Source organism: Methylophaga sp. (assembly GCF_009711715.1).
In the GTDB taxonomy this organism is placed as follows: domain Bacteria; phylum Pseudomonadota; class Gammaproteobacteria; order Nitrosococcales; family Methylophagaceae; genus Methylophaga.
The window spans coordinates 1-57,671 of sequence record NZ_VENF01000001.1; the positions used below are offsets into that span (position 1 = coordinate 1).

Here is a 57,671-nt window from a genome sequence, read left to right on the forward strand (position 1 = left end):
TAATGCGCTGGCAAGATCCTTATCTGCCACGGGCACAGTTTTTTTAAGCGTGGCATCCAGCCCCAATGATTGCATCTGCGACTCAATCGTTGTCGCATTATCTCCATGGAATATGCGTACTTTGCGATTAGGTGTGTCAAATTCAAGCACGACGCTGGGCTCAATCCCATCTAACGCCATGCGGATCATCCCCTCTTCAGAAGGGCAATCCATTTTCGGTACCCGGTATTCACTGACATAAATATGTTTAGGCATGAGGAAGCATACTTTCTTGATTCAAAGATATAAACTTAAATTCTATAGTAATCATAAAATCAATTGACTAAACGATAGAAAGCTTTGACTTGTCAAAAATACAAGCCGTATCCAAATACGCATGCATATGAGCCAACAGGATCAGTATGCTCATGAAACGACTATACCTTTGTCATACACGGTTAATACCATAACCGTTAAGACAGTTATCGGAAATGAAGTCCTGACTATGAAAACATCGGATATACGGGGTAATTTAAATTTTTTTGATTGGTTCTCGAGTCATGACTAATAAGGATGAGAGTAGGGAGGAATAGCCGCTCCAGAATGATGCAGAGTTCAAAAAAATCTATCGGCACCTAACTAACATCCGGATCAGTTAGGCCGGCCTCTGATAAACTATTCTCAGCAACATCAGGGGAATTAGTTCAGTCATATAAGTCAGTCGATTAGTCAATCTGAAATAAACGCCTTCAATTGCTCGATCAGTCTCTCAAACTCTTTATCACCTAAACCTGGCATCGCATGGGTATAGGGTTCCAGGTACAGGCTGACATCAATGAGTCGATGTTTTTGAGTCTGCTTAATGTAGGGCGGATAGTCATCCAAAATAATCACATTGTCGATGTCGTCATCGACGAAGCGTAAATCTTTGTGCTCATCAACCCAGTCGATGTAACGGACTGCTGAAAATCATTCTGGGGCTCTTCCATCTAAGACTAATCTTTTTGCTATTTCTCTAAACCTTTTTTCATCAACGGTTGTAAAAATACAAATATTATTACGCCCAAAAAGACCTTCGCATTGGCACAGGAGTCTCATCAAGCCAGGATAGGAAAAAGGACTAAGCGCATTTGAGATAAAAATGCCTTCTAAATCAAGGGCGAGGGTTAGAGTCGCCATATCAATGCCCAAAGACAACTTTGTTGACGACAGGCCTCCATTTAGACCTCGAATACCAAGTCTGCTTTAAACCCGCTCGGTACAAGTTCTATTGGCCAGACATAAATGATGGCTTCGTTATTGGGGTGCAGCATTTAAATTTTCGCAAGAAATCCCATACCCCTCTGCTCACTGCTATCTCTGATGTCTGGCCGAATATCTTTATGCGTAATGATGATGGGTCTATATTTTCCACCAGAACGTTGAACTGACTGCCCCATGGCTACTTTCAAACAATGTTTCATCTGTCTTGGCGGAAGGGTTGCCAGTTTTTCGAGAGCATGCTCGTTTAAATAGGGAGCAAAATGTTTACCCCAAGGGTTAGCTTTCAATAAGCCAGTGTAAACGGACTGTGCAATTTTCCTGGCCTGACTCCGTGTAGGCTGTGGAATATCAACGATATGCATTCTAGAGAGGATAGGCGCCGGGATTAGCTCAGGCTCATTGGCTGTGGCAACCCACATGACGGCACTGGCGTTCATTGGCACTTCAATATACTCATCCACGAATCTCCTGGCGGTATGAGCCTCAAGTAAGCTATAAAAAGGGGCAAGAGGATCGAACTGGCTGCTACCTGTTACTTTGTCTACTTCATCCAGCATGATGACGGGATTGGCAAATCTACTTTTTCTCAGACTGTCAGAGATGAAGCCTGGTTTGCTATCGGCCCATGAACAATTGCCGCCATTGATAACAAAGCCGCTTGAAGCTGTGGACATGTCCAGAGAGTAAAAGTCCGTACCTAGCTTTGATGCCAGTGTATGCATAAAAAGCGTTTTTCCAAGCCCTGGAGGGCCTGCTAGTAGCATAGGAGGTAGCTGAATAATGCCAGGCTGCTCGAGGCTGCTTAAAAGCAAGCTTGTTTTACATAAAGAGATAACTTCTGAAAAATTGGGAAACTGATCTTCCAAGCCGTCTAATGTTTGCAAGACATCATCATTGATAATTGCCACACGCTTCACTGAAGGTTCCTTGAGCATGGCTCTCAAGACGGCTTTTTGTTTGTCACTCTGAGTAAAGTCAAGCAGCTCTTTTACTTCACTATGATTGAAAAGTTCGAACACTTGCTTATCGGCTTCAGGCAAATGAGATTTCAACTTTTCCGTCTGATCAGAAAAATAGGCGAAATCATCACGCACCGCTGTCTGCGTTTTCAGGACATCTTTAAGTGATTTTTTATTCATTGCTGGCATCCATGTTTGAAAAGCACCCTCTGCTCACCCGAGCAGAGGGTGAGGGCAGATCACTTTAATCGTGTGATTTTCCTGGCCCATTTTTCGCGTGTTTGATATACCTCTGGTGGCCATCCCTTCATGCCAGGTCGTTTTCCCATCATGCCTTCTTCCCACATCTTCTCGGCCGCATCGGCTTCAAACTGTTTGCGTCTAAGGAAGGGTTTGAGCTTTCTGATGGCCGATAAAGCATGCTTGCTGTCATAGACGAGTGCATAGCTATTTCGATTCATTTTTTCTGTGCGAGTCAACATGGAAATAAAGCTGGGCTCACCGATAATCCCTTGAAGTTCACTGAGCACCTCATAGTTGTTCTGTGTGACGGTGAGTTTCAGCCTGTGGCTGACATTCGGACGGTCTTTATAGGTTTGTCTGGCGATGCAGATACAGCCTTCACCGTCTACAAAGCCAGCTGCCCATGCCATTTCCATTTCTGTATTACCAGTAAAATGTGAATTATATGCACTCATTGTGTGCTCTCCCTGCCAAAAATAATGGCGGTTGATTCCGCCATTGATTTTAAATATACACAATGTGTGTCTTTTTGTCAACTATTTTGTAGGGTACTTTTTGTTTTATACAGAATAGCTCAAGAACATATTCGGGTATAACGCGATGGTTTGTGCTGCCCGGTTCGGCTTCCCAGTTTTGCCATGTCCTATGAGTGACAAGTACTGTGTCTGCGGCCTCACGTTGAGTGAGGCCGAGTTTTTTTCTCAAAGTTTTGAGGTCTTTTGGAGGGATTGGCATTTTCGTAACCAAATATTGAAAATGCCAAATAGCTTATCATGAGGGTGAGTGTTTGAAGTGAATATGATTCACACCGAAATTTCTCTGTGACCGTTGAACTCAATGAGAGGCGGTAAGTGTATGAGGTCCAATATGTAAAAGCCCTTTCAGGATTTTTACAATCATGTTTGTTTTAAGTTGGCTAGTTTATCAACTAAATCAGTGTATTTTTTCTGCAGGGCGTGGTATCTGTCGTTCGAATTTTTTGCTTCTTTGGATTTCTCATCCAGTGCTGTTTTCAGGTAATTACGGTTTTCAGTCATACCTGAAAGCTCGGTCTTGAGATTGTCAACCTCAAGTTGATGTTGTGTTGTCAGAGCAGTGGTAGCCGTCTCATGAGAAGTTGTTAGCTCTTCGATTTGACGCTCCATATTTTGCAAGTCTTCTACCAAGAGAGATGCCTCAGATTTAATTTGAGCGATCTGCTTTGCCGATGTTTCCTGGATTTGGCGAATACTGATTGATGCGTCTTCCTGGATTTTATTCCACCACTTAACAAGTAACTCATTCGATTCACGGATTACACTTTCTGGAATGTCAGGACCTGGCTGTGTAAAAGAAAAATCATTCTCTTCTTGCCATTTTGAAAACATGTTTCCGATAGTGGTGTACGAACCACCAATCTGGCGGACGATGCTGGAAACTGTTGGGATATTATTTTTACTTTGGAGATCAGCAATGCATTGGTCGAAATCTTCCTGGGTAACATTTTTTCTTCTGCTCATATGAAGCGCTCCTGAATTTTTTCTAAATATATCAATATTGAATATCAATGTCAATATGCATTTGATTAATCATGATATATAAGGTTTAATAATTAGTAATTCAGCTTCGGAAATCAATTATGGATTCTCAAACAAGAAAAAAAAATATCAGGGCTCGGCTTAAAAGAGGTGATCTGAAAAAGCTGTCCGAAGAACTCGATATGAGCTACAGCTATCTATCCCAAGCGTTTTCACCGGGTAGCAAATTCACTTTTACAGATGAACTGGCGAGAAAGGTAGAGAAAAAAATGGACTGGCCTGTTGGTGCTTTGGAAGAAGGCCCGGAAGCGCATCCATCAGAATCTATTAATCCGATGCTGATCGTCGCCAACAAACTCCGTTCAAGAGAATTTGCACTATTTTACCGTATGAAAACGATTCGGGCTCCATACAGAGTCAATACAGGGTATTTAGCTAAAACAGCAGACATTGCCATCCTTGAAGATGATTTCACTACCTACGCCCTTGGTAAGCAGTCTGAAGACATAACTAATGAACAGTGTGTAGCGGATTTGGTTTTGATGATGGCAATGTCAGGGGCGAAGTATGGCTTTTTGTACTCGCCAAGCTCTGGCATTGATCCTGCCTGGCAAAACGCTCACAGATATTTCGACGAAAAAAGAGAAAGTAGGTGGTTTAAAAACAGTTCAGGTAAGGTAGTCGAAATTGAAGAAAGTCCTGATAATGTGTTTGAGCATGTGGGCATTTAAGTAGTAATAGTAGTATTGCTACTACTTGATGACGGAGTCTAACCAAGCAGTCAAACACAACATGCAGAGTGAATGCACTAAGCAAGGCTTTTGATGCATTGAAAGCCATTGGTCATACTGGTGCGCGGACTTTGATGATAATAGGCAAATCAAGGCTATTTCTAAGGCATTTTTGCTATGGTGCTTTAAGACTATTCTCAAATTTTTTGAGAAATTTTAGTGACTTTATTCTTTCAGCTGTCATCCGGGGTCTGAGCTTCTTCCTGAGAAGCCATTTTACGTCTTCAAAATCCCAGGTTTTTGCCATTAGCGACTTAAGTGTATCCCGGTTGAGATACTCATCTTGACTAATTGTCCGTAATTCCGTTTTACCCAGTGAAGCCATGATAGATGGGCCTTGTCTCTGCGTAATAGGGGAGAGCCGTGTTGTTGCAGTAACAGACTGGTAAAGGCGTTGAGCAGAAGCATAGTCCCCTTCAGTAGCAGCCCGATTTAGAGCCTGATTGATGTCAGTATAGGCATCCTCAAGGGAGGAGTAATCATGACCAGCAATACGAACTTGGTCTGTACCGTCAGTCAGTGTGTGTGAGTTATAGACTGCAGGATAGCTTGAGTGTTGAATGGCACAAGTCCCTCTTCGGGCAGGATCCCAAATCTTCAATGGTAATAATTTCCGCATCCTGGATCCAAATGCGATGCGACGTGCTTTAAGCTTTTGAGACCACATTGCAATGATTCTTGCAGATTTATTCTGGTATTTGTGGAGCCCCCAGAAGGTTTTTACCATATATCTTAAGCAGGCCTTGACGTTACGTGAAGGCTCGAAATGAACTGCGCCTTGCATGGAGTCAGGAAAGAAGAAAAAACGCTGCAGAGCCGCTTCTACGCGCTCCTGCTCATCGGTAAACAAGGTAATGTGCATATGTGGTGTGCCATCGCTATGCGTTTCTATGCCCCTTACCCATTCAATGCGAATTTTATTATTACGCAACCAGGCATTGAATTGAGCCCAGCGTTCGGTAAGTAGCTTTGCTGATTCATCAGGTGTCATCTTGTTCCAGTTCAATCTGGATACGTGGTATTGAGATGGTAGTGTGATGGTGACAAAAAACGGATCCAGGCCGTCTTTCATTGCAAGGCTGGCAATACCCATAGCTCTTGCCAGGTAGCAGGATGAGCGTGAGTACTGTTTTTTGCTCTGTGAGGCAGCGTAGACAGCGTGATAAAAGCTATATCCAGCGATGCGTACAGCGGATTTTGCTACCCATCCAAGATAATCTTTGTCATTACTGTCATGGATAAGTCTGGCGTTATGAACGATTGAGGTGTAACTGGCAGCCGCTTTCAGTAATCGCCTGATGTGTGGTCGCAGTTGTTTAAATGACGGCGCAGCTGAAATAGGCTTGTCAAACATGGCATGCAGATGGCCTATGACTTCATCATAACTTAGCCTGTCTTCATGCACCAGATAATGGATGTCATCATAAATCTTGTTTGCCAGGATGGCGATATTGTCGTTTGTTACTCTCATCATTCATGCCTACTTGAAACATTGGCTTTGATCAGGCTGTGATTCTTTTATGCACCGCATCTAATGTCACACATACGCTCTCAAAAGCATGAATAACATTGATTTAGGCCCTCGTCAGAAATGAAAAAGCCCGCGAAAAGCGGGCTCTCTCGTTCCGCCTATTCGGCGGTAGACAACAAGACGAAGTTAGTAAACGTCTGTTTTTTTATGAACCGCCTATTCGGCGGTAGATAGCAAGACGAAGTTAGTAAACGTCTCTTTTTTTATGAACCACCTATTCGGTGGTGAAGTATCACATAAGACACTGATTGCTTGATGTGATGGAGAGATATTATACAGAATTAAATATTGATGTCAATACTTAATGTCAATATATTGTGAGTTTTATTAAAAGCAAATGACCAATATCTCCGCCTGGGTCGGCGAAAACCTTAATTAACCTAACTTTAGAAGGAAAAGTCCACTTCGCATCTACCTGGAATATTAATGTCTGTTTAGATAATTGAGATCGAATTGTGTTAAATGTGTTTTTGAGGGGGCAGATGCTCAGAGTCACAAACGAGCCCACTCTGCTACAATCACTCAACTTGATAAGCTTTGAGTTGTCAGGATGACGAAACCACAAACGATTCAAATCTTTCTTCCCTTCGGTAATCCTCAGGGGACACGTGTCGCTGAAATAACAACGCGAACGGTTAGAGTCTTCGATATTCCCCGTAAGCTGCTGCCTGAATTTCTCAATATGACCGAGTCTACCCAGGTTGGCTTGTACTTCTTATTCAGCGAAGTGGATAACGAAGATAGTATATCCTGCTACATCGGCCAGAGCGGTGATGTCGGTAAAAGACTGCAACAACATCATCAGAAAAAAGACTTCTGGCATCGTGCCATTGTCGCGGTGTCCCTCACTAATACCATTACTGATACGCACGCCAAGTACTTGGAATGGGCGTCGATTAAATTGGGACAAGCTTCTGGCCGCTTCCAACTTGAAAATGGCAACTCCGGTTCCAAGCCGCACACGCCGGCACCACTTGAAGCCGACTGTGAAGAAATACTGGAAACCATCCGCGTTTTGATGAGCACTATGGGCTTTCCGGTCATGGAGCCATTACCCAGCCACACCAAAGAAATCCAGAGCACGATTTATTACTGCACGGCCAGAGGCGCCAATGCTCGGGGCATTTTAAGTTCGGAAGGCTTTACGGTCCTCAAAGGCTCCACCTGTGCCATTAAGCCCACAGCCAAAGCCACACCACAAAGCATCAAAACACGCCGTCAGAAACTCATTGATAACGGCGTACTGGTGAATGATGTTGATGCCTTGGTATTTGCCAAGGATTATTTATTCCAATCCCCCAGTGGGGCATCATGTAGTGTGATTTACCGCACCTCCAATGGCTGGAAAGACTGGAAAACAGCAGAAGGCGTCGATTTGGCGACCAGCGAAGAAAATAAAACATCGCTTCAACACAATTAAAAGACTACACACCAATATGGCCAAAACCAAAGCAACAAAAAATAACAAAAGTTTCGAACAGACCCTGTGGGAAAGTGCCGACAAGCTGCGCGGTACGGTGGCGTCGTCGGAATATAAACACATCGTTCTCAGTCTCATCTTCCTCAAATTCGTCAGTGACAAATTTGAAGCACGCCGCCAGGCACTGATTGATGAAGGGCAGGCCGACTTTGTCGATAAGGTCGAGTTCTACACCATGAAGAACGTGTTCTTCCTGCCGGAAGAATCACGCTGGTCAACCATTGTTCGTGAAGCCAAGCAGGAAGATATAGCCCTTCGTATCGATACCGCACTACATACTATCGAGAAGAGTAATAAAAGCCTGCGTGGTGCTTTGCCGGATAACTACTTTTCGCGTCAGGGGTTGGAGCCACGCAATCTCGCCTCGCTTATCGACACGATTAACAACATCGATACCACATCAGACCGTGAAGAAGATGTGGTCGGTCGAGTGTACGAATATTTCCTCGGCAATTTTGCGGCTTCAGAAGGCCAGCGAGGAGGAGAGTTCTACACGCCAAAATGCGTGGTTAACTTGATTGCTGAAATGATTGAACCCTACCGGGGCAAAATTTATGACCCCTGCTGTGGTTCCGGCGGCATGTTTGTGCAGTCGATCAAATTTATCGAAAGCCACGAAGGTAATAAAAAAGACATCTCCATCTATGGTCAAGAGCAAACCAGCACGACTTACAAGCTGGCCAAGATGAACCTCGCCATTCGTGGTATTGCTGCCAACTTTGGTGATGTGCCTGCAGATACCTTCTTTAAAGACCAGCACCCTGACTTAAAAGCTGACTTCATCATGGCCAACCCGCCCTTTAACCTCAAAGGCTGGCGCGGACAGGATGAACTAGTCGATGATCCACGCTGGGCAGGTTATGACGTGCCGCCAACAGGTAATGCTAACTATGCGTGGATATTACACATGGTCAGCAAGCTCTCGGAAAATGGTATCGCTGGTTTTGTACTGGCCAATGGTTCGATGAGTACTAACACCAGTGGCGAAGGTAAGATTCGTCAAAAGCTAATCGAAAACGATCTGGTGGACTGCATGATTGCCTTGCCAGGCCAGTTGTTTTATACCACGCAGATTCCTGTGTGTTTATGGTTCATCACTAAAAATAAAGATGAACAGCATTTTAGTGATGCCCGTGAACCATTCCGTAATCGTCGAGGTGAAACCCTGTTTATTGATGCACGTAATATGGGCACGATGGCTGATCGTACTCATAAAGAGCTTACCACTGATGATTTAGTTGAAATCACTCGCACTTATCACGCATGGCGCGGTGAAGCGAAAGATGGCACTTATCAAGACCAAGCAGGTTTTTGTAAATCTGCCACGCTAGATGAGATTAAAGCCAATGATTACGTGCTGACACCGGGGCGCTATGTTGGTGCAGCAGCACTTGAAGATGATGGCGTGCCATTTGAAGAGAAAATGGCAGAGCTGACTCAAGCGCTTTATCAGCAGATGGCTGAATCAGAAAAATTGGATGCAATGATTAAGGAAAATCTGGCGGGGTTGGGTTATGGGAAATGAGTGGCTAACCCAACCTTTCTTTGATCTATACGATATTCCCTCGAGGAATGGACTGACAAAACCAAAGCGAGTTAGAGGCAAGGGATATAAATTTGTAAATATGGGGGAAATATTTGCTCACGGGAGAATGCTAAATATCCCCTGTGACAGAGTACCAGCAACAGATAAGGAGCTTGAGTCATCAACTCTAGAGCCAGGTGACCTCTTATTTGCTCGCCAGTCATTAGTACTGTCCGGTGCTGGTAAATGTTCTATATTCCTTGGTGATGAAGAGACAGTATTATTCGAATCTCACATAATTCGAGTGCGCCCTAACCCAGATATTATTAGTCCAGAATATCTCTTTTATTATTTCAATAGTCCTATCGGTAGAGCTGAAATATGGAGCATTACTGAACAAGGTGCAGGTCAAGCTGGCATTAGAGGTTCAGATTTAGAAACTGTTTCAATTTCTTTTCCATGTCTAACTGAGCAGAAAAAAATTGTTTCTATTTTGGCGGCACTCGACGAAAAAATCGAACTCAACCGACAGATGAACGAAACGCTGGAGGCGATGGCGCAGGCATTATTTAAGAGTTGGTTTGTGGATTTTGATCCGGTGATCGATAATGCACTGGCGGCGGGTAATGAAATACCCGAATCGCTGCAGAAACGTGCCGCTGTTCGTCAAGCCTTGGTTGAACAACGCAAACCTTTGCCCGCAGATATTCAATCGCTTTTTCCTGACCGTTTTGTTTTCACCGATGAAATGGGCTGGGTGCCGGAGGGGTGGGCTACGAAATCTGTTGATGAGTTGATTGAACTTACTGGTGGGGGCACCCCCAAAACATCGGTCGAAGAATATTGGGACGGTGAGATTCCTTGGTTTTCTGTGGTCGATGCGCCATCAGAATCAGATGTATTCGTTATCAATACTGAGAAGCATGTTAGTGATTTAGGGGTGAAGAACTCTTCAACAAAAATTCTTCGCCCTGGTACAACAATTATCAGTGCAAGAGGAACTGTTGGTAAATGTGCTTTGGTAGCTGTGCCAATGGCAATGAACCAGTCTTGTTACGCAATTGTTGGAAGTGAGGGTTATGGTGACGAGTTCACATATTATCTTGTGCGTTATCAAGTAGCCGGCTTACAGCAACGAAGTCATGGCTCTGTATTCAGTACAATTACGAGAGATACTTTTAGAACTATCAACGTGGCTGCTCCGCCTCAAGAACTCAGCACCAAATTCTCAGAACTTGTATTGCCTTCATTCGAAAAGATACGGGGCAATTTATTTTCCAATGAGCAGCTTACTGGTATTCGCGATGTTCTCTTGCCCAAACTTCTCTCAGGCGAACTTACTATCTCTGATGCTGAAAAACAGGTAGCTGTAGCAGTATGAGCCAATTCACCGAAGCCAAATTAGAGCAAGCCATTATTGAGTTGATTGAACAGCAGGGCTACCTCTACACGGCTGGTGAAACGCTTGATCGCGATCGGTCTGAGGTGATGATTCGTGAGGATTTGGAAGACTTCTTACGTGAACGCTATGCCAGTGATGGTTTAACCGAAGGTGAACTGGAAACCATCATTCGGCGTTTAATCAATTTCAGCTCTGCGGATTTGTATGACTCCAATCGTGCCATCCATAAGTTGGTCGCCGATGGCTTCGTGCTCAAACGTGATGACCATACGCAAAAGGATTTGTTTATCCAGCTGATTGATTACGATAACAGTAGCAATCGTTATCGCATCGTCAATCAGCTGGAAATTGAAGGCACAGAAAAGCGCATCCCCGATGGCATTTTGTATATCAACGGTTTGCCTCTGGTGGTGTTTGAATTTAAGAGTGCCATCCGTGAACAAGCGGTTTTGCACGATGCCTACGTGCAACTCACTACCCGTTATGCCCGCGATATTCCCGAGCTGATGAAATACAACGCTTTGTGTGTGATTTCCGATGGGGTGAATTCCAAACTGGGTTCGTTATTTGCCCCTTATGAGTTTTTCTACAGCTGGCGCAAGGTGACGGGCAATGAGGCAATAGGCGAGGATGGTATCAATGCCCTGCATACAATGCTTGAGGGCTTGTTTGACCAGCGGCGATTATTGGATGTCGTCCGTCATTTTGTGTTGTTCCCGGATGTGTCGAAGCGGCAAGAAAAGATTGTCTGCCGCTATCCCCAGTTCTATGCCGCGACCAAGTTGTATCAGAACATTCTGGAACATCGAAAACCGGAAGGTGATGGTAAAGGTGGCACCTATTTTGGTGCGACTGGCTGTGGCAAAAGCTACACCATGTTGTTTCTGACACGCCTGTTGATGCGCAGTGTCGATTTTGAAAGCCCAACCATTGTGTTGATTACTGACCGTACTGACTTGGATGACCAGCTTTCCAAGCAGTTCACCAATGCCAAAGGCTATATTGGTGACCAGACCGTGATCAGTGTCGAAAGTCGGGCACAGTTACGGGAGTTGTTAAAAGGTCGGACCAGCGGCGGCGTGTTCCTGACTACGATTCATAAGTTCACCGAAGATACCGAGTTACTGACTGACCGGAATAATGTGATTTGTATTTCGGATGAGGCGCACCGCAGTCAGGTCAATCTGGATCAGAAAGTGCGGGTGACCGAGAATGGCGTAAAAAGGACATTCGGTTTTGCCAAGTATTTACATGACTCTCTGCCCAATGCGACCTATGTTGGCTTTACCGGTACCCCTATCGACGCCACGCTGGATGTGTTCGGTGAGGTCGTGGATAGCTACACCATGACCGAATCGGTACAGGATGAAATCACCGTTCGGATTGTCTATGAAGGCCGGGCAGCCAAAGTCACTTTGGATAGTGCCAAGCTGCAACAGATTGAGGATTACTACAAAGACGTTGCCGAAGAAGGCGCGAATGAGTACCAGATTGAGGAAAGCAAACGCACCATGCTGAGCCTGAACTCCATCTTGGGTGATAAAGATCGCATCCGGGCTCTGGCTGAAGACTTTGTTCAGCATTATGAGAACCGCCTTGAGGAAGGCGGCACGGTGATGGGTAAGGCGATGTTTGTCAGTAGCTCACGGCTGATTGCTTATGACCTATACAAAGAACTGAAAGCCTTGCGGCCAGCCTGGTTTGAGGTAAAGGAAAGCGACGGCACTACAGAGCTTACCGAACAGCAGCGTAAGGACATAAAGCCATCGGAACGGGTAAAAATGGTGCTGACCAGGGGTAAAGATGATCCCAAAGAATTGTGGGATTTACTCGGCACCAAAGAGTATCGCAAAGAATTAGATCGCCAGTTTAAAAATCCACACTCCAACTTCAAGATCGCCATTGTGGTCGATATGTGGCTGACCGGTTTTGATGTCCCATTCCTCGATACCATCTATATCGACAAACCCATCCAACGTCACAACCTGATTCAGACCATCTCACGCGTTAACCGTAAGTTCGAAGGCAAGGAAAAAGGCCTGGTGGTCGATTATATCGGTATTAAGAGTCAATTGAATAAAGCCTTGGCCCATTATTCCAAAACGGATGAGACAAACTTTGAGGATATTGAAACCTCGGTGATTGCAGTGAAAGATCACCTGGATCTGCTCAATAAGCTATTCCATCAGTTTGATGCCAGCCCTTATTACACTGGGGAATCACTCAAACAGCTTGAGTGCTTAAATATGGCAGCTGAGTTCGCTATGCTGACCGATAAGCAGGAAAAGCGCTTTATGGGGCTTGTGAAGCGTTTGAAGGCGGCTTATGACATATGCTCTGGTAGTGAGAAGCTAACCCAGCAGGAGAGAGACCAGTCGCACTTTTATTTTGCTGTGCGTTCCATCGTATTCAAACTCACCAAAGGTAACGCACCGGATACCGCTCAGATGAATGCCAAGGTCCGTGAACTGATTGAAGAAGCAGTCAAAGCGGACGGTGTAGAAGAAATCTTCAAGATGGGTGAAGGCAGTGGCGAAGTCGACATCTTCGATGAGGATTACCTGGCCAAAATTGAGAAAATCAAGCTGCCAAATACCAAGATTAAACTGTTACAACAGCTGCTGGCCAAAGCTATAGGGCAGTTCCAGAAAACCAACCGCGCCCAAGCCATTGAGTTCAGTAAACGCTTCCAGGCATTGGTTGAGAAATACAACGAGCGTAAGGAAGAAGATGTCCTGGTCAGTAACGTCCTTGAAGATTTTTCAGATGAAATCATCAAGCTGTTTGAAGAACTGAAGATTGAGATTCACTCGTTTGAGGATATGGGCATTGGTCTCGAAGAGAAAGCCTTCTATGACATTCTCAAAACCCTGATGAAGAAGTATGACTTCAGCTATCCGGATGACAAATTACTGGAGCTGGCCAAAGCGGTGAAGGTCGTTGTCGATGATAAAGCCAAGTACACCGACTGGAGTCAACGCGATGATGTGAAAGCCGAGCTGAAAGTGGATTTGATTCTGCTGTTGGCTAAGTTCGGTTATCCGCCAGTTGACCGTGATGAAGTCTATAAAGAGATTTTTGAACAGGCTGAGAATTTTAAGAAGAATGCTGCCTGAGTTTGCATAATTAGTTCAGACCTAACCGGGCACTCAAATTTGATGTTTGTTGGGCGTCAACATTATGAGTTTCAATACTGCAGTGCTTTGAAACTCACTTGAACCTTGTCACAGCCCAATAATGTTATTTCTAAAAAAGGATAACGCTCAGCCCAGCTTGCCTGGTTTAATTCTGGCTCCACTGATTCCGATATTTTCTGCTGAAATCTATTTCTTTATCTATGGGAAACGGAAGTATTTCATCAAAAGATGCCGGCAGTGTTATAGCACTTAGAGCTTCATACATGTCTTTTAATGTGGATGTTTCGTAATGTGCCCGTGTCACTTTGTTGGCACCATCCTCATTTTTTGCCCAGCCTATGATGCAGTTTCGTGTGTACTCATCTGTGACTCCAGCTTTCTTTAATAGTCGCAGAAGCGTGCTCCTAAAGGCATGAAAGCTTTTGCCGTCATGTCTTTCTCTGATTCCAAGAGAATAAAGATAATTCCTATTAAACCATTCTTCAACACGGCGTGCATAGGAGCCTCTAGCATAGGTTCTCAACTCTGGAAACAGGCGACTAGCATCCTTGTAATCGGAGCAGATCTTATATGACTTTACTTTTTGTGCGTATTCCCGAATACCCAGTTTAAGCAATAATGGATGAATGGGAACAGGCCTGAATGAATCGCCTGTCTTCCCAAGTTTATCATCAGTCTCAAAGTTAAAATCTATGATTGGAATGCCGTCTTGTTCTTTTATGTCATCACAATACAAGGAGGCGATTTGGGACATTCTACTGCCAGTCAACAAACCGATCAGTGGCAGCCAGAATTTAACTCCTTCATGCTCTGTTTTCGAGCCAAAGTTCGTAAAAAAATCGGTGGAGAACATCCGATCGAGTTCTTCGTCTGAATAGGGCGTTTTTGAAGCATTATCTTTCCGTTCTTTCTCGATTAGTCTTTCACGAAGTCCACCTGTAACTATCTTTACTTTCTCGAATGCGTTGGGAGGATTTGTCAATCCGGAATCGATTGCCCAATTAAAAAGCGTTCGATATGTTTCAAAATGCCTTTCGATAGTGGTGGCAGTGAAGCGTTCATATTCAGGTTCTTTAGACTCTAATGTAGCAATGACATCTGAAATTGATTGTTTTGCGAACTTGGTTGAGTTTTTGGGCATTCTGGCGAGGGTGTCACGAACTTCAATCGCATCTTGACGTGATATATCACGAATTTTTTTATCTTGCCCCACGATTTGGGATAGACGGTTAAATTGAGTGATTTTTCTGGTGCAAAACTCTTTCCCTTCTTCTCGCTCCCAACTCTCAGTGAATTGTTTTATGGCCTCTTCGAGTGTGGGCTCGCTTGACTTGTCATCATCATTATCTTCGTATTCAAAGCCAGCACCAGTCATTGCACGTTTAATGGTCTCTTTTATGTCTGCCTTAGTGATGATGTCTCTGATTGTCTGATCATCCAATCCGATTTTTTTCATAGCAAAGATGTCGTCAGGAGAAACATCTCGAGATGTTATTGTCTCTCGAGTGCCATCGGGCCTTTCAATGACTCTTGAAGTCGTTTGGATGTTTAAGAGTTTACCTAGATTCAACTTTTTACCACTATTCAAAACCAGCTCTCCGGACTCCGTCTTAGCAATCAAGTCTGAGCAGTATACATTGATAATCTGTGCACGATGAAGAGCTTCTGAGCCATCTCTGGTTTTGAGAGAAACAATAAACTCCCGCATGCCGATGCTATGTCGAAGATGTTGTGGGACGGCCTTACGGTAATAGTAAATCCCATTCCTGCGTGTGATCATGAATTGTCCTTGTGGCATCAAGGACAGATAGGCGCTTTGTAGCAGTTTATGTAGCAGTTTTTGTAGCAAAACAGCTTCAAAAACCCCCGCACGATAGCATTCTCAGATGGATGAGAAATTGCTTAATGCCTGCTATATCAATAACTTGGTGATATTATGTTGAGAGAACAACAAATAGAGAATTTTGGTACCGAGGGTGGGAATCGAACCCACACTTCCGAAGAAACCGGATTTTGAATCCGGCGCGTCTACCAATTCCGCCACCCCGGCAACCAAGGCCGCAAATTATAACGATTACGGTCATCTAAGTGAAGCCTTAATTTAATGCCTGTGACCTGAATCACCTTTTACGGTTATATCGCTTGACCGGGAAGTCAGAGACGAGCGAAACTCAGTATTTGCCGGAGTGGTTTAATGTAAGGTCGTTTCATGGATAAAGATTTAGGTACAAAGCAGACAAATGCAGAAAGTCTCGAAGAGTCTCTGCAGCAGGCCATTTTTGAAGGTTTTGTGGAAGTCCCCATGCTGCCTGAAGTAGCTGGTCAGGCATTGTCTTTGGCGCACGACCCGGAAGCCAGTGCCGCGCAGATGGCTGAACTTATCGAGCGTGATCAGTCACTTGCCGGTCATGTCATGCGAATTGCCAACTCAGTTGCCTATACCCCGCTGGCGAACTTGGTATCGCTGCAACAGGCCGTGGCCCGGCTTGGCATGAATGTCATTAGCGAAATCGCCCTGACGGCGGCGTTGAGTGCGAAGCTGTTCAACACGCCAGGCTACGAGGACTATGTTGAATTCAATTGGCAACATGCCATTGCCACATCACTCTGGTCTAAAGAAATTGCGAAAGCCGCCGGTATCAATACCGAAGCGGCTTTTCTTGCCGGCTTGTTACACTCTATTGGTCGTCCGGCGGTGTTGCAAACCATGCTGGAGTTGTCGAAACAGCAGGGGACCAGTCTGATGCCGGAAACGGTTTACCGGCTTGAGAATAAATACAGCCAGCCGGTGACGGAGCTGGTTGTGACCCGATGGGGCATGCCAGCCCAGGTTGTTGAGTCGATCAAACACTATGAGCAACTGGATGCCGATAGTGAGTCAGCCAAACTCGCTGCCTCTGTTCATGCGGCTTCCCGCTTTGCAACGTACATGCTGGATATTGCAGCAGAGGATGATAGAGAGACGCTAATGGATCTGGCTGCGCTGGAAGTACTGGGTCTGGATGACACTCAGATCGAACAGTTGCTGGAACAGGAAGAAATCATACAGCAGCGGCTGACGGGCCTGTCTCCCTGAGTTAAAACTATCAGCTTCAATGACGTTGCTGTAAATAAGCAGACAAGTCATTAACTTATCCTCGAGTTTTGCATTAACATCGCATTTTGATCGCAAGCCAGCCGGCGCATTCTGCTATGATCGCGCTCATGAAAACGAGCGACTTTCGATTTGACCTGCCAGAAGAACTGATAGCCCAATACCCGTCCGAACAGCGCAGTGCCAGCCGTCTGCTGGCATTGAATGGTAATGACGGCAGTCTGCAGGATCTGCAATTTACTGATTTAATGACCTTGCTTGAACCCGATGATTTACTGGTGTTTAACAACACCCGGGTGATGCCGGCACGCCTGCTGGGGCAGAAAGACAGTGGTGGTAAGGTTGAAGTGCTGGTGGAGCGGGTGCTGGATCATGAGCGGGTACTGGCGCATGTTCGCAGCAGCAAATCGCCGGCTGCGGGACGTAAGCTTCTGCTTGAAGAGCAACTGGAAGTTGAAGTGCTCGGGCGTCATGAAGCCTTGTTTGAACTTAAGTTTCTGGGCACGACCTCAGTCGTTGAGACCCTGGAAGCCATCGGACGGCTTCCCCTGCCACCTTATATCGAACGCGAAGTGAGCAGGGATGACCTGGAGCGTTATCAGACTGTCTATGCGCAAAATACCGGCGCGGTCGCAGCCCCGACAGCGGGACTTCATTTTGATGAAGCGATGCTGGCGCGTATCGAGCAGGCCGGGATTGAGACCGCCGCCCTGACCCTGCATGTCGGGGCCGGTACCTTCCAGCCGGTTCGGGTTGATGATATCCGTTCTCATCAGATGCACAGTGAGGTCATTGAAGTCAGCGAGCAGGTCAGTAAGCAGGTCAAAGCTGCCAGAGAGAGGGGAGGCCGCGTCGTCGCGGTAGGCACCACCAGTGTGCGGGCCCTGGAAAGTGCTTCACAAAATGGTGAAATCGCGCCTTTCGAAGGCGAGACCGATATCTTTATCTACCCCGGTTACGAATTCAAAAGTGTTGATGCGATGGTGACCAACTTTCACCTGTCCGAATCAACCCTGTTAATGCTGGTATCTGCTTTTGCCGGCAGGGAACATATTCTTAACGCCTATCAGCATGCCATTGAGCAACGTTACCGCTTTTTCAGTTATGGCGATGCGATGTTTATTACAAGGAATAAGGGATGACCTCACTGGAAAACATTCGCTTTGTGCTGGTGGGCACAACGCATCCGGGCAATATCGGCGCGGCGGCAAGAGCAATGAAAACTATGGGCATCAGTAATTTGCACCTGGTTTCTCCCAAGATTTATCCCAGTGCGGAGGCAACTACCCGGGCCTCCGGTGCCGATGATGTGCTGCATAAAGCCGTGGTTCACGATAGCCTGGAATCGGCGTTGTCCGGTTGTCATTATGCCTTCGCCCTCAGCGCCCGCTTGAGACATCTGCATGTGCCGGTTATGAATCCCCGGCAGGCGGTGGAGCAGTTGGAAAAATTTGATGACGATACCCATATTGCCATCGTGTTCGGCCGAGAGCATTCCGGCCTTTCCAACGATGAACTGGATCGCTGTCAGTATCTCGTTAACATTCCGGCAAACCCTGACTACAGCTCACTTAACCTGGCGGCTGCGGTTCAGGTTGTTGCCTATGAATTGAGAATGAGTTTTAAACCTGTGATTGATTTCGGCAGAATAGGTGAGGAGCGTGAAGCGATTACAGCCGATGATTTGTCACATTTATACGCGCATTTCGAGCGTTCTCTGACTACTATCGGTTTTTTGGATCCGGACAACCCGCGTTACCTGATGCGCCGCATCCGGCGTTTATTCAATCGTGCAGACCTGGATCGCAATGAACTGCATATCATGCACGGGATCTTACGCGCCGCTGAAACCAAAGCGAGGAAAACAGATGAGTGAACATATCAGCCGCTGGCAACGAATCAAGGAAGACATCAACTGCGTCTTTGAACGTGATCCGGCTGCGCGTAATGTATTCGAGATCGTCACCACCTATCCCGGTGTCCATGCTGTACAGTTGCACCGCTTTAATCACTGGTTGTGGCAGAAAAACTGGAAATGGCTGGCGAAGTTCATCTCGACCCTTGCCCGTTGGGTCACCGGGATTGAGATTCATCCCGGTGCCAAAATCGGCCGTCGCTTTTTCATTGACCACGGTATGGGGGTGGTGATTGGTGAAACGGCGGAAATCGGTGATGATTGCACGCTGTATCATGGCGTTACGCTGGGCGGAACCTCCTGGAAAGAGGGCAAGCGTCATCCCACGCTGGGCAATGATGTGGTCGTCGGTGCCGGAGCCAAGGTGCTCGGACCGATCAAATTGCATAATGGTGCCCGTGTCGGTTCCAATGCCGTCGTAGTGAAAGATGTCGGTGAAGGTGAGACTGTGGTCGGCGTACCGGGGCGGATTGTCAGAGCCAAAGCCGAGATGACCGAGGATGAAAGACAGCAGCAGAAACTGGCGCAATCAGTGGGCTTTGATGCCTACGGCACTTCCAGTAAAAGCCAGGATCCGGTCGCCACGGCCATTCATGGTCTGATTGAACATATTCAGGCCATGGATAAGCGGGTTGAATCGCTGCGTGAAACGATTCATCGTCTGGGCGGCGAATTGCCCGAAGACGTCGATATGCCTGAGCTAGACAACTGCGATATCTCTAAAGAAAATGATGATTCAAAAGTTGACTAAAATAGTCAGGCATGTACACTTAATAGATTGATTTTATTCTGGATTGAAACATGCGTTTGACCACCAAAGGGCGCTATGCAGTCACAGCGATGCTGGACCTCAGCCTCAATTACGGCGTGGGTGCAATTACCCTGGCAGATATCTCCGAGCGCCAGGGTATTTCTTTGTCTTATCTTGAACAATTGTTTGCACGCCTGCGTAAACAGGGATTGGTCAGCAGTTCGCGCGGTCCGGGCGGCGGTTACCGCCTCAGCCGTGCTGCCGATAACATCACTGTGCTGGATGTGATATCGGCAGTTGATGAAAAAGTCGACACCACCCAGTGTGAAGGCCGTCAGAACTGTCATGGTGAAGAGCAGTGTCTGAGTCATGAATTGTGGCAGAGCCTGAGTGACCAGATCCGGGTTTATCTGGACGGTATAACACTGGCCCAGGTTGTCACTAATTACGAAAAAAAACGTAGCGGCGAAAAAGTCATTCAATTTGACGTCGTCTGAGCAGGTTTCAGTGATGTCATTCACCTATCTCGACAATAATGCCGGGGCGGGACTGGCGCCGCATGTGCTCGATGCTATGTTGCCGTATTTGCAGCAACAGCAGGGCAACCCGTCAAGCAGTCATCGCTTCGGTCGTTATGCCCAGTCTGCCCTTGATAAAGCCCGTCAGCAGGTCGCCAGACTGGTCAACGCGCAACCTTCACAGGTAATTTTTACCAGTGGGGGGACCGAGGCGAATAATCAGGCTATTGCCGGTGTGGCTGAACTGTATGACAGCGGTAAAATTCTGGTCGGTGCGACTGAGCACCCGGCAATGCTGGAACCGGCTCGGCGGCTTCAGCGTCATGGCTTTGAACTGGCACTGATCCCGGTTGATAAAAATGGTTATGTTGATCCCGAGACGCTGGCCGGGATGATTGACGATAACACTCGACTGGTCTCGGTTATGTGGGCCAATAATGAAACCGGGGTGATTCAGGACATACCGGCATTGGCCTCTGTCTGCCACCGCAAAGGTGTACCGCTGCTCACCGATGCCGTTCAGGCAGCCGGTAAATTGCCGGTGGATATGACCGCGGCAGGCGTTGATATGCTGACCTTGTCGGCACATAAATTCGGTGGCCCCAAAGGCGTTGGTGCCTTGATTGTCTCTCCGGGACTGGACTGGCCAGGTTATATTCTGGGCGGTGGTCAGGAAGAAGATAAACGCAGTGGTACTGAAAATGTGTCGGCGATTGTCGGCTTCGGTGCTGCCGCTGAGTATGTGCAGTCGCATCTTGAAGACTATCAGCAGCATTGCCGGAAGCTGCGGGATCTTCTGGAACAGCACTTGAAACAGATCCCGGGCGTCACCATTTTTGCCGGTGAGGCCGACCGGTTGCCTAATACCTGCTTTTTTGCTTTACAGGGCTTTGATTCAGACACCATGCTGATGGCACTGGATAAGCAGGGGTTTGCAGTGTCGAGTGGATCTGCCTGCGGTACCGGCAGACAAACGCCCAGCCATGTGCTGACAGCCATGGGCGTACCCGACCCGATTGCATTGGGAGCGATTCGGGTGAGTGTTTCGATGCAAAATAGTGTCGAAGAAATTGAAGAGCTAGCCAAAGTGCTGGAAAAAGAAGCAAATCGCTTCAGTCATTTATTGAACAGGTGAAATATGATTACCTTAACTGAATCAGCCATTAAACGAGTCCGCGATATGATGAGCAAACGCGAAGGCGGCGTAGGCCTGCGTATTGGTGTGGTCAAAAGCGGCTGTTCCGGTTACAGCTATGCCCTCGATTATGCAGACCAAGTCGCTGCCGATGATGTTGTTATCGAGCAGGGCGATGTGAAAGTGGTTATCAATGAAGAAGCCATGCCGATGATGGAAGGTATGGAACTGGACTTTGTCCGGGAAGGACTCAATCAGAGCTTTAAATTCATCAACCCTAACGTCACTTCGGAATGTGGCTGTGGCGAGAGTTTCAGCGTTACCAAATAATTCATCGCAGGGCGTTCAGCCCTGCAATCTCTCCATCAGATAACACAGACAGTCCTGTTTGATGACGCGCTCATTCAACGTCATCATGGAGGGCATGGTTGGTCGTTTGAACATCAACTCGTCATCGCGCAGTTCAAAATACCGGTGACTGACGTCATCGCCGTTCTCATCCCAAGCTTCAACCGGTAAAAAGCTGTTGCTGTTAACTCGCCCTAAAGCCGTACCGGCGGGAACCTCAAAGAAATTCATCTTTTCCAGATCCCGATCCAACTGCAGTACCACATCACTGTCATCAAAACTGAAAGCGACGTCAGGGCGTACTTTGACCTGAGCGACAGTATGAAATAGATCGATATCCTGCGGGTGGACCGGGTGATCAGGCAGTTCACTGAGATTCAGGCAACTATCAATAAAATCATAAGCGTGTTTGACCCCGTATGTCTGATCCGGGCGGCCGCACTCCAGGGTCACGGCCGGACAGAGTTGGGCGAAAGCCATCGACTGCACGCCTTTGGGGCGGGTGAAATAGACGACAAAGCGGGCAAACAGCGTCGCCAGTTGCTGATAAGCCGGTTCCAGTCTGTTGATGCAGGCATAGTGGGGGTTGAGACCCGTGTTGTTGTGAATGTCCACGCTGGCAAACAGATTATGATCAGCCATGGTATTGACGATGGTTTCTGCCATCCGGGTTTCCGCACAGGGGGCATACTCAGTGCCGGGCCATATGCGATTGAAATCAGCCTGATCATCTCGTCGACGTAGTCCGTCTCTTGCTGCTTCAACATTACCAAAGAAAACAGACAGGTTACGCGGAAGCAGACGGGACTGATATTTTTTCAGCAGTTGTTGCACGGCCAGTAAACCGGTGGTTTCGTTGCCATGCAGCATGACTGAGAGGAATAGGGTATTGTTCTGCTTGCCCTTCAGATGAAGCAGAGTCGGCCCGGAGAGCACTTTATGCAAATCCCTGGCATCGCTGTCCAGCAGACCCGCTGGAATACTATCGAGCTGTTGCAGTAAGTCTTGTTTCAAATCGGCCATCGGCTCACCACCTCGCCTTGTTGCTGATGATGCAGGTAATACCTGCTCATCCTGCCAAAATCTTTACCATATTCAGCAATAAAAGCCTGTTGCCAGTCACTGCCTGTTTGCTGCCGTTCAACTCTTTCGGCAATGATCCCGAGGTATTTATCGCGGTCCGCAGTTTTGATACCCAGCTTGTCCAGGCCCTGTGCTGCCAGTGGCAGACAGGTCTCGAGTATAAACTGCTGTAATGGCTGATGCGTGCCCTCAAAGTCGACTATCGCAGTGTTCAGACCATAGCGTGCGGCCTTGTAAAAATTATCCCGCGCATCGCTGAACGCCAGTTCCGTGCCATAGGCGATAATCCGGTCACACAGCGCATGACTGAGTCCATAATAAAATGCCGCGTTAGCCAGCATGTCGGCTACTGTGGGTCCGGCAGCCGGCACCCGGTGTTCTATACGGATATGGGGTTTGCCCCCGTTAAAACCGATGAGTGGCCGGTTCCAGCGCCAGATGGTGCCATTGTGTAAACGCAGGTGTTCCAGCTTGTCACTGGCTTCTCCCAGATCAACGGGTAGCAGAACAGGATAATGGGCCAGGTTTTCTTCAAAGCATTCGAAAATGGAATGGCGGGCATAATCACTGCCGAAACTGACACGTTTAACCGGGCCGTGCGCCGCACCGGCGAAACCACCGGCTTCAATCGCCTGTTCGAATAGTGGGATCCGGGTTTCCTGCCACAGACTGTGACCAAAGAGAAAAGGGGAGTTGGCACAGACGGCGACCATCGGTGCCGAAGCCATCAAAGAGGCATTATAGAAGTGATGTGCTACATTGACCGGCACCTGAGTGTGTAGCTGCAGAGAGGTGGCAGCGGACTCCAGCATGACATCGTGATGCGTCAGTTTGAGATGGTCCTCGCCGCTGATATCCAGTTTTACCGGTTTACCGCGGGCAGCCAGGATCTGTTCATTGAGTGCGCGATAGCGATTCATATCCGACATGTTCAGCACATTCAGATCATCCTGTGCCAGGGTAGGCAGAATGCCTATCATCAGCAGTTCACCTTCCAGCCGCTGCGCCTGCTGGCTTGCATTGGACCAGGCGTTTTGCAGCTGGCGATGTAACTGGCTGATCGCATCACCGGTCAAAGGTACCGGTTCGGTGTTGAATTCGATATTGAACTTGGCCAGTTCGGCATTGGCCAGGGGATCATTGAGCAATTTCAGGAAAGCATCGTTAAGCGGGGCGGGTCGCATTGCTTTATCCACCAGCCAGGCTTCGAGTTCGATTCCGGCATAGCGCGTTTCATGTAACCGCAGTGCATCGCTGAGCAGATGTTGCAAGCGTGAAGTCTCATCTCGAAGGTGCTCACTGAAACGCTCGAAATCTCTCGCTGTGAAGCTGACGCCCGCAATTTCTTGGCCCATGGATGATGCCTTAGGTTGCTATCCTGACCCTAGCTTATAGCAGGCCGTAGAGATAAGCCAAGTTTCTAAAAATTGGGGCCTGCTTGCCTCTGCTGCTATGATCTGCGCATGGAAAAAACAGCGAACCTTGAGTTTGATGCCGCTCATATCTGGCATCCCTACACCAGTGTGGCCCATCCGCCGCTGCTGCACGAAGTGGTGTCTGCTGACGGCGTGAGGCTGACCTTAAGTGACGGACGTGAAATTGTTGATGGCATGTCCTCATGGTGGTCGACTATCCACGGCTATAACCATCCACGCCTGAATCAGGCTGCCAAATCACAGTTGGATAAGATGTCACACGTGATGTTCGGTGGCCTGACCCATGAACCTGCAGTGAATCTTGCCCGTAAACTTATCGATATTACCGATGAGAGCCTGCAATTTGTTTTTCTGGCTGATTCCGGTTCCGTCTCGGTCGAAGTAGCGATAAAAATGGCGATTCAACACTGGTTTGCCCAGGGACAACCGCGTAAGCAGCGACTGATGTCGCTTCGTAATGGTTATCACGGTGATACCTTCGGGGCCATGTCGGTCTGTGACCCGGTCAATGGCATGCACTCTATGTTTGAACAGGTCCTGCCCAAACATCTTTTTGCGCCTGCACCGTCCTGCCAGCGTGATGAGGATTGGAACGACAGTCACATTGCCGACTTCAGACGCTTAATCCGCGAACATCATCATGAACTGGCTGCCGTTATTCTTGAGCCGCTGGTGCAGGGCGCCGGTGGTATGCGGATGTATTGTCCAGAATACCTGCGACAGGTCAGGGCTTTGTGCGATGAATACGGTGTATTACTGATTTTTGATGAGATTGCGACCGGCTTTGGCCGTACCGGTACCCTGTTCGCATACGAGCAGGCCGGCATCGTTCCCGATATTCTGTGTCTGGGCAAGGCCCTGACCGGTGGCTATATGACACTGGCGGCGACGCTATGTAACCGGAAAGTGGCGGAGGGTATTTCGGCTGATGGTCAGGGTGTGCTGATGCACGGGCCTACATTCATGGGCAATCCTCTGGCCTGCCGTGTCGCTGCGGAGAGCATTGATTTGCTGTTGGAGTCAGATTGGCAAAGCCAGGTCTCGCGGATTGAACAGCAGCTCAAGGCCGAGCTCACGCCCTATGAGTCTCATGATCTTGTCAATGAGGTCAGGGTTAAAGGCGCAATCGGGGTCGTCGATTTGAACCGGCCGCTGGATGACTGTATGGACTGGTTGCCGGGCTTTATCGTGGCGCAGGGCGTTTGGATACGGCCATTCAGAACAATGATTTACATTATGCCGCCGTACATTATCAACACCGACGATCTGCATTTGCTGACCTCGGCTATCGGTAACATGCTGGATGAAATTGTACGTAGGCAAGTGGTTGAGGCTTAAGGAAAATCCTGACCGCAATCGCGGAAAGCACTGATGTTCGGATGGATGCTGAAGGGTAAACTGCACCACAGTTATCAGAATGACTGGTAACGCAATAACCCTACGAGGACTGTATTATGTGGACTAAACCAGAATATTCAGACATGCGTTTCGGCTTCGAAGTCACTATGTATATTTGCAATCGCTAAAATATCGTGATTTCATCAAAAAGGCCCTTGAATTGTTTCAAGGGCCTTTTTTGTTTCAGCCAGCCTGAAATGTTCCTGTAAGCTCCAGAATGACCGGTTTCTGAACGAAGATTCTCTACCGGTTATTTATAATCGCTTTTGTCAATCATATTAATTGAATTAAGTCGTTGTACCAATCTATCAGGCTCGACTACAATGCACACTGTCATTTACGACATAACCCACAAAGGAGCTAAATAATGTCATCACTGATTAATACAGAGATCAAACCATTTAAAGCGACCGCCTATCACAATGGCGAATTCGTTGATGTAACAAGCGACGATGTCAAAGGTAAATGGGCTGTATTCGTTTTCTACCCAGCTGACTTTACTTTTGTTTGCCCAACCGAACTGGGTGATGTTGCTGATCACTACGAACAACTGAAAGAAATGGGTGTGGAAGTCTACTCTGTTTCTACTGACACTCACTTCGTTCACAAAGCATGGCACGATGCGTCTGAAACCATCAAAAAAATCAAGTTCCCGATGATTGGTGATCCAACTGGCCGCATCACCCGTAACTTTGACGTCATGATCGAAGAAGACGGTGTTGCGCTGCGTGGTACCTTCATCGTCGATCCAGACGGCATCATCAAAGCAGCCGAAGTCAACGACCTGGGCATCGGTCGCAGTGCCAAAGATCTGGTACGTAAAGTTCAGGCAGCGCAATATGTTGCCACGCACGAAGGTGAAGTTTGCCCGGCTTCATGGCAGCCAGGCGAAGAAACACTGTCGCCATCACTGGATCTGGTCGGCAAAATCTAAACCAGGTCATCCTGCCAAAGACTCTGTCCGGGCATTGCGCCCGGGCACAGTCCACTTATTGTTAACTGATTACAGGTATTTATCATGTTGGATGCAAACATCGCCGCACAATTGAAAGGCTACATGCAAAACATCAAACGCCCAGTCGAGTTGATTGCGGCGCTGGATGACAGTGCAAAAGCCAATGAAATGCGCGAGTTGCTGCAGGAAATTGCAGATATGTCTTCACAGGTGAGCTTCATTGAAGACGTTCACAGCGACAGCCGCAAGCCTTCATTCCAGATAAAACAACCAGACGGTGAAGAGAAAATCCGCTTTGCCGGTATCCCGATGGGACACGAATTCACTTCTCTGGTGCTGGCATTGCTGCACACGGGCGGGCATCCAACCAAACTGGAAGACGAAGTCATCGAACAGATCAAGAATCTGGAAGGTGAATATCACTTCGAGACATATATTTCATTGTCGTGCCAGAATTGTCCGGAAGTGGTCCAGGCGCTCAACGTTATGGCCATTCACAACCCGAACATCAGTCACACCATGATTGATGGTGCGCTGTTCCAGGACGAAGTCGATGAGCGTCAGATCATGGCGGTACCGACTATATATCTTAACGACAAGAGCTTCGGTCAAGGCCGTATGAGCCTGCCGGAAATCATTGCCAAACTGGATAAAGGTGCGGTCAAGCGCGAGGCTGAGAAAATCAGTGCCAAGGAAGATTTTGATGTACTAATTGTCGGCGGTGGTCCTGCCGGTGCTTCAGCGTCGATCTATGCCGCCCGTAAAGGTATTCGTACCGGTATCGTGGCCGAGCGCTTTGGTGGTCAGGTGATGGACACCATGGCGATAGAAAACTTTATCTCGGTCAAGGAAACGGAAGGCCCGAAGCTGGTCGCTGCCCTGGAAGAACACGTCAAGGAATATGAAGTTGACGTCATGAATCTGCAACGTGCCAAAAAGCTGAGCAAGAAAGACAACATGATCCAGGTCGAGTTGGAAAGTGGTGCGACGCTGAGCAGTAAAACCGTGATTCTGGCCACAGGTGCCCGTTGGAAACAATTAGGTGTACCCGGTGAGGAAGAATATCGGGGTCATGGCGTGGCTTACTGCCCGCACTGCGACGGTCCCCTGTTCAAAGGCAAACCGGTTGCCGTGATTGGTGGTGGTAACTCCGGTGTTGAAGCGGCAATTGACCTTGCTGGTATCGTCGGTCATGTCACGCTGATTGAGTACAACGGTGAACTGCGTGCCGATGCGGTGTTGCAGAAGAAACTGTTCTCGCTGGATAACGTGACCATCGTAACCGGTGCACAGACCACCGAGATTACCGGTGCTGAGGGCAAGGTAAACGGCCTGGTTTACATCGACCGTGCGACAGAGCAGAAACACACGCTGGATCTGAATGCGGTATTTATCCAGATTGGTCTGGTACCGAATACCGACTGGCTGAAAGACACGATTAAACTGAGCAAATACGGTGAAATCGAAATCGATAATCACGGCCAGACTTCAATGCCGGGTGTCTTTGCGGCGGGTGACGTAACCACAATCCCCTACAAGCAAATTATCATGGCGATGGGTGACGGCGCCCGTGCTGCACTGGGTGCCTTTGATTACATCATCCGCAGTGATTTTGATGATGAAGAGAAAACCAACGCCGCCTGATAAGCTGCTGGTTTTATTCTGAACCCGGGGCCTCGTCAACCAGATCCAACAGGTTGACGAGGTTCATTTTTATTGCAAGGCGGGTCAGCTCGATATCACTGCTGACACCGAGTTTTTTCTTGATGATGTAATGCGAGTTAGACACCGTTTTGGGACTGATATTGAGCAAATCGGCAATGGCCTGATTCGATTTGGCATCGACCAGTAAACGTAAAATCTCAAATTCCCTCACGGTCAGTTCGTCCAGTGCCGACTGTTCCTGCCCCAGTTTTTCCATCGCCAGTGCCTGTGCAATATCAGCACTCAGGGTGTGTTTATTCTGTGCAACCTGATGAATCGCGCGAATCAGGGCTTCCGGTTCGCTGCTTTTGGTGATGTAACCCAGGGCGCCGGCCCGGGTCGCCTGCAGTGCAAAACTGGGATTCTGATGCATGCTGAACACCAGCACCCGTGCATTGGCATCATACTGACGAATTCGTTCTATCGCTTTCAGACCACTTTGACCCGGCAGAGAAATATCCATCACCACCACATCAGGCTGATGCTGTTTGTACTGGCTGTATGCCTCGTTACCGTCGCCGGCTTCACAGATAACCTCAAACTCAGCCTGCTTCTGCAACAAAGAGCGATAACCTTCCCTGACGATGGCATGATCGTCGACCAGCATGATTGTGACAGTCTTACTCATTTTGCATTAACTCTTGGTTCGCTTCATGTATGGGCAGAGATACGGTGACCAGCAAGCCGCCGTAGCGCTGTGCCTGCAAGCTGAGACGTCCATCCAGCGCGGTGACACGCTCGTGAATGCCGAGCAGGCCCATACCCATCGTCTTCTCAAAGGACTCGGCCTGCGCGATACCGTCATCACTGATACTGATTAATACCGTCTGATCGGTCATCCGCCTGAGACTGATCTCGGCTTTCCCCGCTTTGGCGTGCTTGGCGATATTGGTCAGACATTCCTGCACGATACGATAGATATTGACCGGTAAGGGCTCAGGCAGGTTATCCAGACTCTTATCGATATCAAGCAGATACTGTGTCTGATTACCGCTGCGCTGATTCCAACTCTTGACCAGTTGCGTCAGGCTGGCACAGAGGCCGAGTTCATCGACCTCAGTGGGTCTGAGGCGCGTCAACAGATTTCGCAGGGCTTTCATCATATGTGCAGTGATATGGCTGATCGACTGGACCTCATCAAGCACCGCCGGGCAGTCTTTTCTGGCAGTCTGCGCTACTGATGCGGTTACCGCATTAATACCGGCCAGACACTGTCCAAATTCATCATGCAGTTCGCGGGAAATATAACGATGTTCCTCTTCCTGGGCATTCATCAGTTTCAGTGCCAGCCTTTTATTCTCTGCCAGCGTATGTTGCTGGCTACTGGCGAGTGCGTTAATGGCTTCGCTGGTGCGGCGCCATTCGACAATATCAAAGCTGGGAAGGCGGTAATCCAGATCCCCCTCACGCATTTTTTCCAGACCATTCACAATCCGGTGGGCCGGACGTAGCATCCGGTTGAGAGTCCAGAACATCAGTACGCAGAGGGCGAGGAAAGTCACGGTCAATACACCGGTAACAGCACGCAGATTATTCCATGCCCGGGTGGTTTCCATCTGTACATTCAGTGTCACCAGCACCGTGCCGTATCTCAAGGCGTTGAAGTTGACTGGTGTCCTGACTTCGTAGTCCGGGTTAAAAAACTGCTGATAAAGACTGCCAAACCAGTTGGGATAGGTGGTTTCCAGATCCGGCATATCATTACACAGGCTACGCTGACGGCTCTGGGTGCGAGATAGAAACTGGGTGCAGGAGCCAGGCACGCCGCCGATGCCGCGCCACTGATTGACATCAGGAAATGTTCGCGAAAAATCATAACGCTGAAACATCTGTAACAACTGTTGCCGGGTTTGTCTTTCTATCCGGTTGGCGGTTTGTTTGGCTTCAAAAATAGCCTGTTTGTCAGTCTGGTAAAGCACATACCAGGCGCTGGCGATCAGACATACCAGAGCGATCAGCAGTATCCGGACCAGAAGCTGGGCTTTTAAATTCATGCGTATTTCACGGGGCTGAAAGGAAGTTAAAGTCTAGGCTGTTAAGGGACAGCTTAAAAGCCGTAAATTCAGCTCGGGAAATTTGCCCGTAGTTTGAGGGCAGATATCTGATGCATCAATTGTGCTCTCGATTTCTAATAGCGGAGGTTAGAACAAACAACAATAAACAAACGAGAGAGAACCATGGAAATATTATTGATCGGTGCTGTAGCGATGATGGCGGCGCTTATTCTGAGTGCCTGGCTGATGACCTTTGCCAAGTGGTTCCCACTGCCAGGGGTGGATGCGTTTATCATTGACTATAAAACCATGATTCGGGCCCATGTGGATTATGCCTTGATGGCTTTGTTCAGTCTGGGGTTCTATGCTGCTGCCAAAGGCGCCGGAATCGACTTACCGGTTCTGGCATGCTGGGCTGTCGCGATTGGCGGTTTTACCAATCCGACCATTTTCACCGTTGCCGCGTTTGACATGGCATTCTGGGACAAAATGATCTGGAAGATTTTTTCTGCGGTCAGTTTTGCAATCACAACAGTAGGTTTTGTCTGGATTGGATTCACTTTTCTTCAATTTGCTTGGTAAAGTAGTCCGGCACAAAAAACACAAAAATAGCTAAGGGGAGAGAACATGGCTGAATCTCAGCTGTTACAAACGGCGCGTGATCACGCGCTGGCACTCGAGAAGGGCGTTAATGATGTCGTTGTCGGCCAAAAACAGGCGGTGCGTCTTATTCTGATTGCGCTGCATGCCCGCGGTCACGTGCTGCTGGAAGGGGGTGTCGGTGTCGGTAAAACAACCCTGCTGCGGGCATTTTCCAAGGCATTAGGCGGTGCTTTTGGTCGTATCGAAGGTAGTGTCGATATGATGCCGAATGATCTACTCTACAGCGCCTGGGTGAATGCTGAGGGCAAACCGGTCATCGACCCCGGTCCGCTGATTAGGCATGGTGAAGAAACGGCCGTGTTCTTCTTCAATGAAATCAACCGTGCCCGGCCGCAGGTTCAGTCCCTATTGCTGCGGGCGATGGCAGAACGCAGTGTTGAAGCCTTCGGTAAAGAATACCGCTTCCCGCATATGGTGGTGTTTGCTGACCGTAATGCGGTGGAAAAAGAAGAGACCTTCGAGCTGAGTGCCGCTGCTCGCGACCGTTTCCTGTTTGAAATCAATATCAGCCGTCCGGAGGAGGATGAAATCCGTCGCCGGCTGATTTTTGATCCGGCTTTCCATGATGTGGATCAGCTTCTGGCCAATATCAGTGAACCGTTACTCGACTATCGTGAGCTGAATCAGCTGGATCGTGAGATTCAGCGTTCGATTTTTGTGTCTCCTGAAATCGAAAATTATGTGGTGCGCCTGTGGGATGCCAGCTGGAAACCGGCTGAAATGGGCATTGAACTGGAAGACATCTATGTCGAGGATCTGGTCGTCGCCGGTGCCAGTGTCCGGGGTATGTCAGCCATGGTGCGTGCGGCCAAGGTCAGTGCCTGGCTGGATGGCCGCGATCATGTGCTGCCGGATGATATTCATACCGTACTTCTGCCTTCGATGACACACCGGGTCTTCCTGTCGCCGGTCTATGAAGGTCGTCGTGAACAGATCATGCCGCAATTTGTTCGCGCCCTGCGTGACCATATTGCCACGCCCTGATCATTATGGATTTACGAGACCTGCAGCCGCAGGAATTCAGCTACCGTTTTCCGGACAAGATCTTCGGTCATGTGCCCGGTGCCCATAGCGGCACTGCGCTGGGCAGCGGTGATCGATTCGCTGGCTTTGCCGACCTGTTTGATTATCCGGATCCACGCCGCCTGGATATCCGCGCCAGTATCCGCAGTCAGGCTGCGGATATCAGCCCGCAGCAACAGCGCTGGCTGGTCAAGCGTTATCAGCAGCGGGCATCGATTACACTCTGGTTGCTGGCCGATGTCAGTAAATCGATGTCAGTAGCTAGTGTGAACCATGAACGCCTGGCCAGGCTGGCGCATATGATTGCCCACTCCTCGATTGGTTTGGGCGATCGCTTTGCGATGGCTGCGTTTGATTCAATCTGGCGTCAGGACCTGACCATTATGCCGACCACACAGCGCAGTATGCCGGCATTTGCAGCGGAGAAACTGCTGACTGCAGCAGCTCCTTCAGCACCCGGTGCCGATGGTTTGTTCCATACCGCCGATCTGGTCAACAACAAGCGGGCAATGGTATTTCTGGCTTCTGACTTTTGTTTTGATCTGGATCTGGTGGAACGCAGTCTGCGAAAGCTATCACAATACACGGTGATTCCCATTATCTGGCGCCATGATGATGTGGACCATTTCCCGTCACATGCCGGCTGGGCGGAAACCCGAGATGCCGAGACCGGCCAGCGCCACAGTGTCTGGATGCGTCCCGGTATGAAAAAGCGCTGGCAGCAGCAGATGGATGATCATTTTTCCCGGTTAACCGAGTGTTTTATGCGCTATCGCATCAGACCCCTGTTTGTAGATGGTGATATCACGCCACAGCAGTTGACCGAATATTTTCACGGCATGAAAAGAGCTTAGGAATGCAGATATGCGTAATTGCTTTGTATTAGTCCTGTTTCTGTATTCTCTGCAGGCACAGGCGATAGACACCTCGATTGAACTGGATCGGAGTTGGGGCCTGTTGGTTGGTGATATGTTGACAGCGACTGTAGACCTGCCTGTGTCAGTTACAGAGCTGGACTCTCAGTCTCTGCCGCAACATGAAAAGCGCTATGGCCCGTGGCTTTATCTGCATGACACCGAACAGCAGGACAATCGCCTGATACTGCACTATCAAGTGATTAACGTGCCGGCGGAAAACCGCGAAGTAGCCACACCGGAACTGGAATTAAGAACCAAAGACGGTGAGTTCATCACCATACCGTCAGCACCCATGCAGATTGGTTCTTTTATGGAACAAAGCAGTGATGGAGAAGGGGGTACCAGCGTCATTCCACGTGGAGATATGCGACTTTTACCCACTGAGCAGACCACACTGGTGTGGCAGCTGTGGACCACACTGACTGTGCTGTTGCTGAGCAGTTTGATCTGGCTGTTCTGGCATTTCGGTCTGCGCCCTCGCCATCGTTTGCCTTTTGCTACGGCGATGTTTGAACTCAACAAAATGCGTCTGCTGGGACGCAAAGATGCTGATGCGGCCAGCCGCAGCCTGCACCATGCCTTCAACCGTTGTGCCGGACGGGTTGTGATTAACAGCGAACTGGACAAGCTCTGGCAGCAATGTCCCTGGCTGGAAGCGCTGAAGGCTGACATAGAAAGCTTTTACCATGCATCGGCAGCACATTATTTCAGTCCTTCAGCTGCTGAGCAGAAAGACTTCGAGGAGATCCTGAAGCTTGCCAAAGCCTGCCGGGAGCGGGAGCGCCTGGCATGAACCTGTTTGGTCTTGAATGGTTTAATCCCGGCTTTTTACTGCTGCTGCCGCTGGCGCTGTTGCCGTGGTTTAACCACAACCTGGATAAGACCGTGGCCTGGGTCAACCTGGTACCGGTGGATCCTTTATCACGCTTTTTCAATATCGGTCTTAAAGTCCTGTCCACCCTGGTCATTGCGGCGCTGGTGCTGGCTCTGGCGGGGCCCAGCCAGCCCGAGCAGAAAGTGGAGCGAATCGGCGAGGGCGCAGAGATTGTGCTGCTTCTTGATCGCAGCCGCAGCATGGACGACCCGTTTGCGGTCAAACATCAGGCAGCTGCAGTCAGTGTCGGCGGTGACAACTCCAAACGTAATGTCGCGCGGGATTACCTGACTGAGTTTGTCAGAAACCGGCCAGATGACCGTTTCGGTTTTGTGTTTTTCAGTACCAAGTCGGTCAACCTGCTGCCACTGACCTATGACAAAGAGGTCGTTCTGGCGACGATCAATGCCAACTCCCTTGGCAAAGGTCTGTCTGATACTAATATGGCAGAAGCCCTGCTCAGCAGCGCCGAAATGTTTGAAGGCCAGGCTTATCGCGGCTCGCGGATTGTGTTGCTGGTCTCTGATGGTGGACAGTTGTTGTCTGAAGAGGCAAAAGAACAGATAAGCCGTCTTTATAAAGAGATGAACCTCAGCATTTACTGGATTTACCTTAAGTCCAATCAGGCAATGACACTGGAAGAGTCGGATGAGGACAGTCTGCTCTGGGTCGATATTCCCGAGCGCAAACTGCATAACTTCTTCAAATCCATCGGCGTGCCTTACCGGGCTTTTGAAGCCGGATCATTGGAAGCCTTTGCCGAGGCGCTGGCAGAAATTGATCGCCAGCATTATCAGACTCTGATTGTCGAGGAAACGCTGCCGCATGAGCCAAAAACGGATGCCTTGTTATGGCTCGCCTTATTAGCGGTTCTGTTGCTGGCAGCATCTCATCTATACACCTTCTGGGGAGTAAGAAAAGCCCATGAATAAAACACTTGTTTTAGCACGCTGGCTGTTGATTCTGCTGATTATCGGCAGTGCTTTGCTGGCCGTCATCACGGCTGGACGTTTGTGGCAGGCGCAACAGGTGAACGCCTATATCAGCGATCCGGAAGCTTTTGAAACCATACCTGATGACCCGCGGGCCCGCTTTGCGCATGCCAATATGCTTGAGCGTAAGCAAAAAACCAATGAGGCCCTGGAACAATTGACCCAGGTGTTGGGGGAGGCGGATGCCGGATTATTACCGCTAGCGTACTTCAACCGCGGCAATATCAATCTGCGCGAGGCACTGAAACTGACCAGTTCTGATGGTAGACAGATTCCGCTGATTGAACTGGCCAAACAGGATTATCGCAGTGCACTGGCGCTGGATCCGCAAATGTGGAATGCCCGTTACAATCTTGAAATCGCACTGCGGGTGGTACCGGAAGATCCGGCCAATACTGAGGATTTCGAAAAAAATGTGATCAGCAGCCAGCGCTCGATTGAGAGTAAGGCATTCAAGGTTGATCTGCCATGAGGCTGAGCTATCAGAAAAGGATTACGTTGACTGCCATCATCATGACAGTGGCGCTGATTCTGGTGATGGCGGCTTTATGGATGCCGCATATTAAGCGTGATGTCAAAATCATGGACGCGCTGTTTGTGATCGATATCACTGACAGCATGAATGTCGAGGACGCCACGCTGAATGGCGATAAGGTCAGCAGACTGACCTGGGCCAAGGAGTTCACGCGACGCGCGTTTCTGGATATGCCCTGTGGGGCGCATGCCGGCCTTGCTATTTTCAGTGAAGCCAGAAGTCTGATTCTGATGAACCCGGTCGAGGTCTGCGCCAGTTATCATGATTTGACCCAGATGTTGAATAAGTTTGATCCACATATGGCCTGGGCCCGTTCCAGTGAAGTGTCGAAAGCAGTTTATACCGCCATTCGACAGGCTAAGGAAATTGAGCCCGAACCGACCATCGTGTTTGTGACTGACGGTCATGAATCGCCACCGATAAACGAGTCGTTGTTCCCACGGTTTGATGGTAAACCGGGCGAAATCCATGGTGTCATCGTTGGCGTAGGTGGTGAAGATTTACTGCCGATCCCCAAAACCAATGAGGAAGGTGAAATCGAAGGTTTCTGGGATGTGAATGATGTGATGCATCAGGACGTCTATGCCTCGCTTCGGGCAGATACCAACATGAATGTGCCGCAGGCGCGTACTGAACATCTTTCTTCGCAGAAAAAATCGCATCTGCGGACATTGGCAGATCGGGTAGGCTTTGAATTTGTGTCCTCACCGACCAAGCCGGGCAAGCTGGTTGATGTCATCAGCAAGGTATCGGAAACCCGGCCACAGACTATTGACTACGATCTTTATGCCTGGTTTGCAGGTATCGCACTGGCCCTGATCTTGCTGGTTTATTTACCTTACGGCTGGTTTATCCGAACCGATGACTAGCCAATAACAGCCCATCATAGCGGGAGCTGTCCATGCTGCACAGGAACCGCACCAGACTGTCCCGGCAGGTTGTTGACTAATGCTGAGCTGGGAACTGCCCATATTGCTGTGGCTGCTGCCACTGGCGCTGTTGCCGTGGTTCAGTCACAACACCGAAAAGACGGTTGCCTGGCAGGCCATGTTGCCACACGACCGTCTTTCCCAGTTCCTGACACTGCTGTTAAAAAGCCTTTCATCGCTCGCTATTGCCGCCTTGTTGCTGGCGCTGGCGGGTCCTTTTATTCCGGAACGCTTGGTGGAACGCAGCCGGCAGGGAGCCGAGTTTGTGATTGCGCTCGATCGCAGCCGCAGTATGGATGATATTTTTGCCCGGCCGCCGCGCAACACCTTACCGATAGAAGCTTTTTCCACCCGCAGTAAGCGCACGGTTTCGGGCGATTATCTGCTCGAGTTCGTCAAACGCCGGCCTGATGACCGTTTTGGCTACATATTATTCAGTACCCGGGCGACCGAGATCCTGCCTTTGAGTTATAACCGCGATGCCATTCTTGCAACGATAGCGGCCGGCGGGCTGGGCAAGGGCTTGTCCAAAACCGATATTTTTCAGGCGCTGAGCAAGGCGGCCAGCCTGTTCGAAGGCGAACCCTATCGCGGTTCACGCAATATCCTGTTGATTTCAGACGGGGGTGAGATTCTCGATGCCGATGAAAAAACTCAGTTACAGCGAAGATTGGCTGACATGCGTATCAATCTCTACTGGATCTATCTTCGTACGGTCAGGGGCATGACGCTCGATGAGCAGGAAGATGACAATCTGCTGTGGCTGGATATGCCGGAACGAAAATTACACACTTTTTTCAAAAGTCTGAACACGCCATACCAGGCCTTTGAGGCCGGTTCCTTAAAAGAATTTGCAGCGGCGATTGATGAAATCCATCGCCAGCAATACCAGCCGCTGATTGTTGAAGAGCGCTTACCCAAACAGTCCAGAGTCAATCTGTTTCTATACCTGGCGCTGTTGTGTTGCGCTGTGCTTGTGATGGCGCGGCTCTACACTGGCTGGGGCGTATATCGGGCCTATCGGCAATAGCCCCGGCGCAGTCGCAATAGGCCGTCGGCTTTGCTATCTTGGGCGGATAAAAGTATTAAAAATGGGTCGCTGATGAGTCAGATTTTACCCCGTGAATGGCTGGAAATTTCTCTTCCTGAACAACATTGTCGTCTCTGGCAGGATGATAACTGTGTGTTCTCGGCACCAGTTTCCACCGCGTTGAACGGAGCAGGTGAGGCCAACGGCAGTGGTTGCACGCCGCGAGGCTGGCATCAGATCCGCGCCCGCATAGGGCAGGGCCAGCCATTAAATTCAGTCTTTGTCGGCAGACGGCCCACCGGAGAAATCTATAACCCCAAACTGGCAAAGGACTTTCCTGAGCGGGACTGGATTCTGACCCGTATTCTGTGGCTGAGTGGTCTGGAAATCGGCAAAAACCGACTGGGAAATGTTGATACAATGCGCCGTTATATATACATCCACGGCTGTCCGGATTCGGCGCCGATGGGGCAGCCTCTCTCCCATGGCTGTATCCGCATGCACAATCAGGATCTGCTGACTTTATTCGACCGGGTTAAACCGGGGTTGAAAGTCCGGATTGATGAATAGGGTTCAAGAATTATGACGCTAGGGCCGTTGATGGTCGATCTGCTCGGCACTACGCTGAGTCAGGAAGAGAAAGAGATTCTGCAACATCCGCTGGTTGGCGGTGTGATTCTGTTCAGCCGCAACTTTGAAGATGCCCGCCAGATAGAACAACTGTGCAGTGAGGTTCACGCCCTCAGGAAACCGCATCTGCTGATTTCGGTTGATCACGAAGGGGGACGCGTGCAGCGTTTCCGCAAGGGCTTTACCCGTCTGCCGCCAGTGGCTTCCATTGGCAAAGCGTTTCATCAGCACCCACAACTGACCCGGGAGCGCGCGGAGCAGACCGGCTGGCTGATGGCGGCCGAGCTTCGTTCAGTCGGCGTCGATTTCAGTTTTGCCCCCGTTCTGGATCTGGATTACGGCGTCAGTGAGGTAATTGGCGACCGGGCTTTCCATCGTGATCCGAAATCAGTGATTGAGATTGCCCGCGCTTATATCCACGGCATGCGCAGGGCCTGGATGTCAGCGGTCGGTAAACACTTCCCGGGGCATGGCGCGGTGGAAGTGGATTCTCATCTGGGGCTGCCGGTGGATAACCGCTATCTTGAGGATATGCTACAGGCCGATATTCTGCCCTTCGCTCAGCTTTGCCAGAAAGAACTGGCCGGCATCATGCCGGCACATATCGTCTACGAGCAACATGACGACCGTCCTGCCGGATTTTCCCGTTTCTGGCTGCAGGAGATATTGCGGGAGCGGCTGGGATTTCAGGGCGCGATTTTGAGTGATGATTTGAGTATGGAAGGCGCTGCCATTGTCGGTGGTCCGCTGGAGCGGGCAGAGGCCGCGCTGGAGGCCGGCTGTGATATGGTGCTGGTCTGCAATAATCCGGGCAGCGTAGTCGAGGTCATTGACGGGCTCAAAATCAAACCGGATCCGCTCAGACATGCCAGACTGGTGCGTCTGCATGGTCGTCATGCCATGCCGCGGGAACAACTGCTGGCCAGCGGCGAGTGGAAGCAGGCGGTAGACACCATTGCCGGCTATTCACCGGATCCGGAAATGGAGCTGAACCTGGCATGAAACAGTGGACATTTCTGCTCCTGTTTGTATTGAGCTATGCGGCGCAGGCAGGTGTTTATCCGGGCGCTGCTGTTACCGGCCAGCAGTCAGCTAACCCCGAGAGTCAGACCGAAACAAGCAAAGCTGAACCGAACCTTCCCAGCCCGCAGGCCACGGTAAAGCAGTTTATCAATGCCATGAGCAGGGTGGCGACGGGGGACGATGATGCGATGGATAAAGCCATCGCCACGCTGGACTTATCCAAAGTCAGCCCACTGATTCAGGATGAGCGTGGTCAGCAGACAGCCAGATTATTATTCAGCGTGATTCAGCTTGCTGAGATCCCCAAGCTTGAGGCAATTCCGGTTAATACCCAGCTTGAGCAATACACCTTATTACGCACTGAAGCCGGTAATGTCGTATTGCGAGTTAATGATCAGAATAACTGGTTGTTCAGCAGTAAAACGGTAGCGCGGATTCCGGCGATTTTTGATGCGCTGACTCAGCAGCAGACATTCGCCGAAGGTGAAGAAAACACCGTCTCTTTGCCCACCAGTGTGCAATTGCGTTCTCAGATGCCGGCCGTGCTTAAACAGGGTTTTCTGCTCGAATACTGGCAATGGATTGGTCTGTTTCTGATTATTGTCATCGGTTCGATCGCCGATAAAGTGCTTGCCTGGGTGCTGAAGATCAATGTCAGCCGCTGGCAGAAAAATCGTCCCGCCTTTGAGGGGCTGGACAGTAATGTGTTGCGGCCACTGGGGCTGATGGCGATGGCGCTGATGTGGTGGTCAGGCCTTAATATGCTGGGCCTGCCGGACACCGCGTTAGTGATTTTGCTGGTCGCCGTTAAATTACTGGTTTCGCTGTCCGGCATCTGGAGTGCTTTCCGGATCGTTGATATTTTTGATGCCATGTGGACCGGCAGGGCCCTGAAAACCCATAACAAATTTGATGACCTGCTGGTGCCGATGGTCAGCAAGAGTCTTAAAGTTTTTGTCGTGGTTATCGGTATCGTGTTTGCAGCGGATAACCTCAATATTGATGTTACCAGCCTGCTGGCCGGTCTGGGCCTGGGTGGCCTGGCCTTTGCCCTGGCAGCCAAGGATCTTCTGGGTAACTTTTTCGGTTCTGTAACGGTGCTTTTGGATCGTCCGTTCAGCATCGGCGACTGGGTGGTGATCGGTGATATTGAAGGCACGGTAGAGCAGGTCGGTTTTCGTAGTACCCGCATCAGGACTTTCTACAATTCGCTGGTGACCATGCCCAATTCGATTCTAACCACCACCAAGATCGATAATATGGGAGCACGACGCTTTCGCCGGATGAAACAGGTGCTTGCGGTCACCTATGGGACCTCGCCGGAAAAAATTGAGGCCTTCTGCGAGGGGATCCGCAAGATCATTCAGCTTCATCCCTACATGCGTAAGGATTATTACCAGGTTTATTTCAATGAATATGGTGCGGCGTCGCTGAGTATTCTGGTTTATGTATTTTGGGCGACTCCGGACTGGAGCACCGAATTGCGCGAGCGGCACCGTTTCCTGCTGGATATCCTGCGCCTGGCGAAACAGCTGGAAGTTGAGTTTGCCTTCCCGACCCAGACGCTCTACCTCAAGCGCGGTGATGTGGCACATCCGGCAGCAGAACCGTTTAAACCCGGCATGACCCAGGAGGAAGCGCTGGCGCGTGGTCAGAAAGAGGCGGAGTCGATTGTCAGCCAGACCCTGAGCGGCGAGATTCCGGGTCCGGTTGAGTTTCCAAGATAATTAAGCATTCAGACAGGTTTTAGCGTTAATGGCCGAACAGTTTGTTCATTTACATCTTCATACCGATTATTCCCTGGTAGACGGGCTGGTCAGGATTAAGCCGCTGGTCAAACAGGTCGCCGACGAGGGCATGCCGGCGGTGGCGATTACCGATCAGCACAATCTGTTTGCGGCGGTAAAACTGTTCAATGCGGCCATGCAGGCAGGGGTCAAACCAATTCTGGGTGCCGATCTGCGCCTGCGCGATGCCAACGATGCCAAGCAAAGTACCCGCTTTGTGGTGCTGTGTATGAATCTGGAAGGTTTTCATAATCTGTCACGACTCCTGTCCCGGGCCTACATTGAAGGTCAGCACCTGGGTGTCCCGATGTTGGAAACAGAGTGGCTGACGGGGCAAACGGGAGGACTTATCTGTCTCTCCGGTGGTCGCGAAGGTATTTTAGGCAAGGCGCTGCTCAATCATCAGCAGGATGAGGTTCAGAACCAGCTCGCTTTCTGGCAGAAACTGTTTCCCAACCGTTTCTACCTGGAGTTGATCCGCACCGGCCGTGACGATGAAGAGCGCTTCGTGCGCGAAGCCGTGGCACTGGCAGCAGAAAAACAGATCCCGGTGGTGGCCAGTAATGATGTGCGATTTCTGAAAGCGGAGCAGTTCGAGGCCCATGAAGCCAAGGTCTGTATTCATGATGGCCGTCAACTTGATGACCCGCGCCGGCCAAGGTTGTATTCCGAGCATCAATATCTGCGCAGTGCTGAAGAGATGTCGCGTCTGTTTGCCGATATTCCGGAAGCCATTGAAAACACGGTCGAAATCGCCAAGCGCTGTAACCTGCAGCTGACACTGGGCGAACACTATCTGCCTGACTTTCCAGTGCCTGAAGGCATGACCATTGAGGAATTCTTTACTGCAGAATCCTATAAAGGCCTGGCAGAGCGACTGCTTGTTTTGTTTCCCGAGCAAGCTGAGCGCGAGGCCAACAAGGCGCGATACGAAGAGCGTCTGCAAATAGAGCTCGATGTGATTAACTCCATGGGCTTCCCGGGTTACTTCCTGATCGTGGCGGACTTTATTCAGTGGGCCAAGAATAACGGCGTACCGGTCGGTCCCGGACGCGGGTCGGGTGCCGGTTCCCTGGTGGCTTATGCCCTCAAAATCACCGACCTGGACCCGCTGCAGTACGATTTGCTGTTCGAACGTTTTCTGAACCCGGAACGGGTATCCCTGCCTGACTTTGATGTCGACTTCTGTATGGATGGCCGTGATCGCGTTATTGAGTACGTATCTCAGCACTACGGCCGTGATCACGTCTCCCAGATTATTACCTACGGTACGATGGCGGCGAAGGCAGTTTTGCGTGATGTCGGGCGGGTACTGGGACACCCATACGGCTTTGTCGATCAGCTCGCCAAGCTGGTACCGTTTGAACTGAAAATGACACTGACCAAGGCACTGGAGCAGGAGCCGCAGCTGAAAGAGCGCTATGACAATGAGGAAGAAGTCAAAACGCTGATTGATCTGGCCTTGCAGCTGGAAGGCCTGACCCGAAATGTTGGTAAGCACGCCGGTGGTGTAGTGATAGCGCCCAAGGAGCTGACCGAATATACGCCGCTGTATTGTGAACACAACGGTGCGGGTCTGGTTTCGCAGTTTGATAAAGATGATGTTGAAAGTGTCGGCCTGGTGAAATTCGACTTTCTGGGGCTGAAAACCCTGACGGTGATTGACTGGGCCATGAATAATGTCCGTACCCTGCTGGGCGACAGGGCCGACGAGATTGATATCACCAATCTGCCGCTGAACGACAAGCCCACTTTCGATTTGCTCAAGCGATGTGAAACCACGGCCGTATTCCAGTTGGAATCGCGTGGTATGAAAGAGCTGGTCAAACGACTACAACCGGACACCTTTGAAGACATTATCGCCTTGGTGGCCCTGTTCCGGCCCGGTCCGCTGCAATCGGGCATGGTGGATGACTTTGTTAACCGTAAACATGGTCGTGCCCGGGTCGATTATCCACACCCGGATCTGGAGCCGGTACTGAAGCCGACCTACGGCGTTATCGTCTACCAGGAACAGGTCATGCAGATTGCCCAGATCCTGGCTGGTTACAGCCTGGGTGGCGCAGATATGCTGCGGCGGGCGATGGGTAAGAAAAAGCCCGAGGAAATGGCCAAACAACGTCAGATTTTCCTGGAAGGCGCCGCGGGACGGGGTATCGAAGAAAAAGAAGCCGGCCCTATCTTCGACCTGATGGAAAAGTTCGCCGAGTATGGTTTTAATAAATCACACTCGGCCGCCTATGCCCTGGTGGCCTATCAGACCGCCTGGCTGAAAGCACATTATCCGGCCGCCTTTATGGCCGCAGTATTATCCGCCGATATGGATAACACCGATAAAGTCGTCGGCCTTATCGATGAATGTCGCGATATGAAGCTTAATGTGCTGCCGCCGGATGTTAATCACAGCAAGATTAAATTCACGGTCGAAGATGAGCGCACCATCCGTTACGGTCTGGGTGCCATCAAGGGCGTGGGTGAGTCAGCGCTGGCCGGTATTGTCCATGAACGTGAGCAAGGCGAGGAATTCAGTTCGCTGTATGATTTCTGCCGCCGCGTAGATATGCGCAAGATTAACCGCCGGGTGATGGAATCACTGGTGAAAGCCGGGGCGATGGATTCGCTGGGCGGTCACCGTGCCAGCCTCAATGCCAGCCTGACCAAGGCGATGCAAATCGCTGAACAGCACCGTCGCGATCAAGACAGCGGCCAGAATGATTTATTCGGCCTGACCCCGGAAAATGAGTCCGAGCAGGATGAGCCGCTGGAGCAGGCAGCAGAATGGACTGAAGAGCATCTGCTGCTGGCGGAGAAAGAAACGCTGGGACTGTACCTGAGCGGACACCCGATTGACCGTTACGAAGCAGAACTGGCTGAATTTATTCCCAAGAAAATCAATGAACTGGATGCACCGGAATCCAAGGGCTACCAGCGCAATGAAAAACCGGTTTTGACTGCCGGCTTGATTGTCGCGATTCGTACGATGAAATCAAAAAGCGGCAGTCGGATGGCATTTATTACCCTCGATGATCAGAGTGGGCGACTGGAAGTGCGGGTGTTTGGCGAAGTTTATGAGCAGTATCAGAGCTTTATTCAGCCTGATAAGCTGGTCGTCATTCAGGGTAAGATTGGACAGGATAACTTCACCGGCGGGCTGTCGGCCACGGCGGAAAAAGTGTTTGATATCACCGGTGCCCGCGAGGCTTTCGGCCAGGCGCTGCAAATCAATATTGCTAATGAGGATGAAGCCAAGCCGTGGGTGGAACAACTGAGAACTACTTTGACCCCCTTCAAGGGCGGCGGACTGGGGCTGGAACTCAGGTATCAGAATCAGCAGGCCAGCGCCTTGTTGATGTTGGGCGAAGAGTGGCAGGTAACCCCCAGCGATACTTTGCTCAGCCAGATTGCTGCACTGCCGGGAAAAGTTGCTGTTACAATGAGATACAAGTCCTCAGCGTAAGGAGGCTCTATGTCTGCGGGTGAGAAGAGTTCAACAGCGGGAACCGCAGTCAGGGATGACTCACTGACCGATGCGCTGGATGCTGCACTGAAAGCAACCAAAAAAATGCCGCTTGAGCAGACCGTCGAGGAGGCTGAAGTAAAACACAGTGCTGATGAACGCAGTCAGCGTAGCCTGGCAGAACGTCTGAGTCTGCCGTTTATCCGCCTTCATGATTATCCATTCGATGAAACGGTGCTGAGCCTGATTCCGGCAGAATTTGCCCGAAATCATGATGTTATCCCGCTCAGAGTCAATAAAACGCATCTGCTGGTGGCACTGGCGAGTCCGATGGATATGGACCTGTTCCAGACGCTGAATTTCATCACCGGTTACAGTATTGATGTAACGGTGGCGACCCGCGCGGATGTCCAGTGGGCGGTCAGGAAGTTTTACGGCGCCCGTGATGATGAACTGGCGCTGGAGTCACTGAACGGCAGGGCGCATCCACTAAAAGATGCGGCTGATCTGCATGACGAGATGATGCGGCTCAGCAGTGAAAAGCCGATTGTCAGGCTGGTGGCCAATATTATTGTTGATGCGATTGAACGCCGCGCTTCCGATATTCATATCAAGCCCCGCGATAAAAATGTCGAGCTGATTTACCGGATGGATGGGGTGCTGACCAATATCCGCTTTTTCAGCAAAACACTGCTCGCCGCGGTGGTCAGCCGGATCAAAATTCTGGGCGGTATGAATATCGCCGAGAGACGTCTGCCACAGGATGGCCGATGCTGTGTGAAACACAAGAATAACCCGGTCGACCTGCGGATTTCTATTATGCCCACGGTCGAGGGCGAGAGTGTTGTGATTCGACTGCTCAATGCTCAGGTGGGTTTGAAAGCAGTATCCGAGCTGGGGTTTTCAGATCACGATCAGACGATCTTTCTAGACCTGCTCAATAAAAGCAACGGCATTTTTCTGGTCACCGGGCCCACCGGTTCGGGCAAGTCCACCACGCTGTATGCGGCGTTGGCCGAGGTTCAGAAGCAGAACGTGAATATTCTCACTGTTGAAGATCCGGTCGAATACCATATGGATGGTATTCAGCAGATTCAGATTAATCACACGACCGGCTACACTTTTGCCCGTGCCTTGCGCAATATTTTACGTCATGATCCGGATGTGATTCTGGTGGGGGAAATCCGTGATGAGGAAACCGGCAAAATCGCGGTGGAAAGTGCGCTGACAGGCCATCTCGTTTTGAGTACCCTGCACACTAATGACGCGGCCGGTGCTGTTACCCGGCTCTTGGAAATGGGGATTGAGCCTTACCTGCTAACTGGCTGCCTGCTGGGTGTGCTGGCGCAGCGACTGGTGAAACGCAATTGTCGGCATTGTCTCGAGAAAGAGCCGGTGGACCCGCTCATACGTCATGCGCTCAACGTCAGTGATGATGAGCCATTTTATCGGGGCCGTGGTTGTGAGCATTGTAACCACACCGGTGTCGCGGGAAGAATGGCCGTCTACGAATTGCTGGAAGTGAGTGATAGTCTGCGAAAATTTATTCACGTTGATATAACATCAGGCGAAATTCATGAGCAGGCTGTGAAGGAAGGCATGGTGTCGCTGACAGATAACGCCATGACCAGAGCCCGTTCACGAGAGATTTCATTGGGCGAAGTCTATCGTGTACGATTGGACTGATTAACCAGATAGCGAATACTGAGGATAAGTCACGTGGATATGACACCCTATTTCAGGTTGATGGCGGACAAAGAAGCATCGGATATGTTTTTTTGTACCGGCACTGAACCCCACATAAAAATTCAAGGTGTGATTCGACCTGTCGGTACTCAGAAACTGGCACCCGGTGATGTCCGTGACATGGCTTATGCCCTGATGAACGAGGAGCAGGCCGCAGAGTTTGAGAGAACGCTGGAAATGAATTTTGCCGTGCCACTGAAGGGGGTCGGCCGTTTCCGCGTCAACATTTTCCGTCAACGTGGTGAATGCTCGATTGTCATCCGTTATATCAAAACCAAAATTCCGCGCTTTGAGGAAATGCATCTGCCACCGGTTCTGGGCGATATCGTGATGCAAAAGCGCGGTCTGATTCTGGTGGTGGGGGCTACCGGTTCCGGTAAGTCGACCACGCTGGCATCAATGATAGGTCACCGTAACCGTAACTCCAGTTCGCATATTCTGACCATTGAAGACCCGCTGGAATTTGTTCATGCCCATGAGCGTTCCATTGTTCAGCAACGGGAAGTCGGTATCGATACGCTGACTTATGAGAACGCGCTGAAGAACGCGTTGCGGGAGGCGCCGGATGTCATTCTGATTGGTGAGATCCGGGATATGGAAACCATGAAGCATGCCATCAACTATGCCGAAACCGGGCATTTGTGCTTAGCGACTTTGCACGCCAATAATGCCAACCAGGCGCTGGATCGCATTATCAACTTCTTCCCGGAAACATTGCACCGTCAGTTATTCATGGATATGTCGCTGAATCTGCGGGCGATTGTATCCCAGCGCTTGTTGCCGACCGTGGATGGCAGTGCCCGGGTGCCAGCCGTCGAGATCATGCTTAATACGCCGTATATCTCTGAACTCATCAACAAAGGGGAAGTCGGCAGCATTAAAGACGCCATGAAAGAATCTACCGATCCCGGCACGGTTACTTTTGATCAGGCGCTGATTAAACTTTATAAGGGCGGCCAAATCACGCTGGAAGAGGCTTTGCAGAACGCCGACTCCCGTAATGACCTCAGCCTCGCCATCCGTCTGGGCGAGGGCGCGATGGACAACGATGACGATGACGAATTGATCCTCAACTGAGTTTTGTCTGCCGCCTCTGTGTATAATTCGACAATTTTGGATGTAAGGGTAACCTGATGCAGTTAAATTTCCTTGACTACGAACAACCCATCGCCGAACTGGAAGCGAAAATCGATGAGTTGCGCTATATGAGTAACGACAGTGATCTCAATATCACTGAAGAAATTCAGAAGTTGAAGGAAAAAAGCGAATCCCTGACCAAGTCGATTTTTGCTTCATTGACGCCCTGGCAGGTTACCCAGATGGCCCGTCATCCCCAGCGCCCATATACGCTGGACTATATCAAACACATTATCAGCGACTTCGAAGAACTGCATGGCGACCGCACTTACGCTGACGATCCCGCCTTAGTTACCGGAATCGGCCGGCTTAATGGCCGCCCGGTGGTTGTGATTGGTCATCAGAAAGGGCGTGATACCAAGGAAAAAGTGGCACGTAATTTCGGCATGCCCCGACCTGAAGGTTACCGCAAGGCTTTGCGGATTATGAAAATGGCAGAGCGCTTTGGCCTGCCGGTTATTACTTTTATTGATACACCGGGGGCCTACCCGGGTATCGGTGCCGAAGAACGCGGTCAGAGTGAAGCGATTGCCCGTAATCTGTATGAGATGGCCAAGCTCAAAACACCGATTATTTCCACCGTTATCGGTGAGGGTGGCTCGGGTGGTGCATTGGCCGTCGGGGTGGCGGATCACCTGATGATGCTGCAATACAGTATCTATTCCGTGATTTCCCCGGAAGGCTGTGCGTCTATCCTCTGGAAGAGTGCAGAAAAAGCTCCCGATGCGGCGGCAACGCTGGGGGTCACATCAGATCGTTTGAAAGAACTCAAGCTTATTGATGAAGTGGTGCCGGAACCCCTGGGTGGGGCGCACCGTAATGTTGAAGAAATGGCTGCCCGCGTCAGAAAATCGATTGAGACCAAGATCAAGGAACTGGAATCGGTTTCCCATGACAACCTGGTCAAACGCCGTCAACAACGACTTCTCAGTTACGGCGAATTCGAGGGTTAAGTCCGGGGTGTCACTCAACCCCCAACAAATTATTATTGACCTGATCAAACTGGTGGCTGGCCGCGCTGTCTGCGTGGCCTACAGCGGTGGTGTTGATTCCCATGTGATGCTGCATTTGCTGGCCACAACCCGCCACCCCCAGTTACCTGCCGTGCGGGCTTTACATATCGATCACGGTCTACATTCTGAATCATCAGGCTGGACTGAACATTGCCGGCAGGTTGCCGCTGATCTCAATATTGATTTTGAATCAATTCAGGTTAGTGTTGAGGATATCGATGAAATGGGCATGGAAGCCGCGGCCCGCAAGGCCCGCTACCATGCTTTTCGCTATGATCTGGCGCCGGACGAAGTGCTGTTGACCGCTCAGCATCAGGACGATCAGGCTGAAACCCTGATGTTGCAGCTACTGCGTGGTGCCGGCCCAACGGGGCTGTCGGCCATGTGGCCGGAAGATGAACTCGAAGGCCTGACCATCGTGCGGCCTTTTCTGGGGCTCCCCAAGACCGATCTGCTCGAATATGCTGAACTGCACCAGCTGCACTGGATTGATGATCCCAGTAATGCTGATCTCAGCATCAGCCGCAATTACCTGCGCCATGTAATCTGGCCGCGTCTGAATAAACGCTGGCCAGCAGTTTCAAAAACCCTGAGCCGCAGTGCTGAACACTGCCGCGAAGCAGTTGAGTTGATGCGTGAGCTTGCCAGCCTCGATGCCCGGCATGTCTGCCCTGAGCGCAGTGATCGTTTATCTATAGCTGCTTTAAGTCAGCTGCCACAGGCAAGACAACGTAATCTGCTGCGTTACGCATTGGAACAAAATGGCCTGACTTTGCCGTCAGCGGCGATTTTGCAAAGAATCATTGATGAAGTGATTCCCGCTGCTGAGGATAGGATGCCGGAAGTGCACTGGCCGGGGGCCATGGTCAGGCGTTATCGGGATGTTATCTATCTGGCGGCAGATCGTGCTGAAGCATTGGATTTGGGTGAACTTGAGATCAGTGGGACGGATACTGTCCGTCTGCCTGATGGTCGGATGCTCAAATGGCAGCTGGAATCCGGTAAAGGGCTGAAACAACACGTGCTGAACGGCCATTTACTGCTTAAATTCCGTGAGGGAGGAGAGCGAATCCGCCTGCAGGGCCATGCGCAACACAAGGCGCTCAAACAACTGTTTCAGGAATGGGATGTTCCGCCCTGGCAACGCCCGCATATTCCTCTGCTTTTTGTCGATCATGAACTGGTAGCCGTTGTTGGTTATGGCTACGCTGAACATTACGCCGCAGATATCGGTGAGAAGGGATGGTTGCCGGTGCTGGAACACGCGTCTGATAAACCAGTTTTTGATTGAGCACACAGGCCAATTCTGATAATTTATACCCTATTTTGAGCGCAGCTATTCTGGCCGCGTCATTTTTATTGAACTCTCCATAATATGACTAAATTTATTTTTGTCACCGGTGGTGTTGTGTCGTCTCTCGGGAAGGGAATCGCCGCGGCATCACTGGCTGCGATACTCGAAGCCCGTGGTCTGAAAGTCACCCTGGTTAAGCTCGACCCTTACATCAATGTTGACCCGGGCACGATGAGCCCGTTGCAACACGGTGAGGTATTTGTCACCGAGGACGGGGCCGAAACTGATCTGGATTTGGGCCACTACGAGCGTTTCATTGATGCAGATATGAGCAGCCGTAATAACTACACCACTGGCCAGATTTACGAAAACGTCATTCGTAAAGAGCGTCGTGGTGAATACCTCGGCAACACGGTTCAGGTCATTCCTCACATCACCGATGAAATCAAGCGCTGTATCTTCGAGGGCGCGGGTGATGCCGATGTCGCCCTGATCGAAATCGGCGGTACGGTGGGTGACATTGAATCACTGCCATTTCTGGAAACCATCCGTCAGATGGCCACAGAACTGGGGCGTGACAGAGCGCTGTTTCTGCATTTGACCCTGGTGCCTTATATTGCTTCCGCCGGTGAAATCAAAACCAAACCCACTCAACATTCGGTCAAAGAGCTACGGACTATCGGTATCCAACCGGATGTGCTGGTATGCCGGATCGACCGCCCGTTGCCTGAGTCCGAGCGCCGCAAAATTGCCCTCTTTACCAATGTGCCTGAAAAGGCCGTTATCTCTGCTATTGATGTCGACAGCATTTATAAAATTCCGATGGAACTGCACCGTCAGGGCCTGGATGACATTGTTGTCAAGCAACTCGGCATCGATGCCAAGCCGGCGGACTTAAGTCAGTGGGAAAAGGTTTACGAGAACCTGAGCAATCCCGATGGAGAAGTCGATATTGCGATGGTCGGCAAATATATGGAACTGACCGAGGCCTATAAATCGCTGTCGGAATCTTTGATTCATGCCGGCATTCGTACCCGCACCAAGGTGAATGTTCATTACGTCGATTCTGAACAGGTTGAACAGGAAGGGACTGACTGCATCAAGGACATGGATGCCATCCTGGTTCCGGGCGGTTTTGGCGAGCGCGGGGTCGAAGGGATGATCGAAACAGCCCGTTTTGCCCGTGAAAACAATATTCCTTACCTGGGTATTTGTCTGGGTATGCAGGTGGCGGTTATCGAGTATGCCCGTCATAAAGCCGGTCTGCCCGGAGCGTACAGCACCGAGTTTGATTTGAACGCCAAAGACCCGGTCATCGGCCTTATCACTGAATGGCAGACCGCGGACGGTAAAGTGGAACAACGTGATCACGATTCCGATCTGGGCGGCACCATGCGTCTGGGGGGCTATCCCTGTCTGCTCAAGCCGGGCAGTCTGGCACACAAGATCTATGGTGCCGATGAAATTGTCGAGCGTCACCGTCATCGTTACGAGTTCAACAATAACTACATGGCGGCGCTGGAAAAAGCCGGACTTGTTTTCTCCGGCATGTCCAAAGATCAGAGCCTTGCTGAAATGATTGAAATCCCCGAACACCAGTGGTTTGTTGCCTGTCAGTTCCACCCGGAATTCACTTCGACGCCACGTCATGGCCATCCGCTGTTTGAAGGCTTTATTAACGCAGCCAGGCAAAACCACAAGCAGCGAGGTAACCACTGATGCAATTATGTGGATTTGAAGCCGGCAACCGCCAGCCGTTGTTTCTGATTGCCGGTACCTGCGTGATTGAGAGTGAGCAGATGACCATGGATGTGGCCGGTCAGCTCAAGGAAATCACCGATAAGCTGGGTATCAACTTTATCTACAAGTCTTCATTTGACAAGGCCAACCGGACTTCGACCAAGAGCTACCGTGGACCCGGTGTGGAAGCTGGCCTGGCGATTCTGGAAAAGGTAAAAAAAGAATACAACCTGCCGGTATTGACCGATGTTCATGAAGATACACCGCTGGCAGAAGTGGCCAGTGTAGTCGACGTGCTGCAGACACCGGCGTTTTTGTGTCGTCAGACCAATTTTATCGTCAATGTCGCCAGTCAGGGCCTACCGGTCAATATCAAGAAAGGGCAGTTCCTGGCACCCTGGGATATGCAGCATGTGGCAGCCAAAGCCAAGTCGACCGGTAATGAGCAGATCATGTTGTGTGAACGCGGTACTTCCTTTGGTTACAACACCCTGATTTCCGATATGCGCGGTTTGCCAATCATGCGCCAGATGGATTGCCCGGTGGTGTTTGATGCCACCCACTCGGTTCAGCAACCGGGTGGACAGGGTGGCGCATCGGGTGGCCAGCGTGAATTTGTCCCGGTACTGGCCCGTGCCGCAGTCGCGACCGGCATCGCCGGACTGTTTATGGAAACCCATCCTGAGCCTGAAAAGGCCCTCAGCGATGGCCCTAACTCCTGGCCGCTGCACCAGCTGTCAGCGCTGCTGGAAACGCTGCAGGCCATCGATGCCACGGTCAAGCAACAGGACTATATCGAAGACGCCCTCTTGGCAAACCGATAATGGTCCGATCAATTTTCTGATATACGGGAGCAAAGCATTGAGCAAAATCATTGATGTAAGAGCACGTGAAATTATTGATTCGCGCGGCAATCCAACTGTAGAAGCCGATGTCATACTGGAAAGCGGCGCTATGGGCCGGGCAGCCGTACCTTCAGGTGCGTCAACCGGTGAACGTGAAGCAGTCGAACTGCGTGACGGTGATAAAGCCCGTTACCTGGGTAAAGGGGTATTGAAGGCCGTCGCTGCGGTGAATGGTGAACTGCGTGAAGCCGTGCTGGGTATGGAAGCTGCCGACCAGCGTGCGGTAGATAACAAGCTGATCGAAACAGACGGTACAGAAAACAAAGGCCGTCTGGGTGCCAATGCCTTGCTGGCAATTTCAATGGCCACTGCCCGCGCTGCGGCAGCAGATGCCAAAAAGCCACTGTATAAATACCTTGCAGACAGCGATGAAGCGGTGATGCCGGTACCGATGATGAACATCATCAATGGTGGCTCACATGCGGATAACAGTGTCGACCTGCAGGAATTCATGATCATGCCGGTGGGTGCCAGCAGCATCAGCGAAGCGATTCGCTATGGCGCGGAAGTCTTCCATGAACTGAAAAAAGTGCTGCATAGTAAAGGCCTGAGCACAGCGGTCGGTGATGAAGGGGGCTTTGCCCCGGATCTGCCGTCCAATGAGGCTGCGATTGAAGTGATTCTTCAAGCCATTAAGAATGCAGGCTATGAGGCCGGCAAAGACATTATGCTGGCACTGGATGCGGCCAGTTCTGAGTTTTATAAAGATGGTCAGTATGTGCTGGCTTCAGAAAACCGCTCTCTGTCCTCCGCTGAGTTTGCAGATTTACTGGCTGACTGGGTCAGCAGATATCCAATCATCAGTATCGAGGATGGTATGGACGAAAATGATTGGGATGGGTGGAAGTTGCTGACCGATAAAATCGGTGACAAAGTGCAACTGGTCGGTGACGATCTGTTCGTAACCAATCCTAAAATCCTGCAGGAAGGCATTAACAAAGGTGTCGGCAACTCGATTCTGATCAAGGTCAACCAAATCGGTACGCTGTCTGAAACGCTGGATGCGATTCATCTTGCCAAAGAAAACGGTTATACCGCTGTGGTTTCTCACCGCAGTGGCGAAACCGAAGACACCACTATCGCCGATCTGGCGGTGGCGACCAATGCCGGTCAAATCAAAACCGGTTCTTTGTCACGTTCCGACCGTGTTGCCAAGTACAACCAGTTGCTGCGTATCGAAGCTGAACTGGGTGATAAGGCCAGCTATCCTGGCATGAAGGCCTTCAACGTTAAGTAAGGCCTGATGATTAAACCCGTCATGATTTTTCTGGCCATCTTGCTGGTATTACTGCAATACCGATTATGGCTCAGTCATGACGGCTTACCTTCGCTGCTGCGTTTACATCACCAGGTCGAAAAACAGCGCCTGGATAATGAAAAACTGACAGAACGTAACCAGGTTCTGGCAGCGGAAGTGCAGGATTTGAAAAGTGGTCTCGATGCGCTCGAAGAGCGTGCCCGCAGCGAACTGGGCATGATCAGAGACGGCGAGACCTTTTTTCATGTGATAGAAGAACAAGATGAGCAAAAGTGACGCTGTCTGGGCTGTGGTGCCGGCAGCTGGTATTGGCAGCCGTATGGGATCAGATAAACCCAAACAGTATCTTCAGCTCAATAACAAACCGCTGCTCCAGCATACCCTGGAGCGTCTGGCCTCACACCCACGCATTACCGGCATCGTCGTCGCGCTGGCGGAAAACGATCCCTGGTGGCCACAACTTGACCTTGAGCTGGACTGTCAGTTATTGACAGCAACGGGCGGTGAATCGCGCTCGGATTCGGTGTTCAATGCACTGGAGACACTCACCGCTGAAACCGATGCTGATCCCTGGTTACTGGTGCATGATGCGGCCCGGCCTTGTCTCAGACATAGTGATATAGACCGGATGCTGAAGCAGTTAGGCCAGCATGAAGTCGGCGGCATTCTGGGCGTGCCGGTGACAGATACCGTCAAACGGGTCGATTCACATCAGACTATTATTGAAACGGTTGATCGTCATGGTCTCTGGCGGGCTGCTACGCCGCAGATGTTTCGTTTGCATCTGCTGAAAAAGGCACTTGCCTCGGCCGCTGAACAAGGGCTTGCCGTCACTGATGAAGCCAGTGCTGTCGAGCTGACCGGGCTGAAGCCGATGATGGTGGAAGGCCATCAGGATAATATCAAGATTACCTTGCCGCAGGACCTTGCCCTGGCGAGCCTGTATTTGCAACAACAGAGTCGAGGACAATAATGCGGATAGGGCATGGCTATGATGTACACCGGTTTGTCGAAAACCGGCCTTTAATTATCGGTGGTGTGACGATTCCCCACAGCCATGGCCTGGAAGCGCATTCTGACGGCGATGTTCTGATCCATGCGCTTTGCGATGCCTTGCTGGGCGCTGCCGGCTTATGGGATATCGGCCATCATTTTCCTGACACCGATGACAGCTTTAAAAATATTGACAGCCGTATTCTGCTGCGCCGCGTTCTGGCAGATTTATCCGAGCGTGGCTGGGCAGTCAATAACATCGATATCACGGTGATTGCTCAAGCCCCTAAACTGGCCCCGTTTATTCCTGAAATGAAAACGCTACTGGCGCACGATATGACAATCAGTGAAGCTGAGCTCAACATCAAGGCCACGACGACTGAAAAGCTCGGTTTTATCGGGCGTCAGGAAGGAATTGCCGCCCATGCTGTGGTTCTGTTGAAAAAGGCCTGAAAAGATGGAATTTGATTTCAGCCAATTGCAACGCGCTAATCCTCAGGCCACACAATGCAGTGCCAATATTCGTCTGCAACCTGACCATTTTCGGGTCGATGAACAACTGCCTTTCGAGCCTAGCGGCGAAGGTGGTCATGCCATGCTCTTGATCGAGAAAACCGGCAGCAATACCGACTGGGTGGCCAAACAGCTGGCGCGTTTTGCCGGGGTTGAGGATGTCGCTATCGGTTTTGCCGGTCTCAAGGACCGTCATGCTGTCACGAGCCAGTGGTTCACCGTCAAACTGGAAGGTTACGAGGAACCTGACTGGTCTCTGTTTTCAGCCGATGACTGTCAAATCAAAACCCTCACCAGGCACAATAAAAAGCTCAAACGGGGCGTGTTGTCTGGCAACCTGTTTTCGCTGACATTGACCTGTATCGAAGGTGACCGGGAAATCTGGGAACACAACCTCGCACGAATCCAAGCTGAAGGTGTCCCCAATTATTTTGCTGAACAACGTTTTGGTCATCACTTTGCCAACCTGGATAAAGCACAGCAATGGTTTGAAACCGGCAGAAAGCCTAAAAAGCGACAACAGAAAAGCATGATCTTATCTGCCGCCCGATCCTGGTTATTTAATGAGGTGCTATCAGCCCGAATCAGCCAGCAGAACTGGCAAACTGGATTGCCAGGGGATGTCATGCAATTAGCCGGCACTAGCAGTATTTTTCTGGCTGAATCCATCGATGAAAGTATCGCAGAGCGCTTGAGAAGCTTTGATATTGATATCACCGGGCCTCTCTGGGGACGAGGCAGATCAGCAAACCAATCCGAGAGTCTGGCGCTGGAATCTGCTGTACTTGATAACTGGCAAACATGGCGACAAGGTCTGGAACAGGCCGGACTCAAGCAGGAAAGACGACCACTTCGCGTGTTACCACAAAAAATGAGCTGGCATTTTCATGAAGACAGTTTGTCACTGTCCTTTTTCCTGCCGGCGGGGTCTTATGCGACAGCAGTGATGCGTGAACTGGCTGAGATTACTGATGTCAGTCAGCGGAACTCGCCCGAATCGCAAGGTTCACAACAATAGACGGATTTTTCGGGGTAATCTGATGCGGAGAATGAAAGCAGGCCTATTGTTGATTACCGGTTTGCTGCTGACTCAAACTGTGGCCGCTCAGCAGTGGCAGGCTGAAAGTGCTGATAAGCAAATCGCGGTGATGGAATTATTTGTTTCCGAAGGCTGTGGCCTGTGTCCGGCCGCAGAGCGTTGGGTGGAGCATTTACCGGAGCAGGGCTTCACTGAAGAGGAAGTGATTGTACTCAGCTTTCATGTCGATTATCTGGACGACAAAAAAGGTTGGGTTGATCGTTTCGCCAAGCCACGTTTTACTGAGCGCCAGCGTCAGATGGCTCGCTTAAATCTTTACCAAACGGTCTTCACGCCGGAAATCTTTATCAGTGGTGAAGTTGTTCATAACTGGCGTGAGCACGGTACTGAAGTCATTGAGTTTATCAATAGTTTTGACGCTGAAGCGGATATCGCCCTGCAGGTAAGCAAAACGAATGAACAGCTTGATATTGATAGCTCAGTAACTGTAATGGGTGAAGACAATCTGGGAAACAGCCAGCTTTACCTGGCGTTGATCGAAGACAATATCATCAGCGAAATCCATGGCGGTGATAACATCGGCGCCGTTTTCAATCATCAGAATCTGGTGAGACGCTGGCTGGGACCGTTTGAACTGAATGCGGATGGAAAAACCGCAAAAATTCAAACTACGCTGCCACTGGACCCGGAGTGGAAACTGCATGATATGACTCTCGTGGCTGTGGTGCAAAACCTCGACAATGCCTATGTTCTGCAGGGCCTCTCTCTACCATTGAAAGAAAAATAATGGATTTTTTACCGATATTCTTAGATTTAAAACAGCAGTCTTGTCTGGTTGTCGGTGGTGGTGATATTGCTGCCCGAAAAGCCGGATTGCTGCTCAAAGCCCAGGCCATTGTCACTATCGTTGCGCCGGCCTTATCGGCCACGACACAAAAGCTGGTCGATAATCATCAGGTCAACTGGCTGGAAGCAAAATTCGATGCCGCACAACTGGGTCAGGAAAGACTGGTTATTGCCGCTACCAATGATGAAACCGTGAATGCAGCGGTTTATCAGGCAGCCAAGGCCAGAAATATTCTGGTTAATGTGGCCGATAGCCCCGACCACTGTGATTTTATTCTGGCTTCCATCCTGGACCGTTCACCGATTGTGGTCGCGGTATCCAGTGGTGGGGACTCACCTGTACTGGCACGGAATCTTCGTGCTCGTCTGGAAACGTTGATTCCGCCTTCCTACAGCAAACTGGGTGATCTCGTTGGCCGCTACCGAGATAAGGTCAAACAGAAATTTGACAATGTCTCACAGCGTCGCCGGTTCTGGGAGTCTGTGCTGGAAGGACCGGTGGCTGACCATATGATGGCTGGTCGTGAAGAACTGGCTGAAAAGACCTTACTGGATAAACTGCAGGATCCTGACAATAAAGACTTGAGTCGAGGTGAAGTCTATCTGGTAGGCGCCGGACCCGGTGATCCCGACTTATTGACCTTTAAAGCACTGCGGCTGATGCAACAGGCTGATGTGGTTTTTTATGATCGACTGGTCAGTAAAGAGATCCTGGCTTTGGTTCGTAAAGAAGCCGAGTTGATTTATGTCGGTAAGCAGCGAGCCTGGCATGCAGTACGACAGGAGGAAATCAACGAATTGCTGCTGCAGCATGCAAAGCAGGGTAAACGTGTTTTGAGGCTTAAAGGCGGGGACCCATTTATTTTTGGCAGAGGCGGCGAAGAGATTGAAACACTGGCAGATGAAAAAATTCCGTTCCAGGTCGTGCCGGGTATTACGGCGGCCTCCGGGTGTGCCAGTTATGCAGGAATACCTCTGACTCATCGTGACTATGCTCAGAGTTGTGTCTTTGTGACCGGGCAATTGAAGCAGGGCGAGCTGGATCTTAATTGGGAAACACTCGTGCAGCCACGGCAGACGGTCGTAGTTTACATGGGCCTGGCCGGGCTACCCGAGCTTAGTCGGCAGCTTCAGGCGCATGGCATGCCGGCCGATAAGCCTGCAGCATT

51 protein-coding genes, 1 tRNA gene and 1 pseudogene (1 of these 53 running past the window's edge) are annotated in these 57,671 nt (G+C 50.1%); 41 read left to right on the forward strand and 12 right to left on the reverse strand.

Annotated elements, in window-relative coordinates; genetic code table 11:
* From FH755_RS00005 to FH755_RS00025, 5 genes and pseudogenes are all read right to left on the reverse strand, one after another.
* Positions 1 to 255, reverse strand: a pseudogene (locus tag FH755_RS00005) (cation transporter); the annotation flags it as partial.
* 693 nt (positions 256 to 948) lie between these two features.
* Positions 949 to 1,158 carry a hypothetical protein gene (locus FH755_RS00010; protein ID WP_292437437.1) on the reverse strand — a complete coding sequence of 70 codons (210 nt, stop codon included), beginning with the start codon at positions 1,156 to 1,158 and terminating at the stop codon, positions 949 to 951.
* Positions 1,159 to 1,292: 134 nt separating this feature from the next.
* Positions 1,293 to 2,381, reverse strand: a complete 1,089-nt coding sequence (locus FH755_RS00015; protein WP_292437439.1) for an AAA family ATPase — start codon at positions 2,379 to 2,381, stop codon at positions 1,293 to 1,295.
* A gap of 59 nt (positions 2,382 to 2,440) precedes the next feature.
* Positions 2,441 to 2,899 carry an LAGLIDADG family homing endonuclease gene (locus FH755_RS00020; protein WP_292437441.1) on the reverse strand — a complete coding sequence of 153 codons (459 nt, stop codon included), beginning with the start codon at positions 2,897 to 2,899 and terminating at the stop codon, positions 2,441 to 2,443.
* A 441-nt stretch (positions 2,900 to 3,340) separates the two neighbouring features.
* Complete coding sequence (locus FH755_RS00025) at positions 3,341 to 3,943, reverse strand: DNA-binding protein (protein ID WP_292437443.1); 603 nt, start codon at positions 3,941 to 3,943, stop codon at positions 3,341 to 3,343.
* A 119-nt stretch (positions 3,944 to 4,062) separates the two neighbouring features.
* Between FH755_RS00025 and FH755_RS00030 the strand changes: the two genes are divergently transcribed.
* Positions 4,063 to 4,692: a hypothetical protein gene (locus FH755_RS00030; protein WP_292437445.1), complete on the forward strand. Its 630-nt coding sequence runs from the start codon at positions 4,063 to 4,065 to the stop codon at positions 4,690 to 4,692.
* Between the two features lie 175 nt (positions 4,693 to 4,867).
* Here the strand turns inward: FH755_RS00030 and FH755_RS00035 are convergent, their stop codons facing one another.
* A complete protein-coding gene (locus FH755_RS00035; RefSeq protein WP_292437447.1) occupies positions 4,868 to 6,226 on the reverse strand; it encodes a replication endonuclease in 1,359 nt (452 codons plus the stop codon).
* 607 nt (positions 6,227 to 6,833) lie between these two features.
* Between FH755_RS00035 and FH755_RS00040 the strand changes: the two genes are divergently transcribed.
* The 4 genes from FH755_RS00040 to FH755_RS00055 are packed head-to-tail and all read left to right on the forward strand — an operon-like array spanning position 6,834 to position 13,806.
* Positions 6,834 to 7,703: a GIY-YIG nuclease family protein gene (locus tag FH755_RS00040; RefSeq protein WP_292437449.1), complete on the forward strand. Its 870-nt coding sequence runs from the start codon at positions 6,834 to 6,836 to the stop codon at positions 7,701 to 7,703.
* A gap of 16 nt (positions 7,704 to 7,719) precedes the next feature.
* Positions 7,720 to 9,288: a class I SAM-dependent DNA methyltransferase gene (locus tag FH755_RS00045; RefSeq protein WP_292437882.1), complete on the forward strand. Its 1,569-nt coding sequence runs from the start codon at positions 7,720 to 7,722 to the stop codon at positions 9,286 to 9,288.
* Complete coding sequence (locus FH755_RS00050; RefSeq protein ID WP_292437451.1) at positions 9,278 to 10,669, forward strand: restriction endonuclease subunit S; 1,392 nt, start codon at positions 9,278 to 9,280, stop codon at positions 10,667 to 10,669. The genes FH755_RS00045 and FH755_RS00050 overlap by 11 nt, the downstream gene beginning before the upstream one ends.
* Entirely contained in the window at positions 10,666 to 13,806 is a 3,141-nt protein-coding gene (locus tag FH755_RS00055; protein WP_292437453.1) for a type I restriction endonuclease subunit R, read from the forward strand. The genes FH755_RS00050 and FH755_RS00055 overlap by 4 nt, the downstream gene beginning before the upstream one ends.
* Positions 13,807 to 13,972: 166 nt before the next feature.
* Here FH755_RS00055 and FH755_RS00060 read toward each other — a convergent pair whose 3' ends face one another.
* Together FH755_RS00060 and FH755_RS00065 are read right to left on the reverse strand one after the other, a co-directional pair.
* Positions 13,973 to 15,625 (reverse strand): DUF6538 domain-containing protein, encoded by a 1,653-nt coding sequence (locus tag FH755_RS00060; RefSeq protein WP_366658633.1) that lies wholly within the window; start codon positions 15,623 to 15,625, stop codon positions 13,973 to 13,975.
* Positions 15,626 to 15,792: 167 nt separating this feature from the next.
* Positions 15,793 to 15,877, reverse strand: a tRNA-Leu gene (locus FH755_RS00065).
* 159 nt (positions 15,878 to 16,036) lie between these two features.
* Here FH755_RS00065 and FH755_RS00070 point away from each other — a divergent pair.
* From FH755_RS00070 to FH755_RS00100, 7 genes are all read left to right on the forward strand, one after another.
* Positions 16,037 to 16,903, forward strand: a complete 867-nt coding sequence (locus tag FH755_RS00070; RefSeq protein ID WP_292437457.1) for an HDOD domain-containing protein — start codon at positions 16,037 to 16,039, stop codon at positions 16,901 to 16,903.
* 128 nt (positions 16,904 to 17,031) lie between these two features.
* Complete coding sequence (gene queA, locus FH755_RS00075) at positions 17,032 to 18,063, forward strand: tRNA preQ1(34) S-adenosylmethionine ribosyltransferase-isomerase QueA (protein WP_292437459.1); 1,032 nt, start codon at positions 17,032 to 17,034, stop codon at positions 18,061 to 18,063.
* Positions 18,060 to 18,797 (forward strand): RNA methyltransferase, encoded by a 738-nt coding sequence (locus FH755_RS00080; RefSeq protein WP_292437461.1) that lies wholly within the window; start codon positions 18,060 to 18,062, stop codon positions 18,795 to 18,797. The genes queA and FH755_RS00080 overlap by 4 nt, the downstream gene beginning before the upstream one ends.
* Entirely contained in the window at positions 18,790 to 19,587 is a 798-nt protein-coding gene (gene cysE, locus FH755_RS00085) for a serine O-acetyltransferase (protein ID WP_292437463.1), read from the forward strand. The genes FH755_RS00080 and cysE overlap by 8 nt, the downstream gene beginning before the upstream one ends.
* Positions 19,588 to 19,637: 50 nt before the next feature.
* Positions 19,638 to 20,084, forward strand: a complete 447-nt coding sequence (locus FH755_RS00090; protein WP_292437465.1) for an Rrf2 family transcriptional regulator — start codon at positions 19,638 to 19,640, stop codon at positions 20,082 to 20,084.
* A 13-nt stretch (positions 20,085 to 20,097) separates the two neighbouring features.
* Entirely contained in the window at positions 20,098 to 21,240 is a 1,143-nt protein-coding gene (locus tag FH755_RS00095) for a cysteine desulfurase family protein (protein ID WP_292437884.1), read from the forward strand.
* A gap of 3 nt (positions 21,241 to 21,243) precedes the next feature.
* A complete protein-coding gene (locus FH755_RS00100) occupies positions 21,244 to 21,570 on the forward strand; it encodes an iron-sulfur cluster assembly accessory protein (protein ID WP_292437467.1) in 327 nt (108 codons plus the stop codon).
* A gap of 15 nt (positions 21,571 to 21,585) precedes the next feature.
* Here FH755_RS00100 and FH755_RS00105 read toward each other — a convergent pair whose 3' ends face one another.
* Entirely contained in the window at positions 21,586 to 22,611 is a 1,026-nt protein-coding gene (locus FH755_RS00105) for a M14 family metallopeptidase (RefSeq protein WP_292437469.1), read from the reverse strand.
* Entirely contained in the window at positions 22,599 to 24,026 is a 1,428-nt protein-coding gene (locus tag FH755_RS00110; RefSeq protein ID WP_292437472.1) for a glutamate--cysteine ligase, read from the reverse strand. Before FH755_RS00110 ends, FH755_RS00105 begins: the two co-directional genes overlap by 13 nt.
* A 108-nt stretch (positions 24,027 to 24,134) precedes the next feature.
* Here FH755_RS00110 and bioA point away from each other — a divergent pair, with 108 nt between their 5' ends.
* The 4 genes from bioA (at position 24,135) to ahpF (ending at position 28,104) form a co-directional block, all read left to right on the forward strand.
* Positions 24,135 to 25,445 carry an adenosylmethionine--8-amino-7-oxononanoate transaminase gene (gene bioA / locus FH755_RS00115; RefSeq protein WP_292437474.1) on the forward strand — a complete coding sequence of 437 codons (1,311 nt, stop codon included), beginning with the start codon at positions 24,135 to 24,137 and terminating at the stop codon, positions 25,443 to 25,445.
* Between the two features lie 116 nt (positions 25,446 to 25,561).
* Positions 25,562 to 25,633, forward strand: coding sequence for a pyrroloquinoline quinone precursor peptide PqqA (gene pqqA, locus FH755_RS00120; protein ID WP_081443609.1), 72 nt, complete (start codon positions 25,562 to 25,564; stop codon positions 25,631 to 25,633).
* A 239-nt stretch (positions 25,634 to 25,872) separates the two neighbouring features.
* A complete protein-coding gene (gene ahpC / locus FH755_RS00125) occupies positions 25,873 to 26,439 on the forward strand; it encodes an alkyl hydroperoxide reductase subunit C (protein WP_292437476.1) in 567 nt (188 codons plus the stop codon).
* Positions 26,440 to 26,523: 84 nt separating this feature from the next.
* Positions 26,524 to 28,104, forward strand: a complete 1,581-nt coding sequence (gene ahpF / locus FH755_RS00130; RefSeq protein WP_292437478.1) for an alkyl hydroperoxide reductase subunit F — start codon at positions 26,524 to 26,526, stop codon at positions 28,102 to 28,104.
* Positions 28,105 to 28,117: 13 nt separating this feature from the next.
* Here ahpF and FH755_RS00135 read toward each other — a convergent pair whose 3' ends face one another.
* Positions 28,118 to 28,792 carry a response regulator transcription factor gene (locus tag FH755_RS00135; RefSeq protein WP_292437480.1) on the reverse strand — a complete coding sequence of 225 codons (675 nt, stop codon included), beginning with the start codon at positions 28,790 to 28,792 and terminating at the stop codon, positions 28,118 to 28,120.
* Positions 28,785 to 30,158: a histidine kinase gene (locus tag FH755_RS00140; RefSeq protein WP_292437482.1), complete on the reverse strand. Its 1,374-nt coding sequence runs from the start codon at positions 30,156 to 30,158 to the stop codon at positions 28,785 to 28,787. Before FH755_RS00140 ends, FH755_RS00135 begins: the two co-directional genes overlap by 8 nt.
* A 183-nt stretch (positions 30,159 to 30,341) precedes the next feature.
* Between FH755_RS00140 and FH755_RS00145 the strand changes: the two genes are divergently transcribed.
* The 25 genes from FH755_RS00145 to cysG form a co-directional block, all read left to right on the forward strand.
* On the forward strand, positions 30,342 to 30,740 hold the full coding sequence (locus tag FH755_RS00145) for a hypothetical protein (RefSeq protein WP_292437484.1): 399 nt from the start codon (positions 30,342 to 30,344) through the stop codon (positions 30,738 to 30,740).
* Between the two features lie 45 nt (positions 30,741 to 30,785).
* Positions 30,786 to 31,805, forward strand: coding sequence for a MoxR family ATPase (locus FH755_RS00150; RefSeq protein WP_292437487.1), 1,020 nt, complete (start codon positions 30,786 to 30,788; stop codon positions 31,803 to 31,805).
* Positions 31,806 to 31,810: 5 nt separating this feature from the next.
* Positions 31,811 to 32,698 (forward strand): MxaS protein, encoded by an 888-nt coding sequence (locus FH755_RS00155; RefSeq protein WP_292437489.1) that lies wholly within the window; start codon positions 31,811 to 31,813, stop codon positions 32,696 to 32,698.
* A gap of 10 nt (positions 32,699 to 32,708) precedes the next feature.
* A complete protein-coding gene (locus FH755_RS00160; protein WP_292437491.1) occupies positions 32,709 to 33,554 on the forward strand; it encodes a hypothetical protein in 846 nt (281 codons plus the stop codon).
* Positions 33,551 to 34,567: a vWA domain-containing protein gene (locus FH755_RS00165; protein WP_292437493.1), complete on the forward strand. Its 1,017-nt coding sequence runs from the start codon at positions 33,551 to 33,553 to the stop codon at positions 34,565 to 34,567. The genes FH755_RS00160 and FH755_RS00165 overlap by 4 nt, the downstream gene beginning before the upstream one ends.
* A complete protein-coding gene (locus FH755_RS00170) occupies positions 34,560 to 35,099 on the forward strand; it encodes an MxaK protein (RefSeq protein ID WP_292437495.1) in 540 nt (179 codons plus the stop codon). The genes FH755_RS00165 and FH755_RS00170 overlap by 8 nt, the downstream gene beginning before the upstream one ends.
* Positions 35,096 to 36,031 (forward strand): VWA domain-containing protein, encoded by a 936-nt coding sequence (locus tag FH755_RS00175; protein ID WP_292437497.1) that lies wholly within the window; start codon positions 35,096 to 35,098, stop codon positions 36,029 to 36,031. Before FH755_RS00170 ends, FH755_RS00175 begins: the two co-directional genes overlap by 4 nt.
* 79 nt (positions 36,032 to 36,110) lie before the next feature.
* Positions 36,111 to 37,121 (forward strand): vWA domain-containing protein, encoded by a 1,011-nt coding sequence (locus FH755_RS00180; RefSeq protein WP_292437500.1) that lies wholly within the window; start codon positions 36,111 to 36,113, stop codon positions 37,119 to 37,121.
* A 72-nt stretch (positions 37,122 to 37,193) separates the two neighbouring features.
* A complete protein-coding gene (locus tag FH755_RS00185) occupies positions 37,194 to 37,691 on the forward strand; it encodes a L,D-transpeptidase (protein WP_292437501.1) in 498 nt (165 codons plus the stop codon).
* Between the two features lie 12 nt (positions 37,692 to 37,703).
* A complete protein-coding gene (gene nagZ, locus FH755_RS00190) occupies positions 37,704 to 38,753 on the forward strand; it encodes a beta-N-acetylhexosaminidase (RefSeq protein WP_292437503.1) in 1,050 nt (349 codons plus the stop codon).
* Complete coding sequence (locus FH755_RS00195; protein ID WP_292437505.1) at positions 38,750 to 40,501, forward strand: mechanosensitive ion channel family protein; 1,752 nt, start codon at positions 38,750 to 38,752, stop codon at positions 40,499 to 40,501. The genes nagZ and FH755_RS00195 overlap by 4 nt, the downstream gene beginning before the upstream one ends.
* Positions 40,502 to 40,529: 28 nt before the next feature.
* Complete coding sequence (gene dnaE / locus FH755_RS00200) at positions 40,530 to 44,018, forward strand: DNA polymerase III subunit alpha (RefSeq protein ID WP_292437507.1); 3,489 nt, start codon at positions 40,530 to 40,532, stop codon at positions 44,016 to 44,018.
* Positions 44,019 to 44,027: 9 nt separating this feature from the next.
* Entirely contained in the window at positions 44,028 to 45,704 is a 1,677-nt protein-coding gene (locus tag FH755_RS00205) for a GspE/PulE family protein (RefSeq protein ID WP_292437509.1), read from the forward strand.
* A 33-nt stretch (positions 45,705 to 45,737) separates the two neighbouring features.
* Complete coding sequence (locus FH755_RS00210; RefSeq protein WP_292437511.1) at positions 45,738 to 46,841, forward strand: PilT/PilU family type 4a pilus ATPase; 1,104 nt, start codon at positions 45,738 to 45,740, stop codon at positions 46,839 to 46,841.
* A 56-nt stretch (positions 46,842 to 46,897) separates the two neighbouring features.
* Positions 46,898 to 47,854, forward strand: a complete 957-nt coding sequence (gene accA / locus FH755_RS00215) for an acetyl-CoA carboxylase carboxyl transferase subunit alpha (protein WP_292437513.1) — start codon at positions 46,898 to 46,900, stop codon at positions 47,852 to 47,854.
* Positions 47,793 to 49,205, forward strand: a complete 1,413-nt coding sequence (gene tilS / locus FH755_RS00220) for a tRNA lysidine(34) synthetase TilS (RefSeq protein ID WP_292437515.1) — start codon at positions 47,793 to 47,795, stop codon at positions 49,203 to 49,205. Before accA ends, tilS begins: the two co-directional genes overlap by 62 nt.
* 84 nt (positions 49,206 to 49,289) lie before the next feature.
* Complete coding sequence (locus FH755_RS00225) at positions 49,290 to 50,927, forward strand: CTP synthase (RefSeq protein ID WP_292437518.1); 1,638 nt, start codon at positions 49,290 to 49,292, stop codon at positions 50,925 to 50,927.
* On the forward strand, positions 50,927 to 51,772 hold the full coding sequence (kdsA, locus tag FH755_RS00230) for a 3-deoxy-8-phosphooctulonate synthase (protein WP_292437520.1): 846 nt from the start codon (positions 50,927 to 50,929) through the stop codon (positions 51,770 to 51,772). The genes FH755_RS00225 and kdsA overlap by 1 nt, the downstream gene beginning before the upstream one ends.
* A gap of 37 nt (positions 51,773 to 51,809) precedes the next feature.
* Positions 51,810 to 53,090, forward strand: a complete 1,281-nt coding sequence (gene eno, locus FH755_RS00235; protein ID WP_292437521.1) for a phosphopyruvate hydratase — start codon at positions 51,810 to 51,812, stop codon at positions 53,088 to 53,090.
* Positions 53,091 to 53,096: 6 nt separating this feature from the next.
* The gene (ftsB, locus tag FH755_RS00240) at positions 53,097 to 53,387 is read left to right on the forward strand and encodes a cell division protein FtsB (RefSeq protein ID WP_292437523.1); all 291 of its coding nucleotides are present in this window, start codon (positions 53,097 to 53,099) and stop codon (positions 53,385 to 53,387) included.
* Complete coding sequence (gene ispD / locus FH755_RS00245) at positions 53,374 to 54,084, forward strand: 2-C-methyl-D-erythritol 4-phosphate cytidylyltransferase (RefSeq protein WP_292437524.1); 711 nt, start codon at positions 53,374 to 53,376, stop codon at positions 54,082 to 54,084. Before ftsB ends, ispD begins: the two co-directional genes overlap by 14 nt.
* Complete coding sequence (gene ispF / locus FH755_RS00250) at positions 54,084 to 54,557, forward strand: 2-C-methyl-D-erythritol 2,4-cyclodiphosphate synthase (protein WP_292437526.1); 474 nt, start codon at positions 54,084 to 54,086, stop codon at positions 54,555 to 54,557. Before ispD ends, ispF begins: the two co-directional genes overlap by 1 nt.
* Positions 54,558 to 54,561: 4 nt before the next feature.
* A complete protein-coding gene (truD, locus tag FH755_RS00255) occupies positions 54,562 to 55,635 on the forward strand; it encodes a tRNA pseudouridine(13) synthase TruD (protein WP_292437528.1) in 1,074 nt (357 codons plus the stop codon).
* Positions 55,636 to 55,666: 31 nt separating this feature from the next.
* On the forward strand, positions 55,667 to 56,443 hold the full coding sequence (locus FH755_RS00260) for a DUF1223 domain-containing protein (protein WP_292437530.1): 777 nt from the start codon (positions 55,667 to 55,669) through the stop codon (positions 56,441 to 56,443).
* Positions 56,443 to 57,671: the 5' portion of a siroheme synthase CysG gene (gene cysG / locus FH755_RS00265; RefSeq protein WP_292437532.1), read on the forward strand. 160 nt of this gene lie beyond the right edge of the window; the window shows 1,229 of its 1,389 coding nt (coding positions 1–1,229); it begins with the start codon at positions 56,443 to 56,445; the stop codon falls past the right edge of the window. Before FH755_RS00260 ends, cysG begins: the two co-directional genes overlap by 1 nt.

Bases quoted from the DNA above. Each gene is read 5' to 3' on its own strand.
- FH755_RS00260 (WP_292437530.1), top strand. From the start codon at position 55,667: ATGAAAGCAGGCCTATTGTTGATTACCGGTTTGCTGCTGACTCAAACT.
- FH755_RS00055 (WP_292437453.1), top strand. From the start codon at position 10,666: ATGAGCCAATTCACCGAAGCCAAATTAGAGCAAGCCATTATTGAGTTG.
- dnaE (WP_292437507.1), top strand. From the start codon at position 40,530: ATGGCCGAACAGTTTGTTCATTTACATCTTCATACCGATTATTCCCTG.
- FH755_RS00070 (WP_292437457.1), top strand. From the start codon at position 16,037: ATGGATAAAGATTTAGGTACAAAGCAGACAAATGCAGAAAGTCTCGAA.
- FH755_RS00185 (WP_292437501.1), top strand. From the start codon at position 37,194: ATGAGTCAGATTTTACCCCGTGAATGGCTGGAAATTTCTCTTCCTGAA.
- FH755_RS00140 (WP_292437482.1), bottom strand. From the start codon at position 30,158: ATGAATTTAAAAGCCCAGCTTCTGGTCCGGATACTGCTGATCGCTCTG.
- FH755_RS00180 (WP_292437500.1), top strand. From the start codon at position 36,111: ATGCTGAGCTGGGAACTGCCCATATTGCTGTGGCTGCTGCCACTGGCG.
- ahpF (WP_292437478.1), top strand. From the start codon at position 26,524: ATGTTGGATGCAAACATCGCCGCACAATTGAAAGGCTACATGCAAAAC.
- ispD (WP_292437524.1), top strand. From the start codon at position 53,374: ATGAGCAAAAGTGACGCTGTCTGGGCTGTGGTGCCGGCAGCTGGTATT.
- FH755_RS00015 (WP_292437439.1), bottom strand. From the start codon at position 2,381: ATGAATAAAAAATCACTTAAAGATGTCCTGAAAACGCAGACAGCGGTG.
- FH755_RS00160 (WP_292437491.1), top strand. From the start codon at position 32,709: ATGCGTAATTGCTTTGTATTAGTCCTGTTTCTGTATTCTCTGCAGGCA.
- FH755_RS00145 (WP_292437484.1), top strand. From the start codon at position 30,342: ATGGAAATATTATTGATCGGTGCTGTAGCGATGATGGCGGCGCTTATT.
- FH755_RS00050 (WP_292437451.1), top strand. From the start codon at position 9,278: ATGGGAAATGAGTGGCTAACCCAACCTTTCTTTGATCTATACGATATT.
- FH755_RS00225 (WP_292437518.1), top strand. From the start codon at position 49,290: ATGACTAAATTTATTTTTGTCACCGGTGGTGTTGTGTCGTCTCTCGGG.
- FH755_RS00150 (WP_292437487.1), top strand. From the start codon at position 30,786: ATGGCTGAATCTCAGCTGTTACAAACGGCGCGTGATCACGCGCTGGCA.
- FH755_RS00165 (WP_292437493.1), top strand. From the start codon at position 33,551: ATGAACCTGTTTGGTCTTGAATGGTTTAATCCCGGCTTTTTACTGCTG.
- truD (WP_292437528.1), top strand. From the start codon at position 54,562: ATGGAATTTGATTTCAGCCAATTGCAACGCGCTAATCCTCAGGCCACA.
- cysE (WP_292437463.1), top strand. From the start codon at position 18,790: ATGAGTGAACATATCAGCCGCTGGCAACGAATCAAGGAAGACATCAAC.
- ispF (WP_292437526.1), top strand. From the start codon at position 54,084: ATGCGGATAGGGCATGGCTATGATGTACACCGGTTTGTCGAAAACCGG.
- FH755_RS00035 (WP_292437447.1), bottom strand. From the start codon at position 6,226: ATGATGAGAGTAACAAACGACAATATCGCCATCCTGGCAAACAAGATT.
- FH755_RS00155 (WP_292437489.1), top strand. From the start codon at position 31,811: ATGGATTTACGAGACCTGCAGCCGCAGGAATTCAGCTACCGTTTTCCG.
- FH755_RS00060 (WP_366658633.1), bottom strand. From the start codon at position 15,625: ATGCCACAAGGACAATTCATGATCACACGCAGGAATGGGATTTACTAT.
- FH755_RS00025 (WP_292437443.1), bottom strand. From the start codon at position 3,943: ATGAGCAGAAGAAAAAATGTTACCCAGGAAGATTTCGACCAATGCATT.
- nagZ (WP_292437503.1), top strand. From the start codon at position 37,704: ATGACGCTAGGGCCGTTGATGGTCGATCTGCTCGGCACTACGCTGAGT.
- FH755_RS00135 (WP_292437480.1), bottom strand. From the start codon at position 28,792: ATGAGTAAGACTGTCACAATCATGCTGGTCGACGATCATGCCATCGTC.
- FH755_RS00170 (WP_292437495.1), top strand. From the start codon at position 34,560: ATGAATAAAACACTTGTTTTAGCACGCTGGCTGTTGATTCTGCTGATT.
- FH755_RS00045 (WP_292437882.1), top strand. From the start codon at position 7,720: ATGGCCAAAACCAAAGCAACAAAAAATAACAAAAGTTTCGAACAGACC.
- queA (WP_292437459.1), top strand. From the start codon at position 17,032: ATGAAAACGAGCGACTTTCGATTTGACCTGCCAGAAGAACTGATAGCC.
- FH755_RS00195 (WP_292437505.1), top strand. From the start codon at position 38,750: ATGAAACAGTGGACATTTCTGCTCCTGTTTGTATTGAGCTATGCGGCG.
- FH755_RS00080 (WP_292437461.1), top strand. From the start codon at position 18,060: ATGACCTCACTGGAAAACATTCGCTTTGTGCTGGTGGGCACAACGCAT.
- ahpC (WP_292437476.1), top strand. From the start codon at position 25,873: ATGTCATCACTGATTAATACAGAGATCAAACCATTTAAAGCGACCGCC.
- FH755_RS00090 (WP_292437465.1), top strand. From the start codon at position 19,638: ATGCGTTTGACCACCAAAGGGCGCTATGCAGTCACAGCGATGCTGGAC.
- FH755_RS00010 (WP_292437437.1), bottom strand. From the start codon at position 1,158: ATGGCGACTCTAACCCTCGCCCTTGATTTAGAAGGCATTTTTATCTCA.
- bioA (WP_292437474.1), top strand. From the start codon at position 24,135: ATGGAAAAAACAGCGAACCTTGAGTTTGATGCCGCTCATATCTGGCAT.
- FH755_RS00205 (WP_292437509.1), top strand. From the start codon at position 44,028: ATGTCTGCGGGTGAGAAGAGTTCAACAGCGGGAACCGCAGTCAGGGAT.
- ftsB (WP_292437523.1), top strand. From the start codon at position 53,097: ATGATTAAACCCGTCATGATTTTTCTGGCCATCTTGCTGGTATTACTG.
- FH755_RS00110 (WP_292437472.1), bottom strand. From the start codon at position 24,026: ATGGGCCAAGAAATTGCGGGCGTCAGCTTCACAGCGAGAGATTTCGAG.
- tilS (WP_292437515.1), top strand. From the start codon at position 47,793: ATGACAACCTGGTCAAACGCCGTCAACAACGACTTCTCAGTTACGGCG.
- FH755_RS00105 (WP_292437469.1), bottom strand. From the start codon at position 22,611: ATGGCCGATTTGAAACAAGACTTACTGCAACAGCTCGATAGTATTCCA.
- FH755_RS00030 (WP_292437445.1), top strand. From the start codon at position 4,063: ATGGATTCTCAAACAAGAAAAAAAAATATCAGGGCTCGGCTTAAAAGA.
- accA (WP_292437513.1), top strand. From the start codon at position 46,898: ATGCAGTTAAATTTCCTTGACTACGAACAACCCATCGCCGAACTGGAA.
- kdsA (WP_292437520.1), top strand. From the start codon at position 50,927: ATGCAATTATGTGGATTTGAAGCCGGCAACCGCCAGCCGTTGTTTCTG.
- FH755_RS00020 (WP_292437441.1), bottom strand. From the start codon at position 2,899: ATGAGTGCATATAATTCACATTTTACTGGTAATACAGAAATGGAAATG.
- FH755_RS00100 (WP_292437467.1), top strand. From the start codon at position 21,244: ATGATTACCTTAACTGAATCAGCCATTAAACGAGTCCGCGATATGATG.
- FH755_RS00095 (WP_292437884.1), top strand. From the start codon at position 20,098: ATGTCATTCACCTATCTCGACAATAATGCCGGGGCGGGACTGGCGCCG.
- FH755_RS00175 (WP_292437497.1), top strand. From the start codon at position 35,096: ATGAGGCTGAGCTATCAGAAAAGGATTACGTTGACTGCCATCATCATG.
- FH755_RS00040 (WP_292437449.1), top strand. From the start codon at position 6,834: ATGACGAAACCACAAACGATTCAAATCTTTCTTCCCTTCGGTAATCCT.